We start from the raw sequence: 56538 nt of genomic DNA on the forward strand, positions 1-56538 counted from the left end.
CCCCCGGTCGAGAGGTCGCGGACACGCAGGCTGACCAAGTCGCACCCGCGCAGCTTCGAGTCAATGGCCAGGTTGAAGAGCGCGAGATTCCGCGTCTTCTGCTCAATCTGGAGCCGAATGCGGACCGACCAGATTTCGCTTAGGCGCAACGGCGCCTTCTGGCCGACGAGCTTTCCCTTGTTCCACGGTATCTGCCTTGTACGCATCGAAGCCTCCTAAGTGAAGGCTTCACGGTGACCGAGGCTCAGTGGGTCAGGCCATCGCTTCCAGGCGGCGGGCGGCCTCACGCTTGCCAAGTCCACGGACCGAGGCGAGCGCGGCTTGCTGGCTGCTACGTGGCACAGCCTTGCCAGCCTCCCAGTTGTAGACCGACTGGCCGCTGGCACCGATCAGGCGCCCGAAGTCTGACGCCGACAAGCCGAGGCGCGAGCGCAGCGACTTCAAGCCGCTAGCGACAAAGCGTGTTTTTCGCGGCTCTGCTTCAACGTCGGGTTTCGACGTCGCAGCGCGACTACTCGCCTTCAGTTCTCGCTGCAGCGTTGAGATCTGTCGCTTCAGCTCCGCAATCTCACGACGGTACGAAGCGTTGGCCTTCCGGAGCGGATCGACAGCGCCCTTAATTTCCTTTCGCGCCAGGCGGGTGATCTCGCTTTTCAGGATGGAACTCAAATTGGGCATTGACGGCACCGGTAGTCGATACCGTCAGTCTAGCGGCTGTGGTTGGGGCACCTTCACGCGGAGGTCCTCTATCGGCCAAAAGCGGACATGCTTACCTTGATGTGTGGCGGTACGCGTTCCCGCCAGCAGGTTCTGCGATAACCAGCCCGCGCGTTGACCCTTCGCCCCGCTAAGCGGACCATGAGCCGTTTCCGCCTCTCTATAGAGGCCAAATCGGTGTTAGGCCGAAATGGGGAGTGCATGGCCAAGTTAACCATTCGATCTTCGAGCGCTGCCGCCGTCACGATCACGCGCGCGGCGGTCAAGTCGGAGAAGCTCGTCTACGTTGCAGTAGCAAATAAGCCTCTCACGTACGAGTACGGCCGATCCCGCATTGCATACATCGGAACTACCAAGAACGGCGCACACCGAATGGCAGCAAGCGCGGCCGCTAAGGCACTTGAAATGCTAGAGCTGCATGGCATCAAGGAGCTCGCGTTCTACACCGTGACGTGTAAATCTCGCCAAAACGTTAAGAGCTGGGCAAAACTCGAACGCGCCTTACTCCTCGTGTTTCGGGAGAAGTTCGGGGAGATCCCGGAATGCAACACGCAGGGGAGCAGGATGAAGTGGAAAGATGAGCTCAACTACTTTACGCGCCAAAGGCTGGAAGGCGTTATTGCGCAATATTCGGCCTAACAATTCGTCCAAGCCGACGCCGCTTCGCGGCGCGGCTTAACTCAGGTGTTAGCTTGCATGCCCGACATCAATATCCTCTTAAACGACTTTGCTACTCGCTGCTTCCGCGACCTTGCTGACGGCGACTACATTTGTGCGCGTACCGCATACCGCGCGAAGCAAATCGAACAGTTCCATTGGATGGGGCTACAGGCGATCGAGAAGTACCTCAAGGCCATACTTCTCTACAACAAGATCAAGGCTCCGAAGGTGGGCCACTCTCTCAGCAAAGCCCTCGAGAAGACCAAGCAGCTTCCCTTTGCCTTGGCCCTCTCTAAATCAAGCCTAAGCCTGATTGAGCACTTGGACCGTTACGGACAGTCTCGATATCTGGAGATTTCTCACCACATTTATGGCCCAAAGCTGATCGAATTCGACAAGGCCGTCTGGGAAATTCGCCGCTACTGCCGAGTGCTCGACTATCAGCTCCAAGTAAAGGCCGATGGCACTAAAGTTGCCATGCTGTCCATGGAGCTTGAACGAATTGCGAAGTCAGAGTCACTCCCATGCCATAAGTTCAGCGTTCCGGGTGGACACTTGGAAAAGATTTTGGCTAAGAAGGATCACCCGGCGCGGTCGTTCCTCGTCTGGAAGAACTTCTTCTACGGTGCTCGTTCGAAGAAAGTTATATCCATGCGCACACACGGCGAGGCTAAGAACTCACCGCTCTTCCTGCACCCGGAACTTCTAGATGTTATCGATCAGTACGTGTTCCTCCCGCCAAAGCTGCTAAGCGCTTACCGTGACCTACACGCAAGCTAGCAATTCGTCCAAGCCGACGCCGCTTAGCGGCGCGGCTTAACTTAGGCGTCGGGAGCCGATGTCCGCTTTGGATCGATAGCAGACGCAGTTTAGAAGCGATGTGGGAGGTCACTAGCCCGACGACCGCGTAAGCTTCCAGAGCCGGCCATAGCAAGTCTTGGATCTAGGGGCGGTCGAGCGAATCGAGCAGGAGCGGGCCGGGCGAGACCGAACGTCCGCTCATGCGCAGAGGCGTACGCGCTGCGGGTACGGAGGCTACCGGACCGCTGAGCCACGGGTTGTCGGTACCTTAGGACTCCTACAAGCACCGCGGAGGCGTCCCTACCGCGGACGCCGGTGAGCAGGCGCAGCCTTGCGTGGCCGCGGTCCGCGCTTGCTGCACGACGCGGACATCCCACGCGCCTCACCCATACGCTCTTTGCCACGGCGGCCGCGCCGTACGCGGCACTGGCGATGGCCCAGCAGAGCATCGATCCCGGCGGCACAGTCACCATCGGTCGCGACCGCCTGGATCGGGCTACCGAGATGCGGAGTAGAGACCGCACTTGCAAAGGGCTCGCGCATTCCGCAGGTTGTCGGCTCTCCGGCCTTGTGGCACTGCGCATGTCCTCCCCCGAACTCACCGGCGGCGCCGGCTTCTCGTTCGAAGATTCCGTCGCCGCCTATTACCTGTCGCACCTGGCGGCCGGTACAACTTCCCGCGCGCTGGACGGTGCCGTGGTCGTGCAGGTCGCCCAACAGCGTGAGCCGTTCGGGCAGCCTCTCGATGATGTGATCGTGGACGGAGTGGAGCTTCCCACACACTCCACGCGGACGCTCTCGTTGCAGGTCAAACGCACCTTGCGGATCAACGCGAACCAGTCCAACGCGGACTTTCGCGCGATCGTTCGCCGCGGCTGGGAGACGATCAAGGCCGACGGCTTCCGGCCCGGCCTCGACCGCGTTGGCGCCGCGTTCGCGGAGATGAACGCACAGGATTATCGCGACGCGAGGACCCTGTTGGAATGGGCGAGAGCGTCCGCGACGCCGGAAGACTTCCACGCCCGACGAGACGCGGCGTCGATCACACAGCGTGCGATCTGGGCCGCGTTCGACCGCGTGCTCCGGGATCAGTCGGCGAGCACGACGCCGGACGAAGACCTGCATACGTTGCTTTCGCACTTCGTGCTGCTTAGGTTTGACTTTTTGTTGCCGGGCGCGTCCGACGACGCCCAAGCGATCGCACACCTCCAGCAGGCACTTGCCCCGGGGGCAGCCGACCGGGCCGCATCGCTTTGGAACGAGTTGAGACTCCTCGCTCGTCTGGGCGCAGGAGCGGCTAGGCAACATACGCGGGCGTCCCTGATTCGCGCGCTGGCGGGCTATCGCTTCTATGGATCGCCTGCGGCCGCTGCAGACCTCGCACGCCTTCGCGCGGCGAACGCCGCCTGGCAACGGGATCTGCGTAGCGAGATCGGTGGCATCCACGTCGATCGTCGGGGGTTACTGGACGATATCGACCGCTCGCGCGCCTCCCATCGCCTCACGCTCCTTCGGGGCGAGCCCGGTACGGGTAAGAGCGTCGTCTTCCGCGACTACATGGTCCGCCGTGCCGGGGATAGCCCTGCTCTGTTGCTTGCTGCAAGCCGCATCAACGGCAGGGACTGGCTGTCGCACGCGACTGCGCTTCAGATTGCGACACCAAGTCTGAAGGACCTGCTCGTCGAGATCGACGCATCTGGCACGTCGACGCTATTTATCGATGGGCTCGATCGCCTCGGGTCCGACGAGCGAGGCGTCGTCTCGGACGTGCTTGCGCTGCTGGCCGTGGATTCGGATCTGGCGCATTGGACGGTCCTCGCCACCGCGCGCGATACCGCACTCGAGAGCCTTTTCAATTGGCTTCCGAGCGCGTTCGCTACAGCCGGCCGCTGGGATGCCGTGGACGTCGGAAACCTCGACGACACGGAATGCAGTTGGTTGGCTGCGCGCGTTCCGGCATTGCGTCCGCTGCTATTCGCCGAAAGTTCGGTCACGGCGATTACCCGGCGCCCGTTTTTCGCGTCGATTCTCTGCCGGTCAGTTCGCACGTCCGTAAGTGCGGGCCCCTTGCCCCACACCGAACTCGATCTGATCCAGGTGTGGTGGCGGCATGGCGGCAGCTATGACGCCAACGCATCGGAGGTGCTTCTTCGCCAGCAAGCGCTCGTTGATCTCGCACAAAAGGGCGCGCCAACACTCGGTCAAAAGGTTAGGCTCGACGCCTTGAATCCGGCGACGCTCAACGTACTTGAGCATCTTCTTGCTGATGGCATCGTGCGAGAAAGCAGCGCAGGCCACGTCGTGCAGTTCGCGCACGACATCTTCTTCGAATGGTCGTATTTGCAGCAGCTTGTTCGGGCTGACGATCGGTGGCTTCAGACGCTTACCGATGCAGGCGAGCTTCCGGCCCTTGGTCGTCCTGTCGAGTTGCTGTCCCAGCGGGCTTACAACGACTTCTCCGCGTGGCGCGAGATCCTGGCTGCGCTCCAGCAGTCCAATGCGCGAAGTCAATGGTTGCGCGCTTGGCTGCTCGGGCCCCTGGGGTCCGCCCGGTTCGGCAGCCACAGCAGCGAACTGGCGACGCTGCTGCAGGCAGACAACTTTGCCCTCCTCGGCCGGCTGCTCGTCTGGATGCAAGCGGAAAAGACACGACCAAATCCGCTAGTCCTGACGCTCCCGTCGTTCGTCCCCAATGTCAGTGACGATGAGCGGCTGCAAATGGCGGATCGCCTCGGCTGGCCGTCGGATGTCAATGCGTGGGCACGCCTGATCCTTTGGTTGCTTCCCCAGATTGAGACGCTGCCTGTCGCCAGACTCGAAGAGATGGTGACGATCTTCGAAACGTGGCGGAACATGGTCGGCAATGAGCCCGATGCGATTTCCGATCGGATTGTGCCTCAGGCCTTATCTTGGCTCGAGACGATCGAGGTCGAAGCACGCGCGCCAATCGACCGACAGATCGCCATCATCCGCGAGCCGATGTCAGCGCCCCGCGTGCCCACGTCGAAGCAGGAGGCGCTGCGGGCGATCGTATTACGCGCTGCCGTTGCCTATCCCGACCTTGTGCGCGGCTACCTCCAGCGCGTCGCCGCCTTGCCGCGCCCGTGCGAGATTTTCGGCGAGGTCATCGCATTCTCCCCGACACTGGCCCGTACTCACCCGGCGGAGCTCGCTGCTATCACGCGGGCAGCGTTGTTGGCAGAGCTTCCGGATGCGGCCGTCGCGCGCCTGCGCGCGGAGTCCGAGATCCACCTCGATGCACTACGGCGGGCTCGGGAGACGCCCGAGGAGGAGCGCACGAACGGGCAACGCGCGGTTATGAGTCAACCGACGTTTCTCGAGTCGCCTTGGGACGGCGATTGGGACTCATTGGCAGTCGACGACCCACATGCGATGTTTTCTTCACCCTGGGCTGGACAATTGCCGTTTGCCTCCTTGTTCGAGCATGCGCCGTCCGAGGCACGCGCGCTGGTGCGATCGATCGGCAACCACGCGATCGAGGCGTGGCGACAGCTCCATGCGCATGGTCAGCTCTTCGGTACGCCCGTGCCCATTCGGGTCCTGCTGCCGTGGGGCGAGCAGGTTTTCTGGGGCGGATATGAGCAGTACAGCGGGTTCCGCGGGCATTACGGACCTTCGGCGCTCGGTGCGGCATGGATGGCCCTGGAAGCGTGGGGGTTGCGGGAGATGGACGGCAGGCGGCCAGCCGCTGATGTCATCCAAGATGTACTGGAAGGCCAGTCGCACGTTGCGGCGTTGGGGATTGCGGTGCATCTCGCCCTTCGCGCGGGAGAAGGGTCGGACGTGGCGGTCGCTCTTGCGAGCTGCCAGCGACTTTGGCCGCTGGACATCCGTCGTCTAGTAGTGGAGCCGGCTTTGGCGACGTACCCGACGGCTGCGTCGGCTTCGCGGGCGAGTTCGGACGCCTCCTTGCGCCAGTACGACATCCGCGCCCTGCTGCCGCTGATCCTCCTCTCTGGCAACGCCACGCGACGCGAGGCAATTCAGGCGGCGCTCGCCCAGTTTTCTCATAGTCTCCCGTTCGAATATGAGGAACAGCGTGACGACGCCACCGCAAGAGCGCAGCTCGAAGAGGACGCAGCCCGATGGGCGTTACTCGGGCAACCTGAGCGCTACGTCGTCCACCAAAGTGAGGTCCCCGGTCAAGTTCTTATCGAAACGCGCCCCCTGGAGCAAGGCGACCCGATGGCGCACGAGGCGCATGAACGCCTTCAGCAGGTTTACGCCCCCCACCGCCTGCTGAAGTGGGCGGACAACAGTTTCACCCGACAGCAAGTCGACCCCTCGCTTCCACTAAATACGGCGGTTCAAGAAGCGATCGAGATCTCAGGCCGCATCCAATCCCTCGACCTGTACGACGTCGAGACCGGCGTCGGCCACGGCGCTATTGCGGCCGCTGCAGCCGTCGTTGCGCGCTTCGCACCCGATTCGCCGCATGGGGCGTGGGTCGATGCGGTATTGCGCCGCTACCTTGGTGCTGCGGACCAGCCGGGCCGTCGCCCTGCGCGGGTCGCCATTCCATGGCATCCAAAGAAGTTCATCGCGTTTGCACTGGCAGGCCGCCTTCGACACGGCACCGCGACGGCCGAGGACCGCCGCAATCTACTTAGTCTGATCGGACACTCCTTGGATAGCGTGCGCGTGCCAGCGCTTGAGGCGCTGGCCGAGTGCTGGTCGGCCGACCCCCGGCTTGTATGGCACGGGTTCAACCTCGCTTTTCGCATCGCGCAGTACACGCCCGATCACGCTGACCTGACCAGTATTGCCCGAACGGCCTCGAGGCTGAACGTACATCCGGCCGTGGATGGTGCATTCGCGGAGTACGAGTCATCGACCGACTATGCACCGCTTTACACCCCCACAGCATTCTGGACCCAAGCTTTCCGGCGAGGGCATCGTCCTGCCCAGGGCGCCGGTGGCCCGTGGTATCGCACTGAGGCTCGCTGGGACAGCCATTTCGGGGGTGAGGTCGTCGCGCGGCTGCCGATCGAGCAGATCATGTCGAGCGATGCGCGCCAGCATCTGGTCGACGGTCTGCAGCGCCTCTTGGCGTGGACGCGTGACACGGTTGATCCGCCGTGGCGGACCGCAGCGACCCGCCAGATCGCAAGTGCGGAGCTCTACGAGTGGGAGGCCGCACTTGGCGTTGCAATGGCTCGCGTCGTGCCCAGCTTAGACTACGAGGCGGCGTATTCAAACGTCGTCGCACCTATGTGCGCGTTTGACGACGCAACGGCACTTCGCCTGCTGCGGTGGTTTACGCGCGCCTTCGTGTGCCGATCGGTAATGGACGCAACAGCGATCGCGCCCGCCACGGTGCAGCTTCTCCAGAATGTGGTGGCTCGAGTCGTAGTCGCCAGTGATCTCCGGCATACGAGAGGACGCGACCGGCTATACGGCCTTGATGCCCCATACCTCATCGACGCGCTCCTATTCCTCGAGCCCGCCGACGCGTCCGGCTCCACTCGGTTTGCCAACGGTGATTGGCAAGATGTCGCCCAAGTCGTGCCCGTGGTCGATCAGTTGGTTCGCGCCGCCGGGACGAACGGGTTCGTCATCGGCAGGTACGTAGAGCTATGCAAACGTGCCGGCGGTAGCTACCCCGCGGACGCCTTTGCCGACCAGATCCTAGGCCTAGCCGACGCCGGTGAGTTCCCGGCAGCGTGGCAAGGAACGAGCGTGCCCGCACGAATCGCCGGGCTCATTCAACGTTACGCGGAGCGCGCCCCGCGGCTGCAATTCTCGCTTGCCCAGTCGTTCCTTCGCATCCTCGACGGGCTCATCGAGCTGGGCGACCGTCGAAGCGCCGCATTACAGACGAGCCCGATGTTCCGCCACGTCCACCGCTAGGCGGCCCGTGAGGTCGCGGGCGGCGTCGTGGCCCCGTACGGGCGGATGAGCCGGCATGGACTCCTCGGGACATGCCTTCCCGATTCAGTAGGCCGGTCACGTCCGGGGCATGCGCAGGATGCGGTGTCGGTCCGTGGTGTGGATATCGGGAAATAGGGGCAGTTCACCTCGGAAAACTCTGACCCACCACTCGCGGATCTCCCAGCATTCCGCGGCCGCCATATCCGGCCACGAGCGCCGGGTCATACGGTACTTAGGCGCGTGCAGCATCCGCTCGGCGTAATACATCGCCCTCGGCAGTGACCTTGCGTAACCGCGGCGCTTCACGCCGCAGAGCTCGATCACGTATTGCTCGCCCTCGGCGCGCACCGAGGCCCACCATCCGCAGTTATGGCGGAGCGTCGCGCCGGCGTTGGAAGGCACCCAGAAAGGCATGCCAAGAGGATTCACCCATGGCGTCTCACAGGACGCACCGCTTTCATCGCCCGTGAGGTGCTGCCGTTTGCTCGAGCAGCGGTACCGCATCGTCGATACGGAGTACAAGTACTTCCAGCGCCTTGGCGCACGAGGTCAACATCGGACGCGCGCCAGGCTCAAAATGCTCAGGACCAACATCCTTAAGGACGCGCTCGATCATCTTGCGAAACCGCTCCGCCTCAGAGCCGGCAGCGATTGCACGCGCAACGGCAGGGATCGCCTCGTCCTGCAGATCCCCAATCGCCGGCGACTCTGAGAGCCAATCGCTGGGCGCGAATGACGGCAGCGCACTGAACATGCCAGCGAAAGCAGAGGGGTTCGGCGCGTCAGAGGCACTGAGCAGTACGTCACGAAGCATTTCGAGGCACATCGTCGCACGGCTACGCATCGACTTAAATTCTTCGACTGTGGCAAGTGCATAGGCACGCGCACGCCGGCTCGCTGCCCTGTCCTGCACTGTTCCAAGTCTGCGGCTGTACTGAAATGCGAATAGCGCGATGAGCGCCGCAGCGATACCGGTTACCCACGTGCCCAACGCCGACCAATCGACATTACACATGCGTTACCCCGTTGTTACCCACCCTGAAAAGAACAAGGGCCTGCGAGGCTACTAACCAGCGCAAGCCCTTGTTTTTGTTGGTGCCGGAAATAGGAATCGAACCTACGACCTACGCATTACGAATGCGCCGCTCTACCAACTGAGCTATTCCGGCGTGTGCTGCTCCGCCGCGGAACCGCGACGGGAGGCGGAATTCTAGGCACCGCCGGCGGCCGGGTCAACGACTCAGTCCACGAGTTGCAGCCGGAGCTCCTTCGGCAGCGCGAAGACCATGTTCTCCGGCTCGCCCTCCAGCTCCGTGACGCCCGTCGCCCCGAGGGCACGCAGCCGGTCGATCACGCCGCGGACGAGGATGTCGGGCGCCGAGGCCCCGGCCGTCACGCCGATGCGCCGCTTGCCGTCCACCCAGGCCGGATTGATCTCGTTCGCGCCGTCGATCAGGTACGACTCCACGCCCTCGCGTTCGGCCAGCTCGCGCAGGCGGTTGGAATTGGAGCTGTTGACGGAGCCGACGACCAGAACGAGGTCGCAGCGCGCGGAGAGTTCGCGGACCGCGTCCTGCCGGTTCTGCGTCGCGTAGCAGATGTCGTCGTTGCGGGGCCCCTGGATCGCCGGGAACTTCCCGCGGAGCGCGTCGATCACCACGCGCGTGTCGTCGACCGAGAGCGTGGTCTGGGTCGTGTAGGCGAGGTTCTCCGGCTGCGACACCTCCAGCGCGGCGACGTCGTCGACGTCTTCGACGAGGTAGATGCGGCCGGTCGCGCCTTCGCGCAGCCACTGGCCCATCGTGCCCTCCACCTCGGGATGCCCCTCATGCCCGATCAGCACTACATCGCGGCCCGCGCGGCAGTGGCGCGAGACCTCGAGGTGCACCTTGGTGACGAGCGGACAGGTCGCATCGAAGACCCGCAGGCCGCGGCGCGCCGCCTCGGTGCGCACCGCCTGCGAGACGCCGTGCGCGCTGAAGATCACCGTCGCGCCGTCCGGCACCTCGTCGAGTTCCTCGACGAAGACCGCGCCGCGCTGCTTGAGGTCGTCGACGACGAAGCGGTTGTGGACCACCTCGTGGCGGACGTAGATCGGCGCGCCGAGGATCTCGATGGCCCGCTTGACGATCTCGATCGCACGGTCGACGCCCGCGCAGAAGCCACGGGGATTGGCGAGGAGGATGTCCATTGGCGGATGTTAGCCCCGGGCTGCCGCGGAAGGCTTACGCGCGGGCAACAGGCCAAGCAGGATCAGCCCGGCCGCGCCCGCCACGATCGCGGAATCGGCGATGTTGAACGCCGGCCAGTAGAAGTCGCCCACATGCCACTGGATGAAGTCGACCACGTGGCCGTGCAGCAGCCGGTCGATCACGTTTCCGATCGCACCGCCGATGACCAGCGCGTAGGGCAGCGCCGTCTTCCAGTCGCTGCGCGGCGTGCGCGCGAGCCACCACGCGAGCAGCGCACTCACGAGCGCGCCGCCGATCACGAAGAAGTACTTCTGCCAGCCGCCGGCATTGGCGAGGAAGCTGAACGCCGCGCCGGTGTTGTAGGTGCGGTACCAGTTCCAGAAGCCCTCGATCACCGGCACGGCCGTGTATTCGGGCAGCGACGACAGCACCCAGGCCTTGCTCAGCTGGTCGAGCGCGATGATCACGGCCGAAAGCAGCAGCCAGGAAAGCGCATTGGACGGGACGGTGGACTTCATCGCTACTCCGGACAGCCGCAGGCGGCCGTCGATCAGAACCAGCGCCGGGCTTCGCCGGCGCCCTCGAGGTTGACGACGCAGCGGCCGCAGAGCGCCGGATGCGCGGCGACGGAGCCGACATCGGCCCGGTAGTGCCAGCAGCGCACACATTTGGCCTTCTCCGTGCGACGGGCGCGCACGTCGACCGCATCGCCCTCCGCCAGCTCCACATCACCGCTGATGAAGAGGAAACGCAGTTCCTCCTGCAGGTCGGCGAGCCATGCACGGGTGTCGGGATCGACCGTGAGCACCATCTCCGCCTCCAGTGCGGCGCCGATCTCGCCGGCGGCGCGCATCGGCTCGAGCGTGCGGCTCACGCGCTCGCGCAGCGCGAGCAGCTGCTCGAACCGGCCGGTGCCGAGGGTCGCGCCGTCGCCGAGTGGCACGAGGCCCTCGTACCACGTCGCGAAGAGCACGTTCCCAGTGCGTTCGCCGTCCGCGGCGGTCGTCGGCAGGAACCGCCACATCTCGTCGGCGGTGAACGTGAGGATCGGCGCGATCCAGCGCACGAAGGCCTCGGCCACGTGGTACATCGCGGTCTGCGCCGAGCGGCGGCCCTGCGAGTCTTCCGGCATCGTGTAGAGCCGGTCCTTGGTCACGTCGAGATAGAGCGATCCGAGGTCGACGCTGCAGAAGTTCGCGAGCGACTGCACGATCTCCGCGAAGTCGTAGCGCTCGTACGCGGCGGCGAGCTTCTGCTGCAACTCGAAGGCGCGATGCACGATCCAGCGGTCGATCGCGACCATCGAGTCCGAAGGCTGAAGGTGCGACGCCGGCTCGAAGCCGTCGAGGTTCGCCAGCAGGAATCGCGCCGTGTTGCGCAGGCGCCGGTAGACGTCGCCGCTGCGCTTGAGGATCTCGTCGGAGACCGACATCTCGCCCCGGTAGTCGGTCGACGCGATCCACAGGCGCAGCACGTCCGCGCCCATCTGGTCGATCACCTTCTGCGGCTCGACGACGTTGCCGATCGACTTCGACATCTTCCGGCCGGACGCGTCGACGGTGAAGCCGTGCGTCAGCACCTGCCGGTACGGCGCGACGCCGTCCATCGCCACGCCGGTGAGCAGCGACGACTGGAACCAGCCGCGATGCTGGTCCGAGCCTTCGAGGTAGAGGTCGGCCGGCTTGCGCAGGCCGTCCTGCGGCCGCGCACCGAGCACGCACTCGTGGGTGACGCCGGAGTCGAACCAGACGTCCAGGATGTCGGTGACCTTGTCGTAATCGGCCGCCTCGGCGCCGAGCAGTTCCCCCGCGTCGAGCGCGTACCAGAGGTCGACGCCGCCCTGCTCCACGCGCTTGGCGACCTCGCGCATCAGCTCGGCCGAGCGCGGATGCGGCTCGTGCGTCTGGCGATTGACGAAGAGTGCGATCGGCACGCCCCACGTGCGCTGGCGGCTGATGCACCAGTCCGGGCGCCCCTCGACCATGCCGGCGATGCGCGCCTCGCCCCATTCGGGGAACCAGCCGACCTCCTTGATGGCTGCGAGCGCGTCGCGGCGCAGGCCACCCTGCTCCATCGAGATGAACCACTGCGGCGTGGCGCGGAACACGACCGGCGTCTTGTGGCGCCAGCAGTGCGGATAGCTGTGCTCGAGGGTGAACGAGGCGAGCAGCAGGTCGCGCGCACGCACGGCCTCGACCAGCAGGTCGTTGGCTTTCCAGAGGTGTACGCCGGCGATCTCGACGCCGTTCGCGGGCGGCGTGCCGGGCAGGTAGCGGCCGCGCGCGTCGACAGGGTTCATCACGCCGGCCGCGTATCGGTCGACGAGGCCGTACTTCTGGCTGACCGCGAAGTCTTCCTGGCCGTGGCCCGGCGCGGTGTGCACGGCACCGGTGCCCTCTTCCGCGGAAACGTGGTCGCCGAGCAGCAGCGGGATTTCGCGCTCGTAGAACGGATGCGCGAGCAGCAGGCCTTCCATCGGCGCGCCGGGCGACGTGCCGAGCACCTGCACGTCGTCCACGCCGTAGCGCTTGAGCGCACGCTCGACGAGCGCACTGGCGAGCACGAGCAGTCGGCGGCCGTTCGGTCCCCCCGGGCCTTCGACGAGCGAATACTCGAGCTCCGGTCCGACCGACACCGCGAGGCTCGCCGGAAGCGTCCACGGCGTGGTGGTCCAGATCGGCACGGCCACCTCGACGCCTGCATCGACGTCCACGCCGAACACGCGCGCGAGCGCCTGCGGATCGCGCGCGAGGTAAGCGACGTCGATCGCCGGCGACTTCTTGTCGGCATACTCGATCTCGGCCTCGGCGAGCGCCGAGCCGCAGTCGAAGCACCAGTGAACCGGCTTCGCGCCGCGCACCAGGTGCCCGCGCTCGACGATCTTCGCGAGCGAGCGGAGCATGTCCGCCTCGAAGCGGAAATCCATCGTGCGGTACGGGTTTTCCCAGTCCCCCAGGATGCCCAGGCGCTTGAAGTCGCGGCGCTGCAGGTCGATCTGCTCGGCGGCGTACTCGCGGCACTTCTGGCGGAAGGCCGCGGCATCGAGCTTCTCGCCGACCTTGCCGTGTTTCTTCTCGACCGCGACCTCGATCGGCAGGCCGTGGCAGTCCCAGCCCGGAACGTACGGTGCGTCGTACCCGGCCAGCAGCCGCGACTTCACGACGATGTCCTTCAGCACCTTGTTGACCGCATGGCCGATGTGGATCGTGCCGTTCGCATACGGCGGGCCGTCGTGCAACACGAACGACTTCTCGCGCGTGCCCACCTGCTCGCGGATGCGCGCGTACAGGCCCTCGCCTTCCCAGCGCGCGAGCGTCTGCGGCTCGCGCTTGGGCAGGTCGCCGCGCATGGGGAAGTCCGTCGCCGGCAGGTGCAGCGTGGCCTTGTACGGATTCGTCTCGGGGGTTTCGCGCTCGCTCACGGCTCAGGCGGTCTGTCGTAGGGAATGGGGGGACGCGAGGACCTCGCGCGCGAGTGCGGCATCGCGGTCCATCTGCGCAACGAGCGCGTCGAGGCCGTCGAACTTCAGCTCGTCGCGCAGCCGCGCGGCGAACTCGACCTCGATGCGGCGCGAGTAGATGTCCGCGTCGAAATCGAAGATGTGGGTCTCGAGGAGCGGCTCGACGCCGCCGACCGTGGGGCGCGTGCCGAGGCTGGAGACCGACGCGAGCGGACGCGGCCCGAGGCCATGCACCCACGTGGCGAAGATGCCCGACAGCGGCGGCACGCCGCGCGGCAGTCGCAGGTTGGCGGTGGGATAGCCGAGCGTGCGGCCGAGCTGGCGGCCACGCACGACGCGGTTGCCGATCGCATAGGGGCGCCCCAGCAGGCGTGCGGAAGTCGCCAGGTCACCCGCGACCAGCGCCCGGCGTACGCGCGTGCTCGACACGCGCTCGCCGTCGAGCTCGACCGGCTCGATGCTGCCTGCGGCGAAGCCGTGCGCATTGCCGGCATGCCGGAGCAGTGCGAGGTCACCGGCACGGGCATGGCCGAAGCGGAAATCCGGGCCCACCCAGACCTCGCGCGCGGCGAGGCGCTGCACGAGGACGCGCTCGACGAATTCCGAGGCGGTCATGGCGCTCAGGCGCCCGTCGAAACGCAGCAGGCCGACGTGGTCGGCCCCGAGGTCGCGCAGTCCCCGTGCCTTCGCACGCATCGACAGCAGGCGGGGCGGCGGTGCGGACTTCCCGAAGAACTCGCGCGGCAGCGGCTCGAACGACAGCGCGACGACGGGCACGCCCAGCAGGTGCGCACGCGCGACGGCGTGGCGCACCAGCGCCTGATGCCCCAGGTGCAGGCCGTCGAATGCGCCGATGCAGACCACGCTCCCGCGCGGAGTCACTTCCCCGCCGTCGACGTCACGAAACAGCCTGCTCATCCGATCGAAGTATAGCCGCCGGGTCGGGCTTCAATGCCGCAGGTGCCGCGGCCGCAGGCCGAGCACCAGCAACGTCGCGCCGTAAGCGCCGCCGCCGGCGGCCACCGTGGTCAGCAGCGCCCCCCAACGCCACGGCCCCGGCATCGTCGACCAGTCGCCGAGCTGCCGCAGCAGCAGCGCCTCGACGAACAGCACCGTCCCGCCCATCACGACGAGGGCGGCGACGATGCGGAGCATCCAGCGCAGCCAGCCGGCTTCCGGGCGGTACACGCCCTCACGCCGCAGCCAGCGCCACAGCAGCAGGCAGTTGAAGATGCCGGCGATCGCCGTCGCCGCGGCGATGCCGACGTGCGCGCCCCGCAGCCCGGCCTTCCACATCGGGGTGACCAGAACGATGGTCAGCACGACGTTGGCCACGACGGTGTAGACGGCGGCGCGCATGGGCGTGCGCGTGTCCTGGCGGGCGTAGAAGGCCGGCAGCAGCACCTTGCTGAGCATGAAGGCCGGGATGCCGATCGACATCGCCATCAGCGCCCAGCCCACCATCCGCGTGTCGTCGGCGGTGAACGCGCCATAGCGAAAGAGCGAGGCGGTCAGCGCATTGGACAGCAGCGCGAGGCCCAGGGCGGCCGGCATCCCGACCAGCATTACCGTCCGCAGCCCCCAGTCGAGCGCCCGCGAGTAGCCCTCGGCGTCCGCATCGGCGTGATGCCGCGACAACTGGGGCAGGATCACGGTACCGATCGCGACGCCGAACAGGCCCAGCGGGAGCTCCGTCAGGCGGTCGGAGTAGTACAGCCACGACTGCGCTTCGGCGACCAGCAACGACGCGAAGATCGTGCCGACCAGCAGGTTCACCTGCGAGACGGAGGACGAGAAGATCGTCGGCAGCATGAGCCGCCCGACCTTCCGGACGCCCTCGTGCCGGAATCCGAAGCGCAGGCGCGGCCGCAGGGCCCGGCGCCCCATGGCGATCCAGAGCACGAGGAACTGCAGGATCCCCGCCGCCAGCACGCCCCAGGCGAGCGCCTTGGCCGGCACGTCGAGCCATTGGGCCAGCAGCAGCATCGCGGCGATCACGCCGAGGTTGTGGAGCACCGGCGTCAGCGCCGGCAGGCCGAACTGCCGGTAGGTGTTCAACACCGAGCCCGCGAGCGCGGTCATCGAGATGAACGTCAGGTACGGGAACGTGATCCGCAGCATGTCGGCGGTCAGGTCCACCATGTCCGCCTTCGACTCGTCGGCGAACAGCAGGAACAGGCGGGCGATCCAGGGGGCGAGCAGCATCCCGAGGCCCGTCGCCGCGACGACCACGGCGAGCAGCGCGCCCGCGACGTGGTCGAGGAAGTCCTGGACGGCGCGGTCGTCGCCCTTCTGCTTGAGCTCCGCGAGGACCGGGACGAAGGCGGACGAGAACGAGCCCTCCGCGAAGATGCGCCGCAGGTAGTTCGGGATCCGATATGCCACCACGAACGCGCTCACGGCCGGGCTCGCGCCGAAGATCGTCGCCTGCAGGTAATCCCGCAGATAGCCGGCGATGCGCGAGAGGAAGGTCATCGCGCTGAAGACGGCGGTGGAGCGCAGCATTCCGCCGCCCCGCGGCTTGGCCGGCGCGGCCATCAGCGCGCCTCCGGGCGGGCGTTGTTGACGCAAGCCATTGATCCCGCCATACTTTCGGGTCTGTTTTTACCCAACCTTCATCTCCTTTCCGCGCTGTCTCCCGGACAGCCGCTCCATTAAGACTTCCAGGAAACCGCCGTGGCAAACATCAAGTCCGCCAAGAAGCGCGCCAAGCAGACGGTCGTGCGCAACCTGCGCAACGCCAGCCAGCGCTCGATGCTCCGCACCTCCGTCAAGAAGGTGCTCAAGGCGCTGCACGCCAACGACGCCGCCGGCGCCGAGGCCGCGTTCGCGCAGGCCCAGCCGCTGCTCGACCGCTTCAGCTCGCGCGGCCTGATCCACAAGAACAAGGCCGCCCGCCACAAGAGCCGTCTGAACGCCCGCATCAAGGCGCTCAAGACCGCCGCCTGAGGCGAGCCTCGCACCGCGAGAAAGCCCGGCTCCGGCCGGGCTTTTTTGTTGCCTGCGAAAGGCGAGTGGTAGTCGTCCCCGGCGGCTGGCGCGTGCACCCGCGACGCGCGACATGGGCGCAGCGTCGCTGAGGAACGGGCCGCGCGCAATGATGGCTGTGCAGGTGCGGCAGGCATTGAATGCGCGACGCCGCATGCATCCCGGCATGGCATCGACGCTGCACGGTTGCACGTGCGACGCGTCGACGCGCCCGGCCCATGCGGCGCCGACCGCGCCAGGTCAGGGTTCACGGTGATGCCCAGCGCGCCGGCACGGCTCAGGCTTCGCCCGCCGGTGTCCCGCCGTCGCCCGCAGCGCCTGCACGCGCGTCCGCCTCGGCCTTCGCCTCCTCTGCGTCCTCGCGCTGCCGGTCGAAGAAGGCCATCACGTCCTTCATGATCGGCCAGGTGCCGTCGCGCCCGATCGCCGAGACGACGTAGCGCGGCCCCTGCCAGCCCAGCTCGTCGACGATCGAGCCGACGAGCGCGTCGCGCTCCTCGTCGAGCAGCAGGTCGGCCTTGTTGAGAATCAGCCAGCGCGGCTTCTCCAGCAGTTCCGGATCGTGCTTGCCCAGCTCGTGCTCGATCGCGCGCACCTGCTCGGCGGGGCTCACGCCCTCCACCCCGCCTTCCATCGGCGCGATGTCCACGAGGTGCAGCAGCAGGCGCGTGCGCTGCAGGTGGCGCAGGAACTGCGCGCCGAGCCCGGCGCCTTCCGCCGCGCCCTCGATCAGGCCCGGGATGTCGGCGATGACGAAGCTGCGGTGCGGCTCCACGCTCACCACGCCGAGGTTCGGGTAGAGCGTGGTGAACGGATAGTCCGCCACCTTCGGCGTCGCCGCCGACACCGCGCGGATGAACGTGCTCTTGCCTGCATTCGGGAAGCCCAGCAGGCCGACGTCCGCCAGCAGCTTGAGCTCGAGCTTCAGCATGCGCTGCTCGCCCGGCAGGCCCGGCAGCGCCTTGCGCGGCGCGCGGTTCACCGAGCTCTTGAAGTGCATGTTGCCGAGGCCGCCCTTGCCGCCCTGCGCGACGAGCAGGCGCTGCCCGTGCCGCGTGAGGTCGCCGATGACCTCGTCGGTCTCGACGTTGGTGATCACGGTGCCGACCGGCACGGTCACGACGAGGTCCTCGCCACCCTTGCCGTAGCGCTGGCTGCCCATGCCGTTCTCGCCGCGCTGCGCCTTGAACATGCGCTGGTGGCGGAAGTCGACGAGCGTGTTGAGGTTCTCGTCGGCGACGAGCCAGACGCTGCCGCCATCGCCGCCGTCGCCACCGTCCGGGCCGCCGAGCGGGATGAACTTCTCGCGGCGGAAGCCGACGCAGCCGTTGCCGCCGTTGCCTGCGATGACCTGGATTTCGGCTTCGTCGACGAGTTTCATGGATTCTTCCTGGAACGCCGGAGCTGTCCGGCGGATGCCGCGTTCGAGGCGGCAGACTTTAGCGGCTTCGCCGCGTGCGCGCCGCCATCATGAGCGGTGCGCAGAAACGAAAAGCCCCGCCGAAGCGGGGCTCCTCAACGCATCGCGGCGCCGCTTACTCGGCGTTGACGACGCTGACGGTGCGACGCTTCGCCGCGCCCTTCACCGAGAACTCGACCTTGCCGTCGACCAGCGCGAACAGCGTGTGGTCGCGACCGAGGCCGACGCCCGGACCCGGATGGAACTGGGTGCCGCGCTGACGAACGATGATGTTGCCGGCCTCGATGGCCTGGCCGCCGTAGATCTTCACGCCCAGGTACTTCGGGTTGGAGTCGCGGCCGTTGCGGGTGGAACCTACGCCCTTTTTGTGTGCCATGGCGGCGTCTCCCTCTTACTTGTTGCCACCGGCGATGCCGGTGATCTGGATTTCGGTGTAGTGCTGCCGGTGGCCCATCTGCTTGCGATGGTGCTTGCGGCGACGGAACTTCACGATCTTGACCTTGTCGGCGCGGCCGTGGCCGACGACGGTGGCCTTGACGGTCGCGCCCTTCAGCGCGTCGCCGACCTTCACGCCATCGCTGCCGCCGAGCATGAGAACGTTGTCGAAGGTGATCTCGCTGCCGGCGTCGGCCTCGAGCAGCTCGACGCGCAGCGTCTCGCCTTCCATCACCCGGTACTGCTTGCCACCGGTGACCAGTACTGCGTACATGACCAGACTTCCTCTGTAGTTATTGTGGTCGCTGTCCGCGATCGAGCGCAGACAGAAGCGGAATTCTAGGGGATTCAAAGGCTTGCCGCAACGGTCCCGGCCGCCGGGCTTCCGTGGCGGGCGTCTCATCGCGCGAGACGCCCCGGCCCCACCCTGACGCCTGTTCAGGAAGCGGCCGTCGCGCGCTCCGCTCACGCCTTGCTGCCCGCCGGACGGACAAATTGTCCCCGCTGCCCGCGCCCGATACGCTCTCCTGTTCGCCGCGCGACGGCGATCCCCCACCCCAGGATTTACCGATGGCGATGGAATTCATCCGCATCCGCGGCGCGCGGACGCACAACCTGAAGAACGTCGACCTCGACCTCCCCCGCGACAAGCTGATCTGCATCACCGGCCTGTCCGGCTCGGGCAAGTCGTCGCTCGCGTTCGACACGATCTACGCCGAAGGCCAGCGCCGCTACGTCGAATCGCTTTCCGCGTATGCCCGGCAGTTCCTGTCGGTCATGGAAAAGCCCGATGTCGACCACATCGAGGGCCTGTCGCCCGCGATTTCGATCGAGCAGAAGTCGACCTCGCACAACCCCCGCTCGACCGTCGGCACGATCACCGAGATCTACGACTACCTGCGCCTGCTGTTCGCGCGCGTGGGCATCCCGCGCTGCCCCGAGCACCACTTCCCGCTCGAGGCGCAGACGATTTCGCAGATGGTGGACCAGGCACTCGCGCTCGACCCCGAGCAGCGATGGATGCTGCTCGCGCCCGTGATCCGCGAGCGCAAGGGCGAGCATTCGCAGGTCTTCGACCAGCTGCGCGCGCAGGGCTTCGTGCGCGTGCGCGTCGACGGCGCCCTCTACGAGATCGACGACGTCCCGAAGCTCGCGCTGCGTACCAAGCACACGATCGAGGCCGTGGTCGACCGCTTCCGTCCGCGCGACGACCTGAAGCAGCGCCTCGCGGAATCGTTCGAGACGGCGATCAAGCTCGGCGACGGCATGGCGATCGTGCAGTCGCTCGACGACGAGAGGGCCGCGCCGCTGCTGCTGTCGTCGAAGTACAGCTGCCCGGTCTGCGACTACTCGCTGCCGGAGCTCGAGCCGCGCCTGTTCTCGTTCAACTCGCCGGTCGGCGCCTGTCCGACCTGCGACGGCCTCGGCGTGAGCCAGTTCTTCGATCCGTCGCGCGTGGTCGTGCACCCGGACCTCTCCCTCTCGGCCGGCGCGGTGCGCGGCTGGGACCGCCGCAACACCTACTATTTCCAGCTGGTGCAGTCGCTCGCCCGCCATTTCGGGTTCGACGTCGACACCCCGTGGAACGCGCTCGCGGACAAGGCGCGGCAGGCAGTGTTGTACGGCAGCGGCAAGGACGCGGTCACATTCACCTACGTCAATGATTCGGGCGGCCGCTACCAGCGCCGCCACCGCTTCGAGGGCGTGATCCCGAACCTCGAGCGCCGCTATCGCGAGACCGAGTCGGACGCGGTGCGCGAGGAGCTGTCGAAGTACATCAGCGACCGGCCCTGCACCGAATGCGGCGGCGCGCGGCTGAACCGCTCGGCGCGGAACGTCTTCGTCGGCGAGCATGCGGTCGCGCACATCGTGATGCTGCCGATCGACGCGGCGCTGCGCTTCTTCGAGGAGCTGGCCCTGCCCGGCTGGCGCGGCGAGATCGCCGCGAAGATCGTCAAGGAGATCGCCGAGCGCCTGAAGTTCCTCGTGGACGTCGGCCTCGACTACCTCACGCTCGAGCGCAAGGCCGATACGCTGTCGGGCGGCGAGGCGCAGCGCATCCGGCTGGCCTCGCAGATCGGCGCGGGCCTTGTCGGCGTGATGTACGTGCTCGACGAGCCGTCGATCGGCCTGCACCAGCGCGACAACGAGCGCCTGCTGGGCACGCTCACGCGCCTGCGCGAGCTGGGCAACACCGTGATCGTGGTCGAGCATGACGAGGACGCGATCCGTTTGGCGGACTACGTGGTCGACATCGGCCCCGGCGCGGGCGTGCACGGCGGCGCGATCGTCGCGCAGGGCACGCCCGCCGACGTGATGGCCAGCCCGGCGTCCGTCACCGGCCAGTTCCTCAGTGGCGCGCGGAAGATCGAGGTGCCGGCTACGCGCCGCAAGCCGGATCCGTCGATGACGTTCCGCCTGAAGGGCGCGAAGGGCAACAACCTGCGCAACGTCGACCTGGAGATCCCGGCGGGCCTGCTCACGTGCATCACCGGCGTGTCAGGCTCGGGCAAGTCGACGCTGATCAACGACACGCTGTACGCGATCACCGCGAACGAGCTCAACGGCGCATCGATGTCGCCGGCGCCGCACGACGGCTACGAGAACATCGAACTGTGGGACAAGGTCGTCGACATCGACCAGTCGCCGATCGGCCGCACCCCTCGCAGCAACCCTGCGACCTACACCGGCCTGTTCACGCCTCTTCGCGAGCTGTTCGCGCAGGTCCCGGAATCGCGCGCCCGTGGCTACGCGCCGGGCCGCTTCAGCTTCAACGTGCGCGGCGGCCGCTGTGAAGCCTGCCAGGGCGACGGCCTGATCAAGGTCGAGATGCATTTCCTGCCCGACGTCTACGTGCCTTGCGACGTCTGCCACGGCAAGCGCTACAACCGCGAGACGCTGGAGATCCTCTACAAGGGCTACAACATCAACGACGTGCTCGAGATGACCGTCGAGAACGCGCTCGAGCTGTTCGACGCGATCCCGTCGATCAGCCGCAAGCTCGAGACGCTGATGGACGTCGGCCTGAGCTACATCAAGCTGGGACAGAGCGCGACGACGTTGTCGGGCGGCGAGGCGCAGCGCGTCAAGCTGTCGAAGGAGCTTTCGCGTCGGGACACCGGCCGCACGCTCTACATCCTCGACGAGCCGACGACCGGCCTGCACTTCGCCGATATCGAGCAGCTGCTCGGCGTGCTGCACCGCCTGCGCGACGACGGCAATACCGTCGTCGTCATCGAGCACAACCTCGACGTGATCAAGACCGCCGACTGGCTCGTCGACCTCGGCCCCGAGGGCGGGCACCGCGGCGGCATGATTCTGGGCTGCGGCACGCCCGAGGACATCGCGGCGATGCCGCAGTCGTACACCGGCCGCTTCCTTGCGCCCCTGCTCCGACGCGATCAAGCTGTCGCGCCCGCGCCGAGCCCCGGCCGCCGACGCAAGACCGCGAAACGATGACCGACACGCCTGCACCGCCGACCGAGAAGAAGCCCCGCCGCCGCGGCCCGCCGCGCAAGCGCGCGCCGAAGAAGGCGGCAGCGCCGGCCGTGCAGGCGGCGTCCGAAGGCGAGGCGATGAGCCAGGCGCTCGCATCGACCGCGACCGGGGCTGACAGCCTGCGCGCCGACGTGAAGCCGGTGGCGCCTGCAGCGCGCGCGGCGGATGCCGCGACGGCCGATCTGCCGACGACGCATTCGCACTCGGACGACGTGGCTCACCCGGCACCACTGCGTGCAGCAGCGGGGATGGCGGAAGCGGTGTCCGAGGCCGCATCATCTGTGGCCGAGGTTCCGGCCGTCATGGCACACGGCACTACGCCTGCCGTTCCACGTGCGGATCGGGGTGGGCGTGGACGCGGGCCCCGTGCTGCCGCCGAGGCAACTGTCGGCGATGCATCGTCGAGTGATGCTGTATCGCCGCGAGCATCGAAGCATCCCGGCGCGCCGGCCGCACCTGCGCCGGATAAGCAGGTGGAACCGGCCGGGCCGGGTGCCGCGGACGAGGGGCGGCTCGCGTCCGCCGATGTCCCGCCCGCCGACACGCCGCCGGGCGGCGATATCTCTCCGAACGCGAAGGGGCCGATGCCGGGCAAACCGCACATCGACCCCGCCTCGCGACCGTCGGCGGCACCCGCGCTCCAGGCAGCGCCCCGCGAGACCACGCCTGCCGGCCAGCGACGCCTCGTGCGCGTGCCGCTCTCGGTGCGCTGGCGCGATCTCGACGCCTTCAACCACGTCAACAACTCGAAGTACCTCAGCTACCTCGAGGAGGCACGCCTGCGCTGGATGCTCGCGATCCCCGGCATGGGGCTCGACGAGCACGTCGCGCCGGTGGTTGCGGCATCGAACCTGAACTACCGCCGCCCGATCGGCTGGCCGGGCGACGTGCATGTCGAACTCTTCGTGGAGCGGATCGGCGGCAGCAGCCTGACGATCGGCCATCGCATCGTCGACGCGAACGACGGTGGCGCGGTCTACTGCGACGGCAACGTGGTGATGGTCTGGATCGATCGCGAGAGCGGCCGCGCGGCGCCGCTGCCGCAGAGCGTCCGAACCGCCTGCGCCTGAGGCCTACGGCGCGCTGTCGCGGACCGGCGCGTCGACGCGGACGCTGCTGCCGTCGCTGAAGAGGAAGACGAGGCGCACGACCTTGCCGGGCCCCAGCGCGCGCTGGGGTCGCGACAGCATCACGTGCAGGCCTCCGGGTCGGAACGTGACGCGCTCGCGCGTCGGCACGGCGAGCCGCGCGACGGGCCGCATGCGGCTCACGCCGGCATCGACGCGTGTCTCGTGCATGGACACGCTGCCGAAGTCCGGGCTCGAGACGCCGACCAGCTCAATCCCGTCCACGCACCGGTTCTCGATCACCGCGAACGCTGCGCCCATGGGCATCGAGGCCGGCGCCATCCGCACCCACGGCGCCGTGACGACCGGTGCGCAGGGCCGCGTGCGCGCGGCCGCGCCGGACGCGGAGGCGAGCAGGACGAACGCGACGACCAGGTGCCGGAGGTGCATGGCGCGATTGTAGCCCCGCACGGGTGACCGCTCTCGCGCCGCCTGTCCTCGCCGGTTAACCTCCCGGCTCCCCCGGGAGGTCCGCGATGAGTCTCGTGCAGCTCACAGAACACGGTCGCTTCGTCGAGATCCGGATGGCGCGTGCGCCGGTCAATGCGCTCGACCCCGCGCTCTGCGGCGCGGTTCGCCAGGCGCTCGCCGATGCGATCGCCGCCGGGGCCGGCGGCGTGGCGCTCACGGGCGGGCCGTCGGTGTTCAGCGCGGGCCTCGACGTGCCCCACCTGATGGGGCTCGGCCGCGACCGCGAGGCCCTCATGCATGCCTGGGAAGCCTTCTTCGGCCTTGCACGCGCCCTCGTCGCGTCGCCGGTACCGGTCGTGGCCGGGATGGCCGGCCATGCGCCCGCGGGCGGCTGCGTGCTCGCGCTGTGCTGCGACTACCGCGTCATGGCGCGATCGGTGGATCCCGCCAAGCCGTTCCGCATCGGCCTCAACGAGACCCAGGTCGGCCTCGTCGCGCCGGAGGGGATCCAGCGGCTGCTGCGCCGCGTCGTCGGCCCGCACCGTGCCGAGCGGATGCTGGTGGCGGGCGCGATGCCGACGGCGGAGGACGCACTCGCGGTCGGCCTCGTGGACGAGCTGGTCGCCGTCGACGACGTTCCGGCCGCGGCGATCCGCTGGCTCGAGGGCCTCGCTGCCCTCCCCCGCGCACCGATGCTCGAGACGCGCGCGATCGCACGTGCGGACGCCATCGAGGCATTGCATCCGAGGAACGTCGAACTCGAGCGCTTCATCGAGGCCTGGTACTCCGATGCCACGCAGGCCGCGCTCCGCGCCGTGCTCGCGCGCCTCGGAAAGCCGGCCTGAGCCGTCAGGCGCGTTCGATCGGTCGCGCGTCGTCCTCGATCCAGCCGCTCCACGAGCCGGTGTAGAGCCGGGCCCCGTCGAGCCCGGCATGCACCATCGCGAGCAGCAGGTGGCAGGCCGTCACGCCCGAGCCGCAGCTCGCGACCACGGTCGACGGCGGCTGCCCGCCGAGCAGCGCCGTGTATTCACGGCGAAGCGCCTCCGGCGACTTGAAGCGGCCGTCGATGAGGTTATCGGCGAACGGTCGGTTGACCGCGCCCGGGATGTGCCCGGCCTTGCGGTCCAGCGGCTCGACGTCGCCCCGATAGCGCTCCGCGGCGCGCGCATCGACGACGAGCACGCCCGCGGCGGGCTTGGTTGCGAGTGCGTCGGTGTCGATCAGGCGTTCCGCGTCGAACGCGCCCGGGTAGGGCGACGTGCCCGACGGTGGCACCACGTCGGTGAGCGGCAGTCCCGCGCCGCGCCAGGCCGTGAGCCCGCCGTCGAGCACGGCGACACAGCGATGCCCCCAGGCGCGCAGCAGGTACCAGAGGCGCGCGGCGGCGAGTGCACCGGACGCGTCGTCGTACACCACGACCTGGGTGTCCGGGGCGATGCCCAGCCGCCCCAATGTGCGGCCGAAATCGTCGGCCGCGGGCCACGGATGGCGACCGGCGCCCGGCCGGTGGGGGCCGGAGAGGTCCGTCTCCAGATCGGCGAAGCGCGCGGACGGCAGGTGCGCGGCGCGGTAGGCGCCCTCCGCGGCCGACCGCTCGGCGAGCACGACGCGCGCATCGACGATCGCAAGCGGCCGTGTGCCGACGCGTTGTGCGTCCATGTGCGCGGCGAGCGTGGTCGCGTCGACGAGGGTGGTCCAGTAGTCGGTCATCGCAGCGCGTCCAGGCGGTGGCGGAGGTTGAGCAGGATCGAGGCGGTGGCCCCCCAGATCCGCTGGCCCGGGTAACGGTACTCCCAGACCGTCCGCTCGCGGCCGCCCACGGCGAAGCGGCGCGCCTCGACGTTCGCGGGGTCGAGCAGGTAGGCGAGCGGTACCTCGAAGACTTCCGCGACCTCCGCGGGATCCGGTCGCGCGACGTAACACGGGTCGATGCATGCGACGACAGGCATCACGCGGAAGCCGGTGATCGTCGCCAACGGGTCGAGGTAGCCCAGCGGCGTGATGAGCGCGGGCGCGATGCCGACTTCCTCGTGCGTCTCACGCAGCGCGCCCGCGACCGCGTCGACATCGGCGGCGTCGAGGCGCCCGCCAGGAAAGCTCACCTGCCCCGCATGGTTGCGCAGGTCGTCATTGCGGCGGGTGAGCAGTACCTTGGGCCCGTCGTTGCGCGGGACGAGGCCGACGAGGACCGCGGCCTCGGCGGTCGTGGTGGCCGCGACGAGGCCCTCGAGCTCGGCGAGGTTCCAGCCCGCGCCCGTCGGTGGCGTGGCGAGCGGATACAGCGCGCGGACAAGGTCCGCGAGCGCCTCAGGCGCCACGCAGGCGCGTCTCCCGCTCGGGCAGCACGACGTCCATGATGTGCAGGCGCTGCGCATCGCCCAGCTGCGACCACTGCGCGATCTCCGCCAGCGTGCGCAGGCAGCCGGCGCAGTAGCCCTGCGCATCGACCTCGCAGACGCCGATGCACGGGCTCAGCACGGCACGGAACTGGGACATCGGACTCCCCAAAAGACTCGCGCCGGCTCGGGGCCGGCGCGAGGATTCAACACGTCGAAGGCGACGGCGGCAAGCGCCGCGCGCTTACTTGACGCTGACCAGCTTCACTTCGAACTGCACCGCCACGTTCGGCGGCAGGCCGGTGCGCGGGTCCGCGCCGAAGGCCTTGTCCGGCGGCAGGGTGATTTCCCACTTGGCGCCCTGCTGCATCTGCAGGATCGCCTCGCGCATGGCCGGCATCTCGATCTGGCTGACTTTGATGGCTTCCATCTTCTGCGGCGGACGCGCCTGCTGCGGGCGCTCGCCCCAGCCGAACGGACCGGCCACCTCGAGCTGCACCGTGCTCGCCTGCGTCGGCTTGGCACCGGCGCCGTTCTCGATCACGCGGTACTGCACGCCGCTCGGGAGCAGCTTCACGCCCGGCTTGCCCTTGTTGGCCGCCAGGTAGGCATCGCTCTTGGTCTTGTTCTCGGCGGACGCCTTGTCCCACTCGGCCTTGGCCTTCGCCGCCTGGCGCGTCTGCATGCTCTGCACCGCGGTGCGGAGCTGCTCGACGGGCACCGTCGGCTGCTTCTTGGCGTAGGCATCCTGCATCGCCTTGATCACGGTGGCGATGTCGATCTGCTCACCATTCGCGGCGAGCTGCGCGGCACTGAGGCCGTAGTCGTAACCCAGCGCATAGCTGAGCTTGCCCTTCTCGGACGAGGTGTCCTGCGCGGCAGCGACGCCCGCGGACAAGACGAGAGCCGCCGCGGCGACGGCCATCAGACGCAACTTCATTGGGTGGAACCTCCGGAAGAGATGCTCGGTGCGCCACATGCGCATCGGCCTGGAACCCCTGCGATGCGCACCCGACTACAGCCCCGAGTGGCGCGCTAGGATACTGGCGCCCGGCCTTAACCGCCACTGACGCCGACCGTATGACAGCGGGCCGCGCGTCGAGTTCCGTGGCGTTTCAGCCCCCGTTTTCCTTTGTTGGGAACCCCCATGTCCGATACATCCGCACAGCCGGTCGCCACGCAGGACCAGGACGGCGTCCGCATCATCACGGTCAACCGTCCCGACAAGCTCAATGCCCTGAACGCGGCCACCATCGACGCGCTCGATGCCGCGTTTACCGCCGCGATCAGCGACGCGTCTGTCCGCGCGATCGTGCTGACGGGCGCGGGCCCCAAGGCGTTCGTCGCCGGTGCCGACATCGCCGAGATGAACACCCTCACGCCGGTGCAGGGCCGCGACTTCGCCCTGCGCGGCCAGCGGATGATGCGCCGCGTGGAGCGCTCGCCCAAGCCGGTGATCGCGATGGTGAACGGCTTCGCGCTCGGCGGCGGGCTCGAGCTCGCGATGTGCTGCCACCTGCGGATCGCGGCCGACACCGCGCGTGTCGGCCAGCCGGAGATCAACCTCGGGCTCATCCCCGGCTTCGGCGGCACGCAGCGCCTGCTGCGCCTCGCCGGCCGTGCGGCGACGCTCGAGCTGTGCCTGCTCGGCACGCCGATCGATGCGTCACGCGCGTATTCGCTCGGCATCGTCAACCGCGTCGTGCCGGCGGCGGAGCTCCAGGCGCAGACACTCGCGGTCGCGCGGCAGCTCGCGGCGTCCGCACCGCTCGCGCTGCGCGGCATGCTCGACTGCGTGAACCACGGCGGCGAGTGCGGCATCGAGGAAGGCCTGGAATACGAGGCCGCGCAATTCGGCCTGATGTTCTCGACGCAGGACATGCGCGAAGGCACGTCCGCCTTCCTCGAGCGCCGCAAGCCGACGTTCGCGGGCGAGTGACCGCAGCCACCTGCCCGGGCTGCGGCTGCATGCACGGGACCGGTGCGCATGCGCTGGTCGGCGCGTTGCTCGACGATGACGTCGACCGCGCGATCGACCTGGGCCTGCTGGATGCATCGCCCTGCCCCGACTGTGAGCCCGAATGTGCGTCGCGGGTCACGGCCGTTCGCGACGAGCGCCGTGCCGCGCTCGCCGCGCGCGCACGCTTCCGCGCCCGCGAGGCCCGACGTGCACGCCGCGCCGCCGAGCGGCACGCGGCGGCGCAGGCGCCCGCTGCATCAACGCCGGCGAGCCGACCGGCGTTGCCGTCCGCCGCTGCCGATGCCCTCGCCCGGGCGATGGCACGCGCAAAAGGGCGCGCGTGACGCCGCCTCGAGGCGACACGCCCACGGTGCGGGCCGCGCGCGTATCGCGCAGCGCTGCGCGTGGCGCGCCTTCGCAGTCGGCGATGACCGGACCGCCCATCGCCGACGAAGTGCCGGTCGCCGCGGCGCCTCGCCCGCATCGTGGAGCCGGGCCGCGGACGCGATCAGTCCAGACCGGCACGACGGCCGCTGACCGGGCGAAGGCCGCTGACCGGGTAACGACCGAACTGCGCGCAGGGCGTACCGGAGCGCGCAAGCCGATCGGCGCGGCAGAGACACGCAGCCGGCGCACCGGGCCGACGTCGCCTGGCGCGACGACACGCACCGTGCGCACGTCGCCCGCACGAAAGTCTGCCGCGACGGCACCTGCAGGTCCCGCACGACGCATGCGCGCGAAGGAAATCCGCGAGCTCTTCGTGCGGCTGCGCGACGCCAATCCGGTACCGACCACCGAGCTGGAGTACACGACGCCGTACGAGCTGCTGGTGGCGGTCACGCTGTCCGCGCAAATGACGGACGTCGGCGTGAACAAGGCTACGCGGCGCCTGTTCCCGGTCGCCAACACACCGGACGCGATCGCGACGCTGGGTGCCGAAGGCCTGATGCCCTTCATCGCGAACGTCAATTTCCACCGCACGAAGGCCGCCAACGTCGCGGCGATGGCGCGCCAGCTGATCGACCTGCATGGCGGCCAAGTGCCGCGCGACCGGGCCGCACTGGAGGCGCTCCCCGGTGTCGGCCGCAAGACGGCGAACGTGGTGCTCAATACCGCCTTCGGCGAGTCCACCATGGCGGTGGACACGCATATCTTCCGCGTCTCCAACCGCACCGGACTCGCGCCCGGCGCGAACGTGCGCGAAGTCGAGGACAGCCTGCTGCGCGCGATCCCGGACGAGTTCCTGCGCGATGCGCACCACTGGCTGATCCTGCACGGGCGCTATACCTGCAAGGCGCGGCTGCCGGAATGCCCGCGCTGCATCGTGCGCGACCTGTGCCAGTACACCGCCAAGACACCCGGCGCGCCGCCCCCGCTCGAAGTCGCGCCGGCGCGCGTCACGAAGAAAAAAAGCCCCCGGAAGTCCGGGGGCTGAAGAGAGAGCTGGAGAGAGAGGGTGCCGCGGCGACGCGTTACCAGGCGAACTGCGTACGCACCGCGTACTGGCCGGTCTCGTCGCCGTTGACCTCGTTCTCGCCGCGCGTGTAGTTGAACATGAGGCGCATGGCGGGATTGAGGTAGTAATTGACGCCGAGGATCATCGAATTCGCCTCGCGGCGGAAGATGTCCTTGTTCTCGATGTGGTCGTAGCGCGCGGTCAGTTCCCAGATGCCCTTGTCGACGTACTTCGGCGCGCCGAAGACGCCGGTCGCCGGCTTGTAGGCGCGGTGGCCGCCGATGATGTAGGCGCCCTGCACGTACCAGGTCTCGACTTCGTGGTCGGCGCCGATCGGGCGCTCGAAATCCGCCATGACGTACTCGCCCTGCACGAACAGCGGCCCGAACGAGGCGGCGGCTTCGACGCCCATCGCCGTCATGCTGTCGCCGCTCGTGCCGCTGACGGTCGCGATGGTCTGCGAGGGGCCGCGGCGGCCGGCGTAGTTGGCGACGGCGGTCAGGTCCGGCGAGCCGAGATTGAGGTTCTCCGTGCTCGCCCACGCGCCGAGGTGCAACGTGCTCTGCTCGGTGTTGATCGGCGCGAAGGTAACGCGGCCGGAGGCGCCGACGCCTTCGTTGCGCACCGTCGACGCGCCGCGCAGGTTGAAGCCCGTGAACCCGGCGGTGAAGTTGTCCCCGGAGTACAGGTAGCCGATGCCCTGCTGGAACTGACGGCCATTGAACAGGCCCGTCGCCGAGGCGAACGGACGCTCCATCATCAGGATCTCGTTCGAGCTGGTGAGCTCGTCCATCGCGCGGTACGGCTTGAAGTGGCCGATGGTGACGCGGTTCTTGCCGAAGGCCTTGCTGATGTAGAGGTCGCGCAGGCCTTCCAGATTCGTGCCCGCGGCGAAGTCCTGCTCGACCTTGTAGTCCCAGCCGTAGGCCTTGCCCTGGAGCGTGAGGCGCGCGCGGCGGAATTCGGTGGTGCCCGTGGTCGAGGCGACGTCGCGATCGAAGGCATACGCGTCGAACTGGATACGGCCGCCGAGCTGCGCCTCGAACTTGCCGTCGGCCGACGTGATCTTGATGCCGCCCTTGGTGTCGACCTTCGGCGAGCCGACGGTGGCCTTCTCGATGGCCTGCGCGGTGTCGACGTTGACGTCCGACTGCGCGTCGCTGCGCTCCTCGAGCTCGGCGACCTTCGCCTGCAGTGCTTCGAGCTGCGCCTTGAGCGCGGCGAGCTCGTCGTCGCGGCTCTGCGCGCTCGCGTCGAAACTGGTGAGGATGAGGGCGGCCGCGACGGCGGACGCGAGGACCGAAAGACGCATGGAATGAGCTCCTGGATGGATGTTCGACCGGGGTTCGCCGGCGCGTTAAGGCCCGGTGAAGCGGCGCCAGAGTGCACGGCGAATCTGACAGTGAAGTGACAGGCCTCGCGCGTGCAGCGGCCGCGGGAAACGGCCCGATGCCGAGCACCTGACGTCGCGCGGGGCGCGCATTGTCACCCGGTTGTCATGCGACGCACATCGGCCTGTCATACGACGGTCGTCCAATGCCGCTCGACGCCCGGCCCTGCCGGGACCGACTCGCCAGGAGCCGCAGACATGTTCGCCTCGTTCAAGATCCGCCTCGCCGCGCTCGCCCTCGCCGGGGCCGTGGCCCTCCCCGCCCCGGCCGCCGAGATCACCGGCGCGGGTGCCACCTTCATCTATCCGCTCATCTCGAAGTGGTCGTCCGACTATTCGAAGGCCACCGGCCACAAGGTCAATTACCAGTCGATCGGCTCGGGCGGCGGCATCGCGCAGATCAAGGCGCGCACGGTGGACTTCGGCTCGACCGACAAGCCGCTGTCGCCGCAGGAACTCACGCAGGGCGGCCTCTACCAGTTTCCGTCGGCGATCGGCGGCGTAGTGCCGGTCTACAACGTGACGGGCCTGAAGGCCGGCCAGCTGCGCCTCGACGCGGCCACGCTCGCCGACATCTTCCTCGGTGACATCAAGACCTGGAACGACGCGCGCATCGCGGCGATCAACCCGGGCGTGGCGCTCCCCGCGCAGCGCATCACGGTGGTGCACCGCTCCGACAGCTCGGGCACGACGTTCAACTTCACGAACTACCTCTCCAAGGTCAGCCCCGAGTGGAAGACGAAGGTCGGCGAAGGCACGGCGGTGACCTGGCCGGCCGGCGTCGGCGGCAAGGGCAACGAGGGCGTGGCGGCCTACGTGAAGCAGATCAAGGGCGGCATCGGCTACGTCGAGCTGTCGTACGCGCTGCAGAACAAGATCGCCTATGCCCGCATGAAGAACGCGGCGGGCAACTGGGTGCTGCCGTCGGACGAGACCTTCCAGGCCGCGGCCGCCTCGGCGGAGTGGGCGAAGGCGAAGGACTTCTTCCTCGTCATGACCAACGCGCCCGGCGCCAACGCGTGGCCGATCACCGCGACCAACTTCATCCTGATGCAGAAGAAGCCGAAGGACCGCGCGCGCGCCAAGGCCGCGATCGACTTCTTCCGCTGGGCGTATGCCAACGGCGATGCGCAGGCGCGCGCGCTCGACTACGTGCCGCTGCCACAGGGGCTGGTGCAGCAGGTCGAGGCCTACCTCGCGGTCAACGCGAAGTAACCACCGCGATGGCGATTCGGCGGGCGGGCCCTCCGGGGGCCCGTCCGTCGTGGTGACAGCGGCTGCGCCCATGTCATGGCGCTGTAACAAAACCATCATTCAATAGGCCCGACCCGGCCACTCGCCCGGCCGACCCTTTCGGAGCCGCCTCCATGAAGACCGCACGCCGCGCGATCCTCGCCGCGACCATCGCCCTCGCCCTGTCGGCCTGTGGCGGTTCGAACGACGCCGAGAACGGCGCCGCCGCGACCGCGCCGGGTACGGCCGGCACCACGGCCACCGACGCGGGTGACCGCAAGGGCACGGAGATCACGGGCGCCGGCGCGACCTTCATCTACCCGCTCATTTCCAAGTGGTCCGACGCCTACAACAAGGCGACCGGCAACAAGATCAACTACCAGTCGATCGGCTCCGGCGGCGGCATCGCCCAGATCAAGGCCGCCACGGTCGACTTCGGCTCGTCCGACAAGCCGCTGCCGTCCGAGGAGCTCGCCGCGGCGGGCCTGGGCCAGTTCCCTTCGGCCATCGGCGGCGTGGTGCCGGTGGTGAACGTACCGGGCGTGACCGCGGGCCAGCTACGCCTGTCCGGCGCGCTGCTCGCCGACATCTTCATGGGCAAGGTCACGAAGTGGAACGACCCGAGCATCGCGACGCTCAACCCGGGCGTGCCGCTGCCGGACCTGAAGATCAACGTCGTGCACCGCTCCGACGGCTCGGGCACCACCTTCAACTTCGTCAACTACCTGTCGAAGGTCAGCCCGGGCTGGAAGGGCGCGGTCGGCGAAGGCACCTCGGTGAAGTGGCCCACGGGCATCGGCGGCAAGGGCAACGAGGGCGTCGCCGCCTACGTCAAGCAGATCCGCGGCTCGATCGGCTACGTCGAGCTCGCCTACGCCACCGAGAACGGCATGGCGCATACGCAGCTGCAGAACGCGGCCGGCAACTTCGTGCAGCCGAGCATCGAATCGTTCCAGGCCGCCGCCGCGACGGCCGACTGGGCGAACGCGAAGGACTTCCACCTCGTGATCACCGACGCACCCGGCCCGCAGGCCTGGCCGATCGCCGCGACGAATTTCATCCTCATGTACAAGCAGCCGAAGGATCCGGCGCGGCAGAAGGCCGCGCTCGACTTCTTCCGGTGGTCGCTCGCCGAGGGCGCCGACCAGGCGAAGGCACTGCACTACGTGCCGCTGCCGCCGGCCCTCGTGCAGCAGGTCCAGACGTACTGGTCCACCGAGTTCAAGTGATCCCTTCGGCCATTGCCGCATCGCGCCGGGTCGCCCATCGGGGCGGCCCGGTGCCGCATCCGCCCTCCGCCGCGCTCGAGAGCCGACGCCCCGCATGAATCCGACTGCCACCGACGCCGGCTCCAGCCGCGACCTGCGCGCCGACCGTGCCTTCCGCGCGCTCGTCACCGGCGCGGGGCTCGTCGTCCTCGTGTCGCTCGCCGCCGCGATGTTCTCGATGCTCTGGGGCGGCCGCCAGACCTTCGAGAAGTTCGGTCTGGGCTTCTTCACCTCGAAGGCCTGGGACCCCGTGGGCCTCGCGTTCGGCGCGCTCGTTCCGATCTACGGCACGCTCGTCACCGCGCTCATCGCGTTGATCATCGCGGTGCCGGTGAGCTTCGGCATCGCGATGTTCCTGACCGAGATCGCGCCGAAGTGGCTGCGCGGCCCGGTCGGCACCGCGATCGAGCTGCTCGCGGGCATCCCGTCGATCATCTACGGCATGTGGGGCCTCTTCATCCTCGTGCCCTACCTGTCCGAGCACGTCTATCCGTGGGTGGACGAGAACATGGGCACGTGGCCGCTGGTCGGTCCGCTGTTCGCCGGCCCGCCGATCGGCCTCGGCATGCTCACCGCCGGCCTCGTGCTCGCGATCATGATCATTCCCTTCATCGCCTCGGTGATGCGCGAAGTGTTCCTCACGGTGCCCGGGCGCCTGAAGGAATCGGCCTACGCCCTCGGCTCGACGCGCTTCGAAGTCGTCTGGGACGTCGTGCTGCCCTACACGCGCTCGGCGGTGATCGGCGGCATCTTCCTCGGCCTGGGCCGCGCGCTCGGCGAGACGATGGCCGTGACGTTCGTGCTGGGCAATGCGCACGAACTCACCGCGTCCCTGCTGATGCCGGGCAACTCCATCGCCGCGACGATCGCGAACGAATTCGCCGAGGCCGATTCGGACGAATACCGCTCCGCGCTGATCGCCCTCGGCTTCGTGCTGTTCATCGTCACCTTCGTCGTGCTCAGCATCGCCCGCCTGATGCTGCGCAGCCTCGCCCGCAGGGAGGGCGCGTGATGGTCCCGCTCTACGGCTGGCGTGGCTTCAAGAACGTCCTCGCGCAGATCCTCGCCGTCCTCGCGACGCTGTTCGGCCTGTTCTTCCTCGCGTGGATCCTGTGGACCACGCTGAGCAAGGGCATCGCGTCGATCAACGTGGCGCTGTTCACCCAGATGACCCCGCCGCCGGGCGAGGAAGGCGGCATGCTCAATGCCTTCTTCGGTAGCGCGGTGATGAGCCTGCTGGGAATCGTCATCGGGGCGCCGATCGGCGTGCTCGCCGGCACCTACCTCGCCGAGTACGCGAAGGGCAGCTGGCTCGGCGAGACGGTGCGCTTCCTCAACGACATCCTGCTGTCCGCGCCCTCGATCGTGCTCGGCCTGTTCGTCTACACGCTCGTGGTAGCGCAGATGGAGCACTTCTCGGGGCTGGCCGGCTCGATCGCGCTCGCCTTCATCGTGCTGCCCGTGGTGGTGCGCACCACCGACGAGATGCTGCGGCTGGTCCCCACGCAGATGCGCGAGGCCGCGCTCAGCCTCGGCGTGCCGCAGTGGAAGGTCACGCTGCAGGTGCTCTACCGCTCCTCGCTGCCGGGCATCGTCACCGGCATCCTGCTGGCGCTGGCCCGCATCTCGGGCGAGACCGCACCGCTGCTGTTCACCGCGCTCAACAACCAGTACTGGACCAGCGACCTGCTCTCGCCGATGGCGAACGTGCCGGTGGTGATCTTCCAGTACGCGATGAGCCCCTTCGAGACGTGGCACACGCTCGCCTGGGCCGGCGCCTTTATGCTCACCGTCTTCGTGCTGCTGGTGAGCCTGCTCGCCCGCACGATCGTGCTTCGCGGCCGCATCTCCCATGACTGACCTGACTATCCGGACGCCGGCCATGAACGACGCCCCCCGTATCAACGTGTCCGGACGCGAGGCGACCGCCGCCGCGCCGGTCAAGCTCGCCGCGCGCGGACTCGACTTCCACTACGGCGACGCACGTGCGCTGAAGGGCATCGACCTCGAGATTCCCGAAAAGCGCGTCACCGCGCTGATCGGGCCCTCGGGCTGCGGCAAGTCGACCCTGCTGCGCGTCTTCAACCGCATCTATTCGCTGTACCCGAAGCAGCGCGCCAGCGGCGAAGTGCTGCTCGACGGGCAGAACGTGCTCGACCCGAAGTACCCGCTCAACCGCCTGCGCACGAAGGTGGGCATGGTGTTCCAGAAGCCCGTGCCGTTCCCGATGACGATCTACGAGAACGTCGCCTACGGCATCCGCCACCACGAGCGGCTCTCCAAGGCGGACATGAGCGACCGCGTGGAGCAGGCGCTGCGCCAGGCGGCGATCTGGGACGAGGCCAAGGACAAGCTCAATTCCAGTGCCCTCGGCCTGTCGGGCGGCCAGCAGCAGCGCCTGTGCATCGCCCGCGCGATCGCGCTGCGCCCCGACGTGCTGCTGCTCGACGAACCGACCTCCGCCCTCGATCCGATCTCGACCAGCCGCATCGAGCAGCTGATCGAGGAACTCAAGCGCGACTTCACGATCGTCATCGTGACGCACAACATGCAGCAGGCGGCGCGCATCTCCGACTTCACCGCGTTCATGTACCTCGGTGAGCTGGTCGAACACGGCACCACCGAGATGATCTTCTCGAACCCCTCGAAGCAGCAGACCGAGGACTACATCACCGGCCGCTTCGGCTGATCCCCGGATCCACGCAGGACGACACGCCATGGCAGACCACATCCTCAAGAGCTTCGACGCCGAGCAGCAGCGCCTCCTGGAGGAGACCCTGCGCATGGGCGAGATGGCGGCATCGCAGCTCGAGGCCGCGCTCGACGTCGTCCAGCGCCGCGACGACCGCGCCGCCGAGCGCGTGATCGCCAACGACGAGGCGATCGACGCGCTCGAGCACGAGGTCAGCCACGATGTCATGAAACTCGCGCTGCGCGGCCCGATGGCGCGCGACCTGCGCGAGATCCTCGCGGCCATCCGCATCGCGTCCGACATCGAGCGCATCGGCGACTACGCCGCGAACGTCGCCAAGCGCTCCATGGCGCTGAACACGGCGCCCGCGCTGCCGCAGATCGCGACGCTGCAGCTCATCGGGCAACTCGCCGTGCGCCAGCTGCGGGACGTGATGGCCGCCTACCGCGACAGCGACGTCGAAGCCGCCCAACGTGTCCGCGCCGCCGATGCCGAGCTCGATGCGGCCTACACCGGCCTGTTCCGCGCGCTGCTCACCTACATGATGGAAGACCCGCGCGCGATCACGCCCTGCACGCACCTGCTCTTCATGGCGAAGAACATCGAGCGCATCGGCGACCACGCGACCAACATCGCGGAGAACGTCTGGTTCCTCGTGCGCGGCGAGGAGCCGCTGCCGCCGCGCGAGAAGGCCGACGGCAGCAATACCGCCACGCTCTGATCGAGCGAGGCGGGACCGGACGGGCGGCCTCGGGGCCGCCCGTCGTCGTTGGGGAACTGCATCCCGGGGCACGGGGTCCACGTAATGGTAGGGGACGGTGGAGCGCATCCATCGCCCGGCGGCCGTGCCGGCCGTCCGGCGCCCTGCGTCGCGCTAGCATCGCCACACCCTTGCGGCCCTGCCGCCACCCACCCCGAGGTTCCCATGTCCCGATCGACGAAGTCCCCCGCCCTCGCCGCCGCCGTTGCCGGCAGCCTGCTCCTCGCCGGCTCGGCGTTCGCCGCCACCCCGCTCGCGCAGGGCTACATGCTCGGCGCCGATGCCCAGGCCGCCGCCAAGAAGGACGATGCCAAGACCGCCGAGCACAAGTGCGGCGCCGACCACAAAGCCGCCGAGGGCAAGTGCGGCGAAGGCAAGTGCGGTGAGGGCAAGTGCGGCGCCAGCGCCAAGGCGGCCGACGCCAAGGCGGCGGAGGGCAAGTGTGGCGAAGGCAAGTGCGGTGAGGGCAAGTGCGGCGCGTCAACAGGCGACAAGAAGGCTGGCGACACGAAGGCCGCCGAAGGCAAGTGCGGCGCCGCCTGATCGCCGATGACGGCCGCCGTCGCCACGCTCGCGCCTGACGCCGTCGGCCTCGGCCTGCGGCGGGCCCTGCTGGGTCCGCTGCGGGCGGCTGCACCGGGCGACTTCGACTTCCTCGAGGTCGCCCCCGAGAACTGGATGGGCGTCGGCGGCGCGCTCGGCGAGGCCTTCGAGGACCTCGCGGCGCGCCATCCGATCATCTGCCATGGTCTCTCGCTGTCGCTCGGCGGCGCCGGCGAGCTCGACGAGACGTTCCTGCTCAAGCTCCGCCGCTTCCTCGACCGCCATCGCGTACCGCTCTACAGCGAGCACCTCAGCGCCTGCAGCGACCCCCAGGGCCAGCTCTACGACCTGATGCCCCTGCCCTTCAACGACGCCGCCGTCGAGCACGTTGCGGAGCGCATCCGGCGAACGCAGGACGTGCTGTGCCGGCGCATCGCCATCGAGAATATCTCCTACTACGCCACGCTCGACGCCGACGCACCGGGCGCGATGACCGAAATCGATTTCGTCAACGCCGTGCTCGACCGCGCCGACTGCGACCTGCTGCTCGACGTCAACAACATCGTCGTCAACGCGACCAACCACCGCTACGACGCGCTCGGGTTCCTGCGCGCGCTGCCCGGCGAGCGCGTCGCGTGCATCCACGTCGCGGGCCATTACGACGAGGCCGACGACCTCAAGATCGACACGCACGGCGCCGCGGTGAGCGATCCGGTCTGGGCGCTGCTCGACGAGGCCTATGCGCTGCTCGGTCCGCGCCCGACGCTGCTCGAGCGCGACTTCAACCTGCCGCCGTTCGACGAGCTCGTCGCGGAACTGGGGGAAGTGCGCTGTCGCCAGGCCGCAGCAAGCGCGATGCGCCGTCGTGCCGCCTGAGCCCGGCGTTCGTGGGCTCGCCGCGCGCGATGCACTCGGCGCGTGGATCCGCGACCCCGAGAATGCACCCCCGCCGGCGGGCATCGAACCGCGCCGCCTGAAGATCTACGCCGAGCTCTTCTACAACGGCATCGAGGGCATGCTCGCGCAGGCCTTTCCCGTGATCCGCGCGACGCTTGGCGATGCCGCCTGGCATGCCCTCGTACGCGACTTCATGCGCGAGCATCCGGCGCGCACGCCGCTGTTCACCGAGCTCGCGCGCGAGCTGCTGCGGTATCTCGAATCGCGTGCGGAATCCGACCGCGGCGATCCGCCATGGCTGCCCGAGCTCGCGCACTACGAATGGATCGAGATGGCGCTTCAGATCAGCGAGGCCTCGATCGACGATGTGCCGCACGATTTGCAGGGCGATCTCCTCGCCGGCCGGCCTGCGCTGTCGCCCCTCGCGAAGCCCCTCGCCTACGCTTGGCCCGTGCATCGCATCGCCCCGGGGCAGGTGCCGGTCGCGCCGGAGCTCACGCTCCTGCTGGTGCGGCGCATGCCCGACGGGGGCATCGCCTTCAGCGCGCTGAGCCCGCTCACGTACCGGCTGCTGCAACTCGTCGACGAGGCGCCGGAGGCGACGGGCCAGGCGCTCCTGGAAGCACTCGCCGCCGAAGCCGCGGCACCCGACACCTCCGCGTTCGTGCGGCAGGGCGCCACGATGCTGGAGACCCTGCGCGCCGACGGCACCCTGCTCGGCACCCGTCGCTGACGGCACCGCGGAGGCGTCTGCTAGGCTTTGCGCCCGCCGTCCGGACCGCCCCGCCTCCCCGTGTCCGCCCCGCCCACGCTCGCTTCGCGCTTCCGCGGTTTCCTGCCCGTCGTCGTCGACGTCGAGACGGGCGGCTTCGACTGGAACCGGCACGCCCTGCTCGAGATCGCGGCGGTACCGCTCGACCTCGATGCGGACGGGCGCATCGTGCCCGGCCCGACCACCAGCGCGCATGTCGTTCCGGCGGCGGGTACCGAGATCGATCCGAAGTCGCTCGAAGTGACCGGGATCATCATCGACCACCCCTTCCGCGACGCGAAGCCGGAGCGCCAAGCGCTCGAGGTCGTGTTCACGCCGATCCGCGCAGCGATGAAGAAGCACGGCTGCCAGCGCGCGATTCTGGTCGGCCACAACGCGCACTTCGACCTCAACTTCCTTAACGCGGCGGTCGCGCGCTCCAGGCATCCGCGCAATCCGTTCCACCCGTTCAGTGTTTTCGACACGGTCACGCTCGCGGGCGTGGCGTACGGGCAGACGGTGCTCGGCCGCGCGCTTCAGGCCGCGGCGATTCCGTGGGACGCCGCCGAGGCCCATTCGGCCGTGTACGACGCCGAGCGCACCGCCGAGCTCTTCTGCGGGATCGTGAACGCGTGGCCGATGCTCGGCAGGCGCGCGGCGGCGGAGCCGGCTGCGGCGATCGAGCACCGGGCTGCAGCGTCTGCCGGGGATCCGCAGCTTCCTTGAAGCCGCGGAGCGTCGGCGGCATGCAGGCGCGCGTGTGATGGAGGCAGGATGTAGCGACGAAGTCTGCGTCGCGCCTTCGCGACGTCACTGCGCGATGCCGGCACGCATTCCCGATCGACGACCGGCAACGCCGTGGCGCGGGCGCGGGCCTCGGTCGCCGCCGGCGCGCCAGGATGGGCGCTGCGACCGCCATGAGCCGCGCCGCCCCGATGCGGCGACGCATCCGGCGCGGCATGATGCCGCGCCGATCCTCATCCGATCAGAGCGTGATCCCGCCCGTCGCCACCGGAGCCGACGACGGCGCCTGCGGCGGCGTCTTCCCGGCCGGCTCGAGCGTGACGGCGAGCACCGAACCGCCGGCAAGCTCGCCGCGCATCTCCTTAGGCACCTCGACCCAGTGCGAATGCTGCACGTTGACGAAGCCGAGCACGCGCGGCGTGCCGCCCTGCGGAATCAGCCAGAGCACCGGCAGGCGGTCGCCCGTCTTGGTCCCGCCCGGCATCGGCACGAGCCACATGCCGCCGCTGTCGCGGTCGATGCTGGCGAGGAACGCCGGCGAGCCGTCGTCGTGCACGAGCTTGGTGACCGGCAGCAGCGGCATGTCGGCGAGGCCCTGCGCCACGCGCGCGGGTTCCGGCGTCGGCGCCTGCACGATGGGCGGGGCAGGCTGCGGCTGCGGCGCCACCTGCGGACGCATCAGCACCACGGCAGCGAGCGCGGCGGCGGTCGCGAAGCCCGCCGCGGTGGCGCCCTGCCACAACCGCAGGCGGCCGCGGTCGGCACCGCCCGCCACCGGCGACCAGCCCAGCCGGCTACGCACGCGCGGCCAGACGTGCACCGGCGGCTCGACGGGTGCGAGCTCGTCGTTGACGGCGTCGAGCCGCTGCGTCCAGTCATCGACGAGCCGCGCGAACGCAGGCTCGCGACGCGCACGCTCGCGTGCCTCGCGAAGCCGGGCGGCATCGAGCACGCCGAGCGCATATTCGGCGGCGAAGAGGTCCGCGGAGGGCGGATCGCGATCAATGTCGTGTTCGCGCATCGTCATGCCTCCAGGCACGCACGCAGCTGGAGCAGGCCGCGTCGGATCCAGCTCTTCACCGAGCCGAGCGGCGCGCCGCTGCGCGTCGCCAGCTCCTCGTAGGTCGCACCTTCGAAGAACGCGGTGCGGATGAGTCCCCGACGACGGTCGTCAAGACGCTGCAGGCACCGCTGCAGGCGCTCGCGCTCGGTGGACGCCTCCGCCGCGTCGATGGGTGTGTCGCCGCCATCGGGCAATTCGTCGCCGAGTTCGAGCGCCGTCGTGCGGACCGCGTGGCCCGGGGAGCGCAGCCGGTCGATCGCCCGGTTACGCGCGATCATCGACATCCAGGCCATCGCGCTGGCGCGACCGGGATCGAACTGGTCGGCCTTGTGCCAGAGCGAGGTAAACACCTCCTGCAGCACGTCCTCCGCCTCCGCGCGATCCGGCAGAAGGCGCAGGCAGATGGCGAACAGGCGCGGCGACGCCAGACGGTACAGCCGCTCGAAGGCGCTGCGGTCGCCCTGGGCGACGTCAGCAAGCAATCCGGCGAACGCGTCGGCGTCCGTCTCGCCCGAAGGCGGCGCAGTGGTGAGCATGAAGGCCCCGGTGAAGCAGTGACTGGACTGGAGATACATCGGGCCCCCGACTGACGACGCCAAAGGCTGAACGGTTATGCCACGCACCGCTCCACCCCGGCAAGCGCACGCGCGATACGGCGCGTTCCCTGGTCTCTACGTCGACGGCCTCCTACCGGATGCAGGCGAAGGTTGCGAGCCGGTCAGGGCCCGCCTGGCGGCACCTCGCCACGCGACTGCGCGCGGCGCACCCGGCGCGCCCGCAGCCCGCGCACGATCCCGTAGGCGCTCACGGCCACCCATGCGAGTTCGAGCAGGAATACCGAAAGGTTGAACGTGCCGAGCAGCGAAACCAGCACGCCTGCGGCGCCGAACAGGTTGAGGAGCTGGTAGACGAGCCCGTCGCCGCGCAGCCGTCCGGCCTGCAGCAGGAAATAGGCGAGCAGGATCGCCACGGTGCCGCCGAGGCCGACGATGTCGTACCACGCGAGCGCGATGACCGGATCAGTCGTCATGCGAGGCTCCGCTGCCGCACGGCCTCGAACAACGTGATCCCCGTGGCGACGGAGACGTTGAGGCTCTCGACGCCCGTACCGGCCGCACCGGGCATCGGGATGGAAACGAGGCCGTCGCAGTTCTCGCGCGTGAGCCGGCGCAGCCCGTCGGCCTCGCCGCCGAGCACGAGCGCGACGTTACCTCGCAGGTCGACCGAGTACAGCGAGGCGTCCGTCTCGCCCGCCAGCCCGTAGAGCCAGACACCCTGCTGCTGCAGGTCGCGCATCGCGCGCGCGAGATTGGTGACCGGCACGACGGGCACCGCGTCGGCCGCACCGGCCGACGTCTTGCGTACCGTCGCATTCACCTGCACCGACTTGTCCTTCGGGATCACCACGGCCGTCACGCCGGCCGCCGCGGCGCTGCGCAGGCAGGCGCCGAGGTTGTGCGGGTCCTGCACGCCGTCGAGCACGAGCACGAGCGCGCGGCCCTGCGCCGACTCGACGAGCTCGGTCAGCTCGCTCTCCGACCACGTGCGTGCGGCGACGTAGCGCGCGACCACGCCCTGGTGGCGCAGCCCGCCGGTCGTGCCGTCGAGCGCCTGCGTGGCCACGCGGCGCACCGGGATGTCCATGCGCCGTGCCTGCGATTCGATCTCCTGCAGGCGCGGATTCTTCGCGCCGGCCTCGACCAGCACCTCGCGCACGTTTTCCGCATCGTTCTGCAACGCGGCGCCCACGGCGTTGATGCCGGCGATCCACTGGTTCTGCTTGCTCATGGGCCTATTGTGCGCGCAGGCAACGAAATGGGCCACGCGCCGGCGGGTCGCGGCGCGCGGCGCGCGGCCGCCCGCCGTGGCATACGGACGCGGAACCGCGAGTCGGAACCCTGGCCGTCGCGAACGCGGTGCCCTACGAGGGCGAGCCCATCGGACAAGACACGCCCGGACTGCCTCGCTGCCGCGGTCGCTCGAAATCATCGCGATCACGCGGGCTGCCACGCGGCCGGCGCGTCCCGTGGCGGCGCACCGCCACCGTCGTCGGACGGAGCGGCGGGCCTCGCAGGTCGCCGCCCCCATCGCCCTGCCGCGACTAGCCGTACGCCTTCTTGACCCGCTTGGCCGGCTGCCCGCGCGGCGGTGGCGGCTTGAGTCCACCACCCTCCTCCACCAGCCGGAAATCGATGCGCCGGTCCTCGACGCTCGCCTTGAGCACGACGATCGTGACGCGGTCGCCGAGCCGGTATTCCTTACCGCGGCGGTCTCCGGTGAGGGTCTTGCGGATCGGGTCGAAGTGGTAGAAGTCGTTCGGCAGCTGCGTGACGTGCACGAGCCCGTTGACCTTCGAGCCGTCGAGCTCGATGAACAGCCCGAAGCTCGTCACGCCGCTGATCACGCCCTCGAACTCGCCGCCGACATGCTGCTCCATCCACGCGGCACGATAGCGTTCGTCGACCTCGCGCTGCGCCTCGTCCGCTCGGCGCGAGCGCTCCGAGCATTCCAGCGACAGCTGGGCCATCGCACTCGGCGAATAGCGGAACTTCTCGGGCTTGGCGCCGCTGAGCGCGTGCTTGATCGCGCGGTGCACGAGCAGGTCCGGATAGCGGCGGATCGGCGAGGTGAAGTGCGCATACGCCTCGAGCGCGAGGCCGAAGTGGCCGACGTTGCCCGGCGAATAGACCGCGAGCGACTGGCTCCGCAGCAGCACCGACTCCAGCAGCGCGGCGTCGGGGCGATCGCGGATCTTCTTGAGCAGCTGTGTGAAATCCTTCGGCTCCACCTTCGCCCACGGCGGCATGCGCAGCCCGAATTCCTTCAGGAATTCGAGCAGGTCCTCGTATTTCTGCTCCGGCGGCCGCTCGTGGATGCGGTACGGCGCCGGCACGTCCTTTTCGATGAGGTACTTCGCCGCCTCGACGTTCGCGGCGATCATGCACTCCTCGATCAGCTTGTGTGCATCGTTGCGCTGGAGCATGCCGGCCTGCAGCACGTCGCCCTGCGGACCGAGCACGAAGCGGACCTCGCCCGATTCGAACTCGATCGCGCCGCGCTTCTCGCGCGCGCGCGCCAGGCACTTGAACAGGTCGTGCAGGTCCTGGATCTGCGGCATCAGCGCGCCGACCATACCGCGCGCCTCGGCCTGCGCCTCGTCGGTCACGTCATCACCGATCGCGTTCCAGACCTGCGTATAGGTCAGGCGCGCATGCGAATGCATCACCGCTTCGTAGAAGCGCGAGCCGATGACCAAGCCCTTGCGGTCCACCTGCATGTCGCAGACGAAGCACAGGCGATCGACCTTGGGCTTGAGCGAGCAGATGCCGTTCGACAGCGTCTCCGGCAGCATCGGCACGACGAAACCCGGGAAATACACGGACGTCGCGCGCCTCGAAGCCTCGTCGTCGAGCGGCGTGCCGACCTTCACGTAGTGCGAGACGTCGGCGATCGCCACGATCAGCCGGAAGCCGTCGCGGTTCGGCTCGCACCAGACGGCGTCGTCGAAGTCCTTCGCATCCTCGCCGTCGATCGTGACCAGCGGGACCTTGCGCAGGTCGACGCGGCCGAGCGCGGTCGTCTCGTCCACCTCGATCGGGATCGCCGCGGCCTGCTCCAGCACCTGCTGGGGGAACTCGTGCGGGATGTCATGGCCGTGGATCGCCGCCTGCACCGCGAGCGAGGCCGTGAGGCGATCGCCAAGCACCGTCAGGATCCGCCCGATCGGCGAATGCTTGCCGTCGGGCATCTCGGTGATCTCGGCCACGACGAGCTGGCCGTCCTTCGCCTCGCCGCGTGCATCCGGCGGGATCAGGATGTCCTGCTGGATGCGGCGGTCGTCCGGAATCACGAAGCCGATGCCCGCACGCGTTTCGAAACGCCCGATCAGGCGCGTGAGGCGACGCTCGAGCACCTCGACGATGCCGCCCTCGCGGCGGCCGCGACGGTCGACGCCGGTCACGCTGCCGAGGACGCGATCACCGTGCATCACCTTGCGCATTTCCGACGGCGCGAGGAACAGGTCGGTGCCGTGGCCGGGATCGGCCTTGAGGAAGCCGTAGCCGTCGGGATTGGCGATCACCACGCCGGGGATCAGGTCGACGACCTGCGCCGGCACGAAGCCGCCCTTGCGGTTCTGCAGTAGCTGGCCGTCGCGCAGCATGGCGCGCAGGCGGAAGCCGAGGGCCTCCATGCGTTCGTCGTCGGCGATGCCGAGCTGTTCGGCGATCGCGTCGGCCGGCAGCGGGCCCTCGGCGCTCGCGAGCAGCTGCAGGATCATCTCGCGCGAGGCGATGGGCTTCTCGTAGCGCGCGGCCTCGCGGTCGGCCTTCGGATCCTTCAGGGGCCGCTCGGCCTTGCCGGATGCAGCGCGCAGCGGCGGGGGCGGCGCGGGCATCCAGGGGGGACGCGCACCGCCGCCGGCGACATCGCGGCCGCCACGCGGGCCCTTCTTCGCCGCGCCACTCGTGTTGTTGCCGGGGGACTTGCCCGGACCGCGACCGCGGCCGGTACCTGCGGCGGAACCGCCGCGCTTGGGAGACTTTCCTTTCATGAACAGGATCGTCTCACACGTTCATGAAGAGGATGTCGGTTGGCGCCCGCTGCGGAGGAGGCGCAGGACCGCCCAGCCGGTCGAGCCTGCAATCACCGCGCCGATCACCGCGAGCGCGACCACGAAGCCGCGCGTGCCCGTTTCGAAGATGGGAACATTGAAGTTCATGCCGAGCACCGCGGCGATGGTGGCCGCCAGGCCCATCGCGACCGTCACCACCGTGAGGGTATGCATCGCCTGGCTCGTGCTCTCCGCGGCGCGCGAGGTATAGAGCTCGAAGCTGCCCGCGACGAGCTCGCGCGCCGCTTCCATCGCGCCCATCGCCGCCGTGTAGCGTCGACTGATGAGCCGGCAGGCGCGCTCGGCATCGCGCGACTGCCCCGGGTCGAAATCGGGCCTGCCGAGGGCCTCGAAGACATCGCGTTGCGCCGCGAGCTGTCGACGCAGGCGCGAGGCGAGGTGCCGCATGCGCTGCAGTTCAGCCAGATGCGCCGACCGCGGGCGCCGCAGGATCGTCAGCTCGAGGCGGTCGAGCGCGTTCTCGAAGGCGTCGCGCGCGTCGAGGTAGTCGGTGAGCATGCGGTCGAGCAGCGCCATGGCGAACACGGCCGATTCGAGATGGCCGACGCGCAGGTGGTCGCGCGCGTTGTCGAGCACCGTGTCGATGAACTCCGCGGGGCCGCGCCGCTGGGTGATCACGATGTTGTCGCCGAGCGCGACCGTGACCGGGATGCCGGTCGGTCGCTCGCCCTCGTGCCAGTTGAGCGCCCGCACATAGAGGAACTTCCAGCGGTCGGCGACGAGCAGGCCGGCGTCCGCACCGCTCTCGGGCTCGAGCGCCGGCAGCTCCACGCCGAGCACCGACAGCCCGTCCGGCGGGCCGTCCGGTGCGACGACGTCGACCCACAGCAACTGCTGCTCGGACGGCTGCGCATGGCGTGCGAGCGTGTCGGGCTCGACCTCGCGCGCGGCGCGATCGCGCTCGAACAGCATCACGCGGATACGCAGCTCAGATGACGGCGTGGCATCGGGCGCGTCGCGCGTGGACCCGGTCGTCATGGCGGCCTCCGGCTTCTCGGCGCCTTAGCATTCGCACTGCTATGAGTAGCGGCTGTGACGGCTGCCGCGCGGCAGCCGCGGACCCTAAGCGAGCCGCCCATGCAGACCCCGACTACGCCTCCGCACAACGACGTCGACGAAGCCTCGAAGGAGAGCTTCCCCGCGAGCGATCCGCCGAGCTTCATGTCCGGCTCGACCGCCGCGCCGGCGCCGTCGCCCACGGTGACGAGCCCGCAGGCATCGCCCGCCGGCACGCAGGGCGGCGACGTCGACGAGGCGTCGAAGGAGAGCTTCCCGGCGAGCGATCCGCCGAGCTTCATGTCGGGCTCGACGGCCGCGCCGAGCGCGGCCGGCGCGCAGGCTGGAGCGTCCGGCGTGGCGACGGTGACCGTCTACCGCGTGGTCGGCGAGAGCCAGCGCGAGCGCCCGTTCGGCGCCGACGCCGCGAGCGGTGGCGGGCGCTGGACGTCCGACGACGTACCCGCGATCTATGCCTCGCAGTCCGCGACGACCGCGCTGCTCGAGTTCCTCGCGCATTGCGACACGCCGCCCGAGTCGGCCTGGCTCGCGAGCGCGGAGGTTCCACGCGAGCGGCTCGAGCTGCTCGAGGACACGCCCGAGGGCTGGCGCGAACGGCCCTATCGCCCCGAGGTGCAGCACGTGGGCGACGACTGGGTGCGCTCGCGGCGCTCGCTCGCGCTGCAGGTGCCCAGCGCGCTCTGCGACGAGGCCTGCAACGTGATCATCAATCCGGCCCATGTCGATGCACCACTCATCCAGCACGTGCAGACGCGCCCGCTGCAGATCGACGACCGACTGCGACGCATCGTCGGGGGTTGAGCGCGCCCAAGAAAAACCCGCGGATCGCTCCGCGGGTTCCGGGTATGCCGACGCGATCCGCGCCGTCAGTGGCGACGGTCGCCGCGGTCGCCCTGTCCCGGGCCGGCGCTGGCCTTCGCCTGGCGCTTCTGGTCCTGCGACAGCGAGCGGCTGACGTCGTCGGACTCCTTGAAGCGGCCCTTCTCGTCGCGGCGCACGTAGCGCTTGTCGCCCGGATTCGGCTCGATCAGTTCTCGCTTGCTCATGGTGCTCGATCCTCGGGAGGTGGTCCGAGCGTCCCGCACCGGCGGTGAAAACCTCGACAAAGCCCGCGTGGAATTCGCGGCGGATTTCCAGCCCGTTCATCGTGTGCCAATCCCATACCTGCGCGTCGAGCCGCGGCAATCGGACGCATACGGCATCGGTCGGCTTGCGAGGCTAGCGGAGTCGCGGTACACCGGTCGGGCGAACGGCTGCACCGCGCCGGGAAAGAATGCTTCCAGATGCCCGATATCGCCCCGCCTGCCGACCGCTCCAGCGACGACATCCGCCGCGAGCGCGATCGGCTGCTGGAACTTGTCGAGGTACTCGGCAGCCTGAGCTCGCGCGCACTCCCCGGGGGCGTGCTCATTCCGGAAATCGTCGCGAACGTGGAGCGCCTGACGCGCGGCGTGGGCGCCGTGCTCGAGCTGCAGGACGGCCCGTCGATGGTCTACCACACCGCCACCGGCACGGTGGCGCCCTTCGTGGGCCTGCGCCTCCCCGTCGCGGGCAGCCTGTCGGGGCTGTGCGTGGAGCACGCCACCTTGCTGTACTGCCGCGACGTCGAGACGGATACGCGCGTCAATATCGATGCCTGCCGGAAGATCGGCGCGCGCTCGATGATGGTGGTGCCGCTGCTGCAGGGCATCCGGGCGATCGGCGTGCTGAAGTCGGTGTCCGACCGGCCCGACGGCTTCGACGCGATCGACGAGCACACGCTCCACCTCGCCGCCAAGTTCATCAGCGGGCTGCTGGCGCGCGACATGCCGGGCGCGACGCCGATGGAACACGCCGGCGAGCGGGCGTGACCGCACGGGCAGGCCGCGTGGCGCGCCGCAGCGGAAAGGCGACGCGATCGCGTGTCGACGAACCTGCACCGCGCCACCTGCACGAACACTGCGACGCGGAACGCGCGCCGCCGACCTCCGCGCCGGCGGGCCCGGGCGCGATGGTTCCGACCGCGCCTGTGGCGTCGCCGCGATGCGCCATCCGCACTAACCCATGATCCCGACCGCCACCGCCCCACTCCACGTCGCGCTCCTCGGCTATGGCTTCGCCGGCCGCACGTTCCATGCGCCACTCATCGGTGCCGTGCCGACGCTCCGGCTGGCGTACGTCGCCTCGAGCGACGCCGCTCGCGTGCATGCCGACCTTCCGGATGCCGTGGTGCTCGCCGATCCGATCGAGGCCGCGACGCATGCCGGCGTGGACCTGGTCGTGGTCGCGACGCCGAATGCCAGTCACTACCGGCTCGCCGACGCGGCGCTGAGCGCGGGGAAGCACGTCGTGGTGGACAAGCCCCTGACGCCGACCCTCGACGAGGCCCGGGCGCTCGCCGCCAGCGCGCAGCGAGCCGGCCGGATCCTGTCGGTCTTCCACAACCGGCGATGGGACAGCGACTTCCTCGCGGTCCGCGCGGCCATCGACGCCGGCCACGTCGGCACTGTGCGGTACCTCGAATCGCGCATCGAGCGGCACCGCCCGCAGGTCCGCGACCGCTGGCGCGAGCGGCCGGGGCCGGCGAGCGGGCTCTGGTGGGACCTGGGTCCGCACCTGGTCGACCAGGCGCTGCTGCTGATGGGCCGGCCGGACACCGTGCAGGCGAGCTTCGCGCGGCAGCGCGAGGGCGCCCTGAGCGACGACTGGGCGCATGTCGTGCTCGCCTTCGGCGAGGCGCGCGCGGTGCTGCATGCGGGAATGCTCGGGGCGGCCCCCGGCGCACGATTCCGGGTGCACGGCACGCGCGGCAGCCTGGTCAAGGCCCTGCCCGACCCACAGGAGCGCCAGCTGATCGACGGCCTGCGGCCCGGCGACGCCGACTGGGGACTCGATGCCGACCCGCTGCGCTGCCACGGCGAGGACGGCGTAATGCGCCTGCATGAGGCGATCCGCGGCGACCAGTCGCGCTTCTACACGCAGCTGGTCGATGCGATCGCGGGCGCGGCGCCGGTACCCGTGCCGGTCGGCGACGCGCTGCAGGTGATGGCGGTGCTGGAGGCCGCGCAGCGCTCCGCCGACGAGGGACGGGTCGTACGGCTGCCCTCGGTGCCCTGAGCGCCCGCACGTGTCGCGGCGCGGCACGGATCCGCGCCGTGCGCCGGGCCGTAGCGACGCGCGGCCGATGCGACCTGCGCGGCGGAACCGCCATCGAATCCGCATCGCGATCCGCGCCGTAACCCCATCGAACGATGCGGGCATGGCAGCCCGTCCGTTCGCATCCCACCCACGTCCCCCGACCGACAGTGCGCCCGACGCCCGGAGAGTCCGCCATGGCCCTGCATCGCCTGTTGCTCGTGCTCCTCGTCGCCGCCGGCTGCGCGCGCTCGGAGACGCCGCGCGACGGGACCGGTGTCGGCCCGCGCCCGACCCTCCCCGCGCCGGAGAAACGCGTGATCCCGCGCGTGGACATCGCGCCGGCCGTCGGCTGGGCCGCGGGCACGATGCCGCGTCCCGCCGCCGGCCTGCAGGTCCGTGCGTTCGCGACCGGCCTCGCGCATCCGCGCTGGCTGCACGTGCTGCCCAACGGCGACGTGCTGGTGGCCGAGAGCAATGCGCCGGCCGGCAAGAGCGGCATCCGTGGCCTCAAGGGCGTCGCGATGAAGGCGGTGATGAAGCGCACCGGCGCGGGCGTGCCGAGCGCGGATCGCATCCACCTGCTGCGCGATGTCGACGGCGACGGCGTCGCGGAGGTGCGGCACGTGCTCGTCGATGGGCTGCGCTCGCCGTTCGGCATGGCGCTCGTGGGCGACCGGCTCTTTGTTGCGAATGCCGACGCGCTTGTGGTGTTGCCCTACACGCCCGACGCGACGCGCATCGCTGCGCCGCCGCGAAAGGTCGTCGACCTGCCGGGCGCCGGCGACGAGCTCAACCACCACTGGACCAAGAGCCTGCTCGCCTCGCCGGACGGGCGACGCCTGTATGTCGGCGTCGGCTCGAACAGCAACGTGGGCGAGAACGGCATGGCAGCGGAACATGATCGCGCGGCGGTGCTGGAGATCGACCCGGAACGCGGCACGCGCAGCGTGTTCGCCAGCGGGCTGCGCAATCCGGTGGGCCTCGCGTGGGGACCGGACGGCGCGCTGTGGGCGGTCGTCAACGAGCGCGACGAGCTCGGCGACGACCTCGTGCCTGATTACCTGACGCGCGTGGAGCGGGGCGCGTTCTACGGCTGGCCGTGGAGCTACTGGGGCGCGAATGTCGATGCGCGCGTCACGCCGCCGCGTCCCGATCTCGTCGCGCGGGCGCGCGTGCCGGACTACGGCCTCGGCAACCACGTCGCGCCGCTCGGCCTCGCCTTCAATACGTCGAGCACGCTCGCCGGCTGGGGCCCGGGCGCGTTCGTCGGCCTGCACGGCTCCTGGAACCGCAAGCCGCTGAGTGGCTACGAGGTCGTGTTCGTGCCGTTCGTCGACGGCCGCCCGAGCGGGCTGCCGCGTAAGGTGCTGACGGGATTCGTCGATGCGCGCGGCCGCGCGCAGGGCCGGCCGGTGGGCGTCGCGATTGCACGCGATGGCGCGCTGCTGGTCGCGGACGACGTCGGCAATGCGGTCTGGCGCGTCGCGCCGGCGCCGCGCGACTGAGCACCGGCAACGGCATCGACGCCGCGGGACCGCCGCCTCGCAGTCACCGCAGCGTGGTATCGAACAGGTCCACCAGCCGGCGCCAGGCCTCACGCGCCGCGGCCTCGTCGTAGCGTGGCGTGGTGTCGTTGTGGAAGCCGTGCTGCGTGCCCGGCGGCTGGTAGAGGCTGTAGAGCACGCCGGCCTTCTCCATCGCGTCGCGGAACGGCAGCCAGCCCGCATTGATGCGCTCGTCGCGATCGGCCAGCACCACGAGCATGCGCGCGCGGATCCTCGGCACGTCCTCGAGCGCAGGTGCAGGGCCGTAGAAGGGCGCGGCCGCGAGCACGTCGTCGCGCTGCGTGGCGAGGTAGCTCGACATGCCGCCACCCCAGCAGAAGCCGGTCACGCCGAGCCGCCCGTTACCGCCGTCGATCCGCGTGAGCAGGTCCGCGGCGGCCATGAAGTCCGCACGCGTCTTGCCGGCGTCGAGCTTGCCGAACGCCGTACGCGCGGCATCCTCGTCGCCGGGGTAGCCGCCGAGCGGGTGCAGCGCGTCCGGCGCGAGGACGATGAAGCCTTCGAGCGCAAGGCGTCGCGCGACGTCCTCGATGTGGGGGTTCAACCCGCGGTTCTCGTGCGCGACGAGCACCACCGGCAGGCGGCCCGCCGCCTTCGCCGGCCGCACCAGGTAACCACGCGCACGGCCGTAGCCCTGCGGTGAATCGAAGTCGATCGAGCGCGCATCCAGGCGCGCGTCGTCCGGCGCGACCTGCCGTGCCTGCGCGAAGTTCGGGCTCAGTGCGGCCAGCAGCCCTGCCGCGGTGGTCGCACCGACGGCGAAGCGCGCCGCGCCCGCGAGGAAGGCCCGGCGGTCGATCAGGCCGTGTACGTAGCGATCGAACAGCCCGAGCACTTCGGGCGGGAAGTCGTCGACGGTCTTGCGCTCGCGCATGGACGGGGCTCGCGGGTGGATGCGCCGACACTACGCGGTCGGGCATCGGGCTGCACAGGGGCCCTGTCGCACCCGTCGAGTACCGGCGGGCCGGTCCGTGTCGATCCGGTCGCCGGCGCAGTGATTCCGGCGAGGCGAAATCGCGGCACGGCGAATCCGAACCGCGGCGGGCGCCGTACAGTTCGGGACTAGCGACCGACCGCCCATCAGGCTCACCGACACCGGAGGCTGGACGAGCATGCATGTGATGATCGTGGGCGCCTCCGGGCTCGTCGGCCAGGGCGCTCTTTCCGCCTCCCGCATCGCGCCCGACGTCGGGCGCATCGTGCTGCTCGGTCGCCGTCGCATCGCGGCCGACGACGCGCGCATCGAACAGGTGACCCTGCCCGACCTGCGCGAGGCCGATGCGGCGCACCCGGCATTCCGGACGCTGGATGCCTGCCTGTACTGCGCAGGCGTCGTCCCCGGGCTGTCCGAAATGGAGTTCCGCGAGGTGACCTTCGACCTCACGCTGCACGTCGCGCGCGCGTTCGCGCAGGTCAATCCCGGGGGCACGTTCGTGTACGTCTCCGGCGCGGGCGCCGACGCGCGCAGCGCGATCATGCCGCTGCGCGTGAAGGGCCAGGCCGAGAACGCGCTGCGTGCCCTGCCGATCCGCAGCGTGATGCTGCGGCCCGGCATCGTGCAGCCCGTCGATGGTGTGCGCTCGCCGCATGCCGCCCGCGCGGTGGGATACCGGCTGGCGGGGCCGCTGCTCGGCCTCGGGCGACGCATCGCACCGGGCGTGGTCATCACCTCGACGCAGGTCGGGCGCGCGATGCTCGCCGCGGCGCGGGACCGCGCAGTGCCCGGTGTACTGGGCAACGCGGAGATCGAACGCATCGCACGGGGACGTGGCGGCTGAGACCGTGTCGCAGCGTCTCCGGCTGCGCGGTACGACGACCGCGCTCCAGGCAGTTCGGCGCAGTCCTCCCCGCGTTCGACACCATCGTGCGCAGGGCATCGGGCGGCGTCAGCGGCTTGGAAGCGCGGCCAGCAGTCGGTGCAGGGCCTCCAGGCTCGTCGGCTTGACGAGGTGGTGGTCGAAGCCCGCGTCGAGCGCACGCCGGCGATCCTCGTCCTGCCCGTACCCGGTAAGCGCGACCATCACCGGCGGATCGCCACCGAGCGCACGCACACGGCGCGCGACCTCGTAGCCGTCCATTCCCGGCATCGCGATGTCGACGAACGCGACGTCGGGGCGCATCGACGCGATGGCAGCCAACGCCCCCTGCCCGTCGTGGACCGCCTGCGACGACTGCCCGAGCGCCTCGAGCATCATCGCGAGCGTGTTGGCCGACGGCTCGACGTCGTCGACCACGAGCACGCGATGCCGCGCGAGCGACGACAGCACGGGCACGGCGCCCGATGCCGCTGGTCTAGCGTCCTCGGCAGGTAACGCCGGCAGCCGCACGATGAACTCGCTGCCGTGCCCGGGCCCGTCGCTGCGCGCCTCGACGGAACCGCCATGCATCTCGACGAGGTTCCGCACGAGCGTGAGCCCGATGCCGAGCCCGCCGTGCGAGCGGCCCAGCGACGGATCCACCTGCGTGAACATGTCGAAGACCTCACCCAGCATCCCGGGCGGGATGCCGACGCCATCGTCGCGGATGGCGACGACGGCCATGCCGTCCTCGCGGGTCAGCGAAAGGCGCACGTGCCCGCCGGGGTCGGTGTATTTCGCGGCGTTGTGCAGCAGGTTGCCGAAGACCTGCACCAGACGGCCCGAGTCGGCGTCGACGACGATCGGCTCGGCCGGCAGGTCGAGCGCGAGCGCGTGGCGCTGCGCATCGATGAAGGGCTTCGACGCCTCGAGCGCGCCGCCGATCGACGCCCGCAGGTCGAGCCGCTCGCGGCGCAGCTCGATGCGGCCGCGCGTGATCCGCGAGACGTCGAGCAGGTCGTCGATCAGTCGAACCATCTGGCGCACCTGCCGACCCATCATCTCGCGCAGCCGCGTGGCCTCCTCGGGCCGGTGCTCGAGCAGCGGCCAGACCTGCAGTGCGTTCGAGATCGGCGCGAGCGGATTGCGCAGCTCGTGCGCGAGGGTGGCGAGGAACTGGTCCTTGCGGCGGCTGGCCTCCTCGAGCGCCTCCTCGGCGCGCTTGCGCGCATCGATGTCGATGACCACGCCGACCATGCCCGCGTACGCGCCGGTCTCGGAGAACCACGGGCGGCCGAGGTCGATCACCCAGCGGTAGCTGCCGTCGACGGTGCGCAGGCGGAACTGCGTCCGGTAGAAGGCGCGCGCCGCATTGGCCTCGACGAAGGCGCGCCCGGCGGCCTCGCGATCGTCGGGGTGCGCGGCCTCCGTCCAGCCGAGGCCGAGCGCCGCTGCCTCGTCCTGTCCCGTCAGCACGTACCAGGCGCGCGACAGGAACGTGCAGTCGCCGCTCGGATCGGTGAGCCACAGCGTTGCCGGCGAGGCATCGGCCATCAGGCGGAAGCGTGCCTCGTTCTCGCGCAGCACCTCCTCCGCGAGCCGGCGCTCGGTGATGTCGCCCACGGTGCCGACGAAGCTCGACACGGTGCGCGCCTCGCCCTCGCCGACGAAGGACGCGATGCCGCGTGCCTCGAGCCAGCGCAGCGCACCGTCGGGGCGCGTGATGCGGTACTCGACGGAATACGGTGCGGAGGTGAGCGGATCGACCGCGGCCTGCACCGCAGCCCACAGGCGCGGCGCGTCCTCGGGATGCAGCAGCGCGCTCACCTCGTCGACCGGGCGCGGCCCCGGGCCGTCGAGCCCGTAGATCTCGGCGTAGCGCGCATCGTGCGTCACCTGCCCGCTTGCCGGCTCGTACTGCCACCAGCCCAGGCGCGCGGCGTCGAGCGCGAGCTGACGCTGCGCCGCCAGCGTGCCCTGCATCTCGCGGGTGGCCCGCAGGTCGGTGATATCGGCCACGATGGCGGTCACGTAGCGCAACCGTCCGTCGGGACCCGGGTTCGCGGACACGGCGTTCTGCACCCACACCACCGAGCCGTCCGGCCGCAGGTAGCGCTTCTCGATGGTGAAGCTCGTACGCGTGCCTGCGGCCAGCTCGGCGAAGCGCGCGAGATTCGCGGGACGGTCGTCGGGATGCGTGAGGTCCTGCATGCTCAAGGCGAGCAGGGCCTCGCGGCTGCGGCCGACGATCTCGCAGTAGCGGTCGTTGACGAGCACGAACCGGCCTTCGAGATCGACCTGCGCGATGCCGCCGGTGGACTGCTCGAACACGGACCGGAACCGCTGCTCGCTGTCCGCGAGCGCCTGCTGTGCCTGGTGTGCGGCGGTGACGTCCCGCGCGAGGCCGAACCACTCCAGGATCGCGCCGTTCCCGTCCAGGACCGGCACGGCGCGCGAATGCGTCCAGCCCTCCCTTCCGTCCGGGCGGCGGATGCGATGCTCCAGGTCGAACACGCCCTTGCAGGCGATCGCCTCCCTGATCGCAGCACGCACGCGCGCATGCTCCGACTCGGGAAGGTTGCGCTCGAGCCAGTCGCGGACCGGCGCCTCGTTGCTCAGCACGAGCCCGCGGCCGTCGAGCGGCTGCATCTCGGACCAGTCGGCGCTCATGCGGTAGACGACGTCCGACGTCGCCGCGATCAACGCATCGAGGCGCGCGCGGGTCCGGTCGTCGGCGTTCGATTCGCCGCTCGTCGAGGCGCGCTCCGGCGCGGAGGGTTCGGTGTTCATCGCAGGTCCCGAAGAGCGAAGCCCGACGGCGCCGCGTCGCCCGCACTATACCGAGGCACCCCGGCCGGACGAGCACAGGCCGCAGCCTGGCCTTTGGGCGGAGGCGGCTCGCCCGGCCGACATGCGCGGCATCACCCGGCATGTCGACCGCCGGGTCCGAGCCTGCGCGGTGGCAGCGCCAAAGCAGTAGATGGTTTCGCGACGCCCGTACCGCATCACGTATTGCAATCCGCCACGCTGCCATTACATCCACGAGGCGCCGCTGCATCCACGTCGCGGCGCCGCCCGCCGATGGCCTACATCCCATGACCCCTCCGCACGCCGCCGCGCTTCCCGTCCGCCGCCTGCGCCGGCGGCGCGGGCTGCAGGCCGCTGCCGCCCTCCTCGCCCTGTCCACGGTGATCCTCCTGGCCACCTCCACCTCCATCGCCGGCTACCCGGACTCGCCCCGTTACATCGACGGCCGCTTCCGCAACCAGGACCCGCCCCGTCGCCCGGCACCGGACGCGCCCGAGGTGGGCTGGCTCGACTTCATCTTCAACAAGCCCGCGGGCACCGTGCCCGCCGCGCCGATCCCCGTCCGCAGCATCACGCGCGCCGAGCTCGACGCCGCGCCCGATCGCAGCCTGTACCGCCTCGGTCATTCGACGCTGCTGATCCGCCTGCGCGGGCACTGGTGGCTCACCGATCCGGTATTCAGCGAGCGGGCCTCGCCGGTGCAGTGGGCCGGCCCGAAGCGCTTCCATCCGCCGCCGATCGCGCTCGCCGAGCTGCCGCCGATCCGCGGCGTGCTGCTCTCGCACGACCACTACGACCATCTCGACCGCGCGAGCGTGCGGGCGCTCGCACGAATCGGCGCCCGCTTCTACGTGCCGCTCGGCGTCGGCGACCGTCTCGTCGACTGGGGCGTCGACGCCGCACGG

At 69.4% G+C, this 56538-nt stretch carries 49 protein-coding genes, 1 tRNA gene and 3 pseudogenes (2 of these 53 running past the window's edge); 26 read left to right on the top strand and 27 right to left on the bottom strand.

What is annotated here, in order from left to right; translation table 11 throughout:
- Together ACYVJJ_RS12855 and ACYVJJ_RS12860 are read right to left on the bottom strand one after the other, a co-directional pair.
- Positions 1-206, bottom strand: the beginning of a protein-coding gene (locus tag ACYVJJ_RS12855) for a tyrosine-type recombinase/integrase (protein WP_460834120.1). Its footprint begins 403 nt before the window's first position; 206 of the gene's 609 nt are visible here — the first part of the coding sequence; the start codon lies at positions 204-206; its stop codon lies off the left edge, out of view.
- Between the two features lie 46 nt (positions 207-252).
- Positions 253-669 carry a helix-turn-helix domain-containing protein gene (locus ACYVJJ_RS12860; RefSeq protein ID WP_460834121.1) on the bottom strand — a complete coding sequence of 139 codons (417 nt, stop codon included), beginning with the start codon at positions 667-669 and terminating at the stop codon, positions 253-255.
- Positions 670-858: 189 nt separating this feature from the next.
- Between ACYVJJ_RS12860 and ACYVJJ_RS12865 the strand changes: the two genes are divergently transcribed.
- The 3 genes from ACYVJJ_RS12865 (at position 859) to ACYVJJ_RS12875 (ending at position 8049) form a co-directional block, all read left to right on the top strand.
- Positions 859-1356: a hypothetical protein gene (locus tag ACYVJJ_RS12865; protein ID WP_460834122.1), complete on the top strand. Its 498-nt coding sequence runs from the start codon at positions 859-861 to the stop codon at positions 1354-1356.
- Between the two features lie 57 nt (positions 1357-1413).
- Entirely contained in the window at positions 1414-2157 is a 744-nt protein-coding gene (locus tag ACYVJJ_RS12870) for a HEPN domain-containing protein (RefSeq protein ID WP_460834124.1), read from the top strand.
- 603 nt (positions 2158-2760) lie between these two features.
- On the top strand, positions 2761-8049 hold the full coding sequence (locus ACYVJJ_RS12875; protein WP_460834126.1) for a hypothetical protein: 5289 nt from the start codon (positions 2761-2763) through the stop codon (positions 8047-8049).
- A 96-nt stretch (positions 8050-8145) separates the two neighbouring features.
- On the opposite strand, the gene ACYVJJ_RS12880 is transcribed toward ACYVJJ_RS12875, so the two are convergent.
- The 8 genes from ACYVJJ_RS12880 to murJ all read right to left on the bottom strand — a co-directional run bounded on the left by ACYVJJ_RS12880 (position 8146) and on the right by murJ (position 16260).
- The gene (locus tag ACYVJJ_RS12880; RefSeq protein ID WP_460834128.1) at positions 8146-8484 is read right to left on the bottom strand and encodes a hypothetical protein; all 339 of its coding nucleotides are present in this window, start codon (positions 8482-8484) and stop codon (positions 8146-8148) included.
- Positions 8485-8527: 43 nt separating this feature from the next.
- Entirely contained in the window at positions 8528-9085 is a 558-nt protein-coding gene (locus ACYVJJ_RS12885) for a hypothetical protein (RefSeq protein WP_460834129.1), read from the bottom strand.
- A gap of 78 nt (positions 9086-9163) precedes the next feature.
- A tRNA-Thr gene (locus tag ACYVJJ_RS12890) sits at positions 9164-9239 on the bottom strand.
- Between the two features lie 71 nt (positions 9240-9310).
- The gene (gene ispH / locus ACYVJJ_RS12895) at positions 9311-10261 is read right to left on the bottom strand and encodes a 4-hydroxy-3-methylbut-2-enyl diphosphate reductase (RefSeq protein WP_460834131.1); all 951 of its coding nucleotides are present in this window, start codon (positions 10259-10261) and stop codon (positions 9311-9313) included.
- Positions 10262-10270: 9 nt separating this feature from the next.
- Positions 10271-10780 carry a signal peptidase II gene (gene lspA, locus ACYVJJ_RS12900; protein WP_460834133.1) on the bottom strand — a complete coding sequence of 170 codons (510 nt, stop codon included), beginning with the start codon at positions 10778-10780 and terminating at the stop codon, positions 10271-10273.
- A gap of 32 nt (positions 10781-10812) precedes the next feature.
- Complete coding sequence (ileS, locus tag ACYVJJ_RS12905) at positions 10813-13611, bottom strand: isoleucine--tRNA ligase (RefSeq protein WP_460834691.1); 2799 nt, start codon at positions 13609-13611, stop codon at positions 10813-10815.
- Between the two features lie 75 nt (positions 13612-13686).
- On the bottom strand, positions 13687-14640 hold the full coding sequence (locus ACYVJJ_RS12910; protein WP_460834135.1) for a bifunctional riboflavin kinase/FAD synthetase: 954 nt from the start codon (positions 14638-14640) through the stop codon (positions 13687-13689).
- Positions 14641-14670: 30 nt separating this feature from the next.
- Positions 14671-16260: a murein biosynthesis integral membrane protein MurJ gene (gene murJ / locus ACYVJJ_RS12915; protein ID WP_460834136.1), complete on the bottom strand. Its 1590-nt coding sequence runs from the start codon at positions 16258-16260 to the stop codon at positions 14671-14673.
- Between the two features lie 138 nt (positions 16261-16398).
- On the opposite strand from murJ, the gene rpsT reads away from it, so the two are divergent.
- The gene (gene rpsT, locus ACYVJJ_RS12920) at positions 16399-16671 is read left to right on the top strand and encodes a 30S ribosomal protein S20 (RefSeq protein ID WP_460834138.1); all 273 of its coding nucleotides are present in this window, start codon (positions 16399-16401) and stop codon (positions 16669-16671) included.
- A 316-nt stretch (positions 16672-16987) separates the two neighbouring features.
- Here the strand turns inward: rpsT and cgtA are convergent, their stop codons facing one another.
- The 3 genes from cgtA to rplU all read right to left on the bottom strand — a co-directional run bounded on the left by cgtA (position 16988) and on the right by rplU (position 18839).
- The gene (gene cgtA, locus ACYVJJ_RS12925) at positions 16988-18091 is read right to left on the bottom strand and encodes an Obg family GTPase CgtA (protein ID WP_460834140.1); all 1104 of its coding nucleotides are present in this window, start codon (positions 18089-18091) and stop codon (positions 16988-16990) included.
- 154 nt (positions 18092-18245) lie between these two features.
- Positions 18246-18506, bottom strand: a complete 261-nt coding sequence (rpmA, locus tag ACYVJJ_RS12930) for a 50S ribosomal protein L27 (protein WP_460834142.1) — start codon at positions 18504-18506, stop codon at positions 18246-18248.
- 15 nt (positions 18507-18521) lie between these two features.
- Positions 18522-18839, bottom strand: a complete 318-nt coding sequence (gene rplU / locus ACYVJJ_RS12935; protein ID WP_460834144.1) for a 50S ribosomal protein L21 — start codon at positions 18837-18839, stop codon at positions 18522-18524.
- Between the two features lie 296 nt (positions 18840-19135).
- On the opposite strand from rplU, the pseudogene uvrA reads away from it, so the two are divergent.
- A pseudogene (gene uvrA / locus ACYVJJ_RS12940) lies at positions 19136-22003 on the top strand (excinuclease ABC subunit UvrA); the annotation flags it as partial.
- Between the two features lie 644 nt (positions 22004-22647).
- Complete coding sequence (locus ACYVJJ_RS12945; RefSeq protein WP_460834146.1) at positions 22648-23133, top strand: acyl-CoA thioesterase; 486 nt, start codon at positions 22648-22650, stop codon at positions 23131-23133.
- A gap of 3 nt (positions 23134-23136) precedes the next feature.
- On the opposite strand, the gene ACYVJJ_RS12950 is transcribed toward ACYVJJ_RS12945, so the two are convergent.
- The gene (locus ACYVJJ_RS12950; protein WP_460834148.1) at positions 23137-23580 is read right to left on the bottom strand and encodes a copper chaperone PCu(A)C; all 444 of its coding nucleotides are present in this window, start codon (positions 23578-23580) and stop codon (positions 23137-23139) included.
- Positions 23581-23666: 86 nt separating this feature from the next.
- Here ACYVJJ_RS12950 and ACYVJJ_RS12955 point away from each other — a divergent pair, with 86 nt between their 5' ends.
- Complete coding sequence (locus tag ACYVJJ_RS12955) at positions 23667-24446, top strand: enoyl-CoA hydratase/isomerase family protein (RefSeq protein WP_460834149.1); 780 nt, start codon at positions 23667-23669, stop codon at positions 24444-24446.
- A 4-nt stretch (positions 24447-24450) separates the two neighbouring features.
- Here ACYVJJ_RS12955 and ACYVJJ_RS12960 read toward each other — a convergent pair whose 3' ends face one another.
- From ACYVJJ_RS12960 to ACYVJJ_RS12970, 3 genes and pseudogenes are all read right to left on the bottom strand, one after another.
- Positions 24451-25314, bottom strand: a complete 864-nt coding sequence (locus tag ACYVJJ_RS12960) for a sulfurtransferase (RefSeq protein WP_460834151.1) — start codon at positions 25312-25314, stop codon at positions 24451-24453.
- Positions 25311-26100: pseudogene (locus tag ACYVJJ_RS12965) on the bottom strand (CoA pyrophosphatase). Before ACYVJJ_RS12965 ends, ACYVJJ_RS12960 begins: the two are co-directional and overlap by 4 nt.
- Positions 26101-26184: 84 nt before the next feature.
- Entirely contained in the window at positions 26185-26880 is a 696-nt protein-coding gene (locus ACYVJJ_RS12970; RefSeq protein ID WP_460834153.1) for an FKBP-type peptidyl-prolyl cis-trans isomerase N-terminal domain-containing protein, read from the bottom strand.
- 207 nt (positions 26881-27087) lie between these two features.
- On the opposite strand from ACYVJJ_RS12970, the gene ACYVJJ_RS12975 reads away from it, so the two are divergent.
- The 3 genes from ACYVJJ_RS12975 to nth all read left to right on the top strand — a co-directional run bounded on the left by ACYVJJ_RS12975 (position 27088) and on the right by nth (position 29335).
- The gene (locus tag ACYVJJ_RS12975; RefSeq protein ID WP_460834155.1) at positions 27088-27879 is read left to right on the top strand and encodes an enoyl-CoA hydratase/isomerase family protein; all 792 of its coding nucleotides are present in this window, start codon (positions 27088-27090) and stop codon (positions 27877-27879) included.
- Positions 27876-28244 (top strand): hypothetical protein, encoded by a 369-nt coding sequence (locus tag ACYVJJ_RS12980; protein ID WP_460834157.1) that lies wholly within the window; start codon positions 27876-27878, stop codon positions 28242-28244. Before ACYVJJ_RS12975 ends, ACYVJJ_RS12980 begins: the two co-directional genes overlap by 4 nt.
- 386 nt (positions 28245-28630) lie before the next feature.
- Positions 28631-29335 (top strand): endonuclease III, encoded by a 705-nt coding sequence (gene nth / locus ACYVJJ_RS12985; protein WP_460834159.1) that lies wholly within the window; start codon positions 28631-28633, stop codon positions 29333-29335.
- Positions 29336-29372: 37 nt separating this feature from the next.
- On the opposite strand, the gene ACYVJJ_RS12990 is transcribed toward nth, so the two are convergent.
- The gene (locus ACYVJJ_RS12990; protein ID WP_460834161.1) at positions 29373-30668 is read right to left on the bottom strand and encodes an OprO/OprP family phosphate-selective porin; all 1296 of its coding nucleotides are present in this window, start codon (positions 30666-30668) and stop codon (positions 29373-29375) included.
- A gap of 276 nt (positions 30669-30944) precedes the next feature.
- On the opposite strand from ACYVJJ_RS12990, the gene pstS (ACYVJJ_RS12995) reads away from it, so the two are divergent.
- The 10 genes and pseudogenes from pstS (ACYVJJ_RS12995) to rnt all read left to right on the top strand — a co-directional run.
- Entirely contained in the window at positions 30945-31961 is a 1017-nt protein-coding gene (pstS, locus tag ACYVJJ_RS12995) for a phosphate ABC transporter substrate-binding protein PstS (RefSeq protein WP_460834162.1), read from the top strand.
- 152 nt (positions 31962-32113) lie between these two features.
- Positions 32114-33208: a phosphate ABC transporter substrate-binding protein PstS gene (pstS, locus tag ACYVJJ_RS13000; RefSeq protein WP_460834164.1), complete on the top strand. Its 1095-nt coding sequence runs from the start codon at positions 32114-32116 to the stop codon at positions 33206-33208.
- A 94-nt stretch (positions 33209-33302) separates the two neighbouring features.
- Positions 33303-34259: a phosphate ABC transporter permease subunit PstC gene (pstC, locus tag ACYVJJ_RS13005; protein WP_460834166.1), complete on the top strand. Its 957-nt coding sequence runs from the start codon at positions 33303-33305 to the stop codon at positions 34257-34259.
- On the top strand, positions 34259-35107 hold the full coding sequence (gene pstA / locus ACYVJJ_RS13010; protein WP_460834168.1) for a phosphate ABC transporter permease PstA: 849 nt from the start codon (positions 34259-34261) through the stop codon (positions 35105-35107). The genes pstC and pstA overlap by 1 nt, the downstream gene beginning before the upstream one ends.
- A gap of 22 nt (positions 35108-35129) precedes the next feature.
- Complete coding sequence (gene pstB / locus ACYVJJ_RS13015) at positions 35130-35936, top strand: phosphate ABC transporter ATP-binding protein PstB (RefSeq protein ID WP_460834170.1); 807 nt, start codon at positions 35130-35132, stop codon at positions 35934-35936.
- 28 nt (positions 35937-35964) lie between these two features.
- Positions 35965-36660: a phosphate signaling complex protein PhoU gene (phoU, locus tag ACYVJJ_RS13020; protein ID WP_460834171.1), complete on the top strand. Its 696-nt coding sequence runs from the start codon at positions 35965-35967 to the stop codon at positions 36658-36660.
- Between the two features lie 204 nt (positions 36661-36864).
- Positions 36865-37242, top strand: a complete 378-nt coding sequence (locus ACYVJJ_RS13025; RefSeq protein WP_460834173.1) for an HvfA family oxazolone/thioamide-modified RiPP metallophore — start codon at positions 36865-36867, stop codon at positions 37240-37242.
- 6 nt (positions 37243-37248) lie between these two features.
- Complete coding sequence (locus ACYVJJ_RS13030) at positions 37249-38118, top strand: HvfB family MNIO-type RiPP peptide maturase (protein WP_460834175.1); 870 nt, start codon at positions 37249-37251, stop codon at positions 38116-38118.
- Positions 38108-38872, top strand: coding sequence for an HvfC family RiPP maturation protein (locus tag ACYVJJ_RS13035; protein WP_460834176.1), 765 nt, complete (start codon positions 38108-38110; stop codon positions 38870-38872). Before ACYVJJ_RS13030 ends, ACYVJJ_RS13035 begins: the two co-directional genes overlap by 11 nt.
- 60 nt (positions 38873-38932) lie before the next feature.
- Positions 38933-39529, top strand: a pseudogene (rnt, locus tag ACYVJJ_RS13040) (ribonuclease T); the annotation flags it as partial.
- 346 nt (positions 39530-39875) lie between these two features.
- Here the strand turns inward: rnt and ACYVJJ_RS13045 are convergent.
- The 6 genes from ACYVJJ_RS13045 to ACYVJJ_RS13070 all read right to left on the bottom strand — a co-directional run bounded on the left by ACYVJJ_RS13045 (position 39876) and on the right by ACYVJJ_RS13070 (position 46308).
- Positions 39876-40655 carry an anti-sigma factor gene (locus ACYVJJ_RS13045; RefSeq protein WP_460834177.1) on the bottom strand — a complete coding sequence of 260 codons (780 nt, stop codon included), beginning with the start codon at positions 40653-40655 and terminating at the stop codon, positions 39876-39878.
- Between the two features lie 2 nt (positions 40656-40657).
- Positions 40658-41233: a sigma-70 family RNA polymerase sigma factor gene (locus tag ACYVJJ_RS13050; protein WP_460834693.1), complete on the bottom strand. Its 576-nt coding sequence runs from the start codon at positions 41231-41233 to the stop codon at positions 40658-40660.
- A gap of 182 nt (positions 41234-41415) precedes the next feature.
- Complete coding sequence (locus ACYVJJ_RS13055; RefSeq protein ID WP_460834179.1) at positions 41416-41727, bottom strand: CBU_0592 family membrane protein; 312 nt, start codon at positions 41725-41727, stop codon at positions 41416-41418.
- Complete coding sequence (rlmB, locus tag ACYVJJ_RS13060) at positions 41724-42485, bottom strand: 23S rRNA (guanosine(2251)-2'-O)-methyltransferase RlmB (RefSeq protein ID WP_460834181.1); 762 nt, start codon at positions 42483-42485, stop codon at positions 41724-41726. The genes ACYVJJ_RS13055 and rlmB overlap by 4 nt, the downstream gene beginning before the upstream one ends.
- Before the next feature lie 313 nt (positions 42486-42798).
- Positions 42799-45249: a ribonuclease R gene (gene rnr / locus ACYVJJ_RS13065; protein WP_460834183.1), complete on the bottom strand. Its 2451-nt coding sequence runs from the start codon at positions 45247-45249 to the stop codon at positions 42799-42801.
- Between the two features lie 21 nt (positions 45250-45270).
- Positions 45271-46308 carry a magnesium transporter CorA family protein gene (locus ACYVJJ_RS13070; RefSeq protein WP_460834185.1) on the bottom strand — a complete coding sequence of 346 codons (1038 nt, stop codon included), beginning with the start codon at positions 46306-46308 and terminating at the stop codon, positions 45271-45273.
- Positions 46309-46407: 99 nt separating this feature from the next.
- On the opposite strand from ACYVJJ_RS13070, the gene ACYVJJ_RS13075 reads away from it, so the two are divergent.
- Positions 46408-47148, top strand: coding sequence for an RES family NAD+ phosphorylase (locus tag ACYVJJ_RS13075; protein ID WP_460834187.1), 741 nt, complete (start codon positions 46408-46410; stop codon positions 47146-47148).
- A 65-nt stretch (positions 47149-47213) separates the two neighbouring features.
- Here ACYVJJ_RS13075 and ACYVJJ_RS13080 read toward each other — a convergent pair whose 3' ends face one another.
- On the bottom strand, positions 47214-47393 hold the full coding sequence (locus tag ACYVJJ_RS13080) for a hypothetical protein (RefSeq protein WP_460834189.1): 180 nt from the start codon (positions 47391-47393) through the stop codon (positions 47214-47216).
- 237 nt (positions 47394-47630) lie between these two features.
- Between ACYVJJ_RS13080 and ACYVJJ_RS13085 the strand changes: the two genes are divergently transcribed.
- The 3 genes from ACYVJJ_RS13085 (at position 47631) to ACYVJJ_RS13095 (ending at position 50969) form a co-directional block, all read left to right on the top strand.
- A complete protein-coding gene (locus tag ACYVJJ_RS13085; RefSeq protein WP_460834190.1) occupies positions 47631-48197 on the top strand; it encodes a GAF domain-containing protein in 567 nt (188 codons plus the stop codon).
- 193 nt (positions 48198-48390) lie between these two features.
- Entirely contained in the window at positions 48391-49443 is a 1053-nt protein-coding gene (locus tag ACYVJJ_RS13090; protein WP_460834192.1) for an oxidoreductase, read from the top strand.
- A 215-nt stretch (positions 49444-49658) separates the two neighbouring features.
- Positions 49659-50969, top strand: coding sequence for a PQQ-dependent sugar dehydrogenase (locus ACYVJJ_RS13095; RefSeq protein ID WP_460834193.1), 1311 nt, complete (start codon positions 49659-49661; stop codon positions 50967-50969).
- Positions 50970-51012: 43 nt separating this feature from the next.
- Here ACYVJJ_RS13095 and ACYVJJ_RS13100 read toward each other — a convergent pair whose 3' ends face one another.
- Positions 51013-51903, bottom strand: coding sequence for a dienelactone hydrolase family protein (locus ACYVJJ_RS13100; RefSeq protein WP_460834195.1), 891 nt, complete (start codon positions 51901-51903; stop codon positions 51013-51015).
- A 238-nt stretch (positions 51904-52141) separates the two neighbouring features.
- Between ACYVJJ_RS13100 and ACYVJJ_RS13105 the strand changes: the two genes are divergently transcribed.
- Entirely contained in the window at positions 52142-52807 is a 666-nt protein-coding gene (locus ACYVJJ_RS13105; RefSeq protein WP_460834196.1) for a Rossmann-fold NAD(P)-binding domain-containing protein, read from the top strand.
- Between the two features lie 108 nt (positions 52808-52915).
- Here the strand turns inward: ACYVJJ_RS13105 and ACYVJJ_RS13110 are convergent, their stop codons facing one another.
- A complete protein-coding gene (locus tag ACYVJJ_RS13110) occupies positions 52916-55615 on the bottom strand; it encodes a hybrid sensor histidine kinase/response regulator (RefSeq protein WP_460834198.1) in 2700 nt (899 codons plus the stop codon).
- Between the two features lie 305 nt (positions 55616-55920).
- Here ACYVJJ_RS13110 and ACYVJJ_RS13115 point away from each other — a divergent pair, with 305 nt between their 5' ends.
- Positions 55921-56538, top strand: the 5' portion of a protein-coding gene (locus tag ACYVJJ_RS13115; protein ID WP_460834199.1) for an MBL fold metallo-hydrolase. Its footprint extends 561 nt past the window's final position; the window shows 618 of its 1179 coding nt (coding positions 1-618); the start codon lies at positions 55921-55923; its stop codon lies off the right edge, out of view.

Source organism: Lysobacter humi (ex Lee et al. 2017) (assembly GCF_054781815.1).

Coding starts and splice junctions, on each gene's coding strand:
- ACYVJJ_RS13095 (WP_460834193.1), top strand. CDS start 49,659: ATGGCCCTGCATCGCCTGTTGCTCGTGCTCCTCGTCGCCGCCGGCTGC.
- rplU (WP_460834144.1), bottom strand. CDS start 18,839: ATGTACGCAGTACTGGTCACCGGTGGCAAGCAGTACCGGGTGATGGAA.
- cgtA (WP_460834140.1), bottom strand. CDS start 18,091: ATGAAACTCGTCGACGAAGCCGAAATCCAGGTCATCGCAGGCAACGGC.
- pstB (WP_460834170.1), top strand. CDS start 35,130: ATGAACGACGCCCCCCGTATCAACGTGTCCGGACGCGAGGCGACCGCC.
- ACYVJJ_RS12865 (WP_460834122.1), top strand. CDS start 859: ATGAGCCGTTTCCGCCTCTCTATAGAGGCCAAATCGGTGTTAGGCCGA.
- ACYVJJ_RS12885 (WP_460834129.1), bottom strand. CDS start 9,085: ATGTGTAATGTCGATTGGTCGGCGTTGGGCACGTGGGTAACCGGTATC.
- ACYVJJ_RS12875 (WP_460834126.1), top strand. CDS start 2,761: ATGTCCTCCCCCGAACTCACCGGCGGCGCCGGCTTCTCGTTCGAAGAT.
- ispH (WP_460834131.1), bottom strand. CDS start 10,261: ATGGACATCCTCCTCGCCAATCCCCGTGGCTTCTGCGCGGGCGTCGAC.
- rpmA (WP_460834142.1), bottom strand. CDS start 18,506: ATGGCACACAAAAAGGGCGTAGGTTCCACCCGCAACGGCCGCGACTCC.
- nth (WP_460834159.1), top strand. CDS start 28,631: ATGCGCGCGAAGGAAATCCGCGAGCTCTTCGTGCGGCTGCGCGACGCC.
- ACYVJJ_RS12970 (WP_460834153.1), bottom strand. CDS start 26,880: ATGAAGTTGCGTCTGATGGCCGTCGCCGCGGCGGCTCTCGTCTTGTCC.
- ACYVJJ_RS13100 (WP_460834195.1), bottom strand. CDS start 51,903: ATGCGCGAGCGCAAGACCGTCGACGACTTCCCGCCCGAAGTGCTCGGG.
- ACYVJJ_RS13070 (WP_460834185.1), bottom strand. CDS start 46,308: ATGACGACCGGGTCCACGCGCGACGCGCCCGATGCCACGCCGTCATCT.
- phoU (WP_460834171.1), top strand. CDS start 35,965: ATGGCAGACCACATCCTCAAGAGCTTCGACGCCGAGCAGCAGCGCCTC.
- pstS (WP_460834162.1), top strand. CDS start 30,945: ATGTTCGCCTCGTTCAAGATCCGCCTCGCCGCGCTCGCCCTCGCCGGG.
- ACYVJJ_RS13025 (WP_460834173.1), top strand. CDS start 36,865: ATGTCCCGATCGACGAAGTCCCCCGCCCTCGCCGCCGCCGTTGCCGGC.
- pstS (WP_460834164.1), top strand. CDS start 32,114: ATGAAGACCGCACGCCGCGCGATCCTCGCCGCGACCATCGCCCTCGCC.
- rnr (WP_460834183.1), bottom strand. CDS start 45,249: ATGAAAGGAAAGTCTCCCAAGCGCGGCGGTTCCGCCGCAGGTACCGGC.
- murJ (WP_460834136.1), bottom strand. CDS start 16,260: ATGGCCGCGCCGGCCAAGCCGCGGGGCGGCGGAATGCTGCGCTCCACC.
- ACYVJJ_RS13075 (WP_460834187.1), top strand. CDS start 46,408: ATGCAGACCCCGACTACGCCTCCGCACAACGACGTCGACGAAGCCTCG.
- ACYVJJ_RS13110 (WP_460834198.1), bottom strand. CDS start 55,615: ATGAACACCGAACCCTCCGCGCCGGAGCGCGCCTCGACGAGCGGCGAA.
- ACYVJJ_RS13085 (WP_460834190.1), top strand. CDS start 47,631: ATGCCCGATATCGCCCCGCCTGCCGACCGCTCCAGCGACGACATCCGC.
- ACYVJJ_RS13055 (WP_460834179.1), bottom strand. CDS start 41,727: ATGACGACTGATCCGGTCATCGCGCTCGCGTGGTACGACATCGTCGGC.
- pstA (WP_460834168.1), top strand. CDS start 34,259: ATGGTCCCGCTCTACGGCTGGCGTGGCTTCAAGAACGTCCTCGCGCAG.
- ACYVJJ_RS12880 (WP_460834128.1), bottom strand. CDS start 8,484: ATGCCTTTCTGGGTGCCTTCCAACGCCGGCGCGACGCTCCGCCATAAC.
- ileS (WP_460834691.1), bottom strand. CDS start 13,611: ATGCGCGGCGACCTGCCCAAGCGCGAGCCGCAGACGCTCGCGCGCTGG.
- ACYVJJ_RS13045 (WP_460834177.1), bottom strand. CDS start 40,655: ATGCGCGAACACGACATTGATCGCGATCCGCCCTCCGCGGACCTCTTC.
- ACYVJJ_RS12955 (WP_460834149.1), top strand. CDS start 23,667: ATGAGTCTCGTGCAGCTCACAGAACACGGTCGCTTCGTCGAGATCCGG.
- ACYVJJ_RS12960 (WP_460834151.1), bottom strand. CDS start 25,314: ATGACCGACTACTGGACCACCCTCGTCGACGCGACCACGCTCGCCGCG.
- ACYVJJ_RS12870 (WP_460834124.1), top strand. CDS start 1,414: ATGCCCGACATCAATATCCTCTTAAACGACTTTGCTACTCGCTGCTTC.
- ACYVJJ_RS12990 (WP_460834161.1), bottom strand. CDS start 30,668: ATGCGTCTTTCGGTCCTCGCGTCCGCCGTCGCGGCCGCCCTCATCCTC.
- ACYVJJ_RS13105 (WP_460834196.1), top strand. CDS start 52,142: ATGCATGTGATGATCGTGGGCGCCTCCGGGCTCGTCGGCCAGGGCGCT.
- pstC (WP_460834166.1), top strand. CDS start 33,303: ATGAATCCGACTGCCACCGACGCCGGCTCCAGCCGCGACCTGCGCGCC.
- ACYVJJ_RS13090 (WP_460834192.1), top strand. CDS start 48,391: ATGATCCCGACCGCCACCGCCCCACTCCACGTCGCGCTCCTCGGCTAT.
- ACYVJJ_RS12975 (WP_460834155.1), top strand. CDS start 27,088: ATGTCCGATACATCCGCACAGCCGGTCGCCACGCAGGACCAGGACGGC.
- ACYVJJ_RS12945 (WP_460834146.1), top strand. CDS start 22,648: ATGCCGGGCAAACCGCACATCGACCCCGCCTCGCGACCGTCGGCGGCA.
- rlmB (WP_460834181.1), bottom strand. CDS start 42,485: ATGAGCAAGCAGAACCAGTGGATCGCCGGCATCAACGCCGTGGGCGCC.
- ACYVJJ_RS13050 (WP_460834693.1), bottom strand. CDS start 41,233: ATGCTCACCACTGCGCCGCCTTCGGGCGAGACGGACGCCGACGCGTTC.
- lspA (WP_460834133.1), bottom strand. CDS start 10,780: ATGAAGTCCACCGTCCCGTCCAATGCGCTTTCCTGGCTGCTGCTTTCG.
- ACYVJJ_RS13080 (WP_460834189.1), bottom strand. CDS start 47,393: ATGAGCAAGCGAGAACTGATCGAGCCGAATCCGGGCGACAAGCGCTAC.
- ACYVJJ_RS12950 (WP_460834148.1), bottom strand. CDS start 23,580: ATGCACCTCCGGCACCTGGTCGTCGCGTTCGTCCTGCTCGCCTCCGCG.
- ACYVJJ_RS12910 (WP_460834135.1), bottom strand. CDS start 14,640: ATGAGCAGGCTGTTTCGTGACGTCGACGGCGGGGAAGTGACTCCGCGC.
- ACYVJJ_RS13030 (WP_460834175.1), top strand. CDS start 37,249: ATGACGGCCGCCGTCGCCACGCTCGCGCCTGACGCCGTCGGCCTCGGC.